The sequence below is a fragment of the Nocardioides sp. 503 genome (assembly GCF_004522095.1).
Lineage (GTDB): Bacteria > Actinomycetota > Actinomycetes > Propionibacteriales > Nocardioidaceae > Nocardioides.
In genome coordinates this window covers 114,228-159,859 of record NZ_SPUI01000008.1, presented here as the reverse complement: position 1 = coordinate 159,859, position 45,632 = coordinate 114,228, and the positions used below count along the sequence as shown (strand labels likewise).

46 protein-coding genes and 2 tRNA genes (1 of these 48 only partly in view) are annotated in these 45,632 nt (G+C 72.8%); 22 read left to right on the top strand and 26 right to left on the bottom strand.

Annotated features, from left to right (window positions below; genetic code table 11):
* Positions 1–495: 495 nt before the first annotated feature.
* Complete coding sequence (gene tyrS / locus E4622_RS20020) at positions 496–1,767, bottom strand: tyrosine--tRNA ligase (RefSeq protein WP_134741990.1); 1,272 nt, start codon at positions 1,765–1,767, stop codon at positions 496–498.
* A gap of 112 nt (positions 1,768–1,879) precedes the next feature.
* Between tyrS and E4622_RS20015 the strand changes: the two genes are divergently transcribed.
* Genes E4622_RS20015 through E4622_RS20005 form a run of 3 tightly spaced genes read left to right on the top strand, consistent with a single transcriptional unit; the run spans position 1,880 to position 6,320 of the window.
* Positions 1,880–3,262: a serine/threonine-protein kinase gene (locus E4622_RS20015; protein ID WP_167736167.1), complete on the top strand. Its 1,383-nt coding sequence runs from the start codon at positions 1,880–1,882 to the stop codon at positions 3,260–3,262.
* Complete coding sequence (locus tag E4622_RS20010; protein WP_134741988.1) at positions 3,262–6,060, top strand: ATP-binding protein; 2,799 nt, start codon at positions 3,262–3,264, stop codon at positions 6,058–6,060. The genes E4622_RS20015 and E4622_RS20010 overlap by 1 nt, the downstream gene beginning before the upstream one ends.
* Positions 6,061–6,116: 56 nt before the next feature.
* Complete coding sequence (locus E4622_RS20005) at positions 6,117–6,320, top strand: hypothetical protein (RefSeq protein WP_134741987.1); 204 nt, start codon at positions 6,117–6,119, stop codon at positions 6,318–6,320.
* A 130-nt stretch (positions 6,321–6,450) separates the two neighbouring features.
* Here the strand turns inward: E4622_RS20005 and E4622_RS20000 are convergent, their stop codons facing one another.
* Positions 6,451–7,272 (bottom strand): MBL fold metallo-hydrolase, encoded by an 822-nt coding sequence (locus E4622_RS20000; protein WP_245156121.1) that lies wholly within the window; start codon positions 7,270–7,272, stop codon positions 6,451–6,453.
* A 92-nt stretch (positions 7,273–7,364) separates the two neighbouring features.
* On the opposite strand from E4622_RS20000, the gene E4622_RS19995 reads away from it, so the two are divergent.
* Complete coding sequence (locus E4622_RS19995; protein WP_134741986.1) at positions 7,365–8,183, top strand: DUF72 domain-containing protein; 819 nt, start codon at positions 7,365–7,367, stop codon at positions 8,181–8,183.
* A 1-nt stretch (position 8,184) separates the two neighbouring features.
* Here E4622_RS19995 and E4622_RS19990 read toward each other — a convergent pair whose 3' ends face one another.
* Positions 8,185–9,237, bottom strand: a complete 1,053-nt coding sequence (locus tag E4622_RS19990; RefSeq protein WP_134741985.1) for a hypothetical protein — start codon at positions 9,235–9,237, stop codon at positions 8,185–8,187.
* Between the two features lie 209 nt (positions 9,238–9,446).
* On the opposite strand from E4622_RS19990, the gene E4622_RS19985 reads away from it, so the two are divergent.
* Positions 9,447–10,601 (top strand): hypothetical protein, encoded by a 1,155-nt coding sequence (locus E4622_RS19985; RefSeq protein WP_134741984.1) that lies wholly within the window; start codon positions 9,447–9,449, stop codon positions 10,599–10,601.
* Between the two features lie 40 nt (positions 10,602–10,641).
* Here the strand turns inward: E4622_RS19985 and E4622_RS19980 are convergent, their stop codons facing one another.
* From E4622_RS19980 to E4622_RS19970, 3 genes are all read right to left on the bottom strand, one after another.
* Positions 10,642–11,058 (bottom strand): Ig-like domain repeat protein, encoded by a 417-nt coding sequence (locus E4622_RS19980; protein WP_134741983.1) that lies wholly within the window; start codon positions 11,056–11,058, stop codon positions 10,642–10,644.
* A gap of 177 nt (positions 11,059–11,235) precedes the next feature.
* Positions 11,236–11,309: transfer RNA gene (locus E4622_RS19975), tRNA-Ile, on the bottom strand.
* 24 nt (positions 11,310–11,333) lie between these two features.
* Positions 11,334–12,962 carry an LCP family protein gene (locus E4622_RS19970; RefSeq protein ID WP_167736166.1) on the bottom strand — a complete coding sequence of 543 codons (1,629 nt, stop codon included), beginning with the start codon at positions 12,960–12,962 and terminating at the stop codon, positions 11,334–11,336.
* Positions 12,963–13,083: 121 nt separating this feature from the next.
* Here E4622_RS19970 and E4622_RS19965 point away from each other — a divergent pair, with 121 nt between their 5' ends.
* Positions 13,084–13,830 carry a PIG-L deacetylase family protein gene (locus E4622_RS19965; protein WP_134741981.1) on the top strand — a complete coding sequence of 249 codons (747 nt, stop codon included), beginning with the start codon at positions 13,084–13,086 and terminating at the stop codon, positions 13,828–13,830.
* On the opposite strand, the gene E4622_RS19960 is transcribed toward E4622_RS19965, so the two are convergent.
* From E4622_RS19960 to E4622_RS19905, 12 genes are all read right to left on the bottom strand, one after another.
* A complete protein-coding gene (locus tag E4622_RS19960; RefSeq protein ID WP_134741979.1) occupies positions 13,827–14,615 on the bottom strand; it encodes a DinB family protein in 789 nt (262 codons plus the stop codon). The genes E4622_RS19965 and E4622_RS19960 overlap by 4 nt on opposite strands.
* Before the next feature lie 95 nt (positions 14,616–14,710).
* Positions 14,711–14,783, bottom strand: a tRNA-Asn gene (locus tag E4622_RS19955).
* A 79-nt stretch (positions 14,784–14,862) separates the two neighbouring features.
* On the bottom strand, positions 14,863–15,348 hold the full coding sequence (locus E4622_RS19950; protein ID WP_134741977.1) for a hypothetical protein: 486 nt from the start codon (positions 15,346–15,348) through the stop codon (positions 14,863–14,865).
* Positions 15,345–17,237, bottom strand: coding sequence for a DNA primase (gene dnaG, locus E4622_RS19945; RefSeq protein WP_134741975.1), 1,893 nt, complete (start codon positions 17,235–17,237; stop codon positions 15,345–15,347). Before dnaG ends, E4622_RS19950 begins: the two co-directional genes overlap by 4 nt.
* 20 nt (positions 17,238–17,257) lie before the next feature.
* Entirely contained in the window at positions 17,258–18,172 is a 915-nt protein-coding gene (locus tag E4622_RS19940; protein ID WP_134741973.1) for a 2-hydroxyacid dehydrogenase, read from the bottom strand.
* Positions 18,169–19,404 (bottom strand): deoxyguanosinetriphosphate triphosphohydrolase, encoded by a 1,236-nt coding sequence (locus E4622_RS19935; protein ID WP_134741971.1) that lies wholly within the window; start codon positions 19,402–19,404, stop codon positions 18,169–18,171. Before E4622_RS19935 ends, E4622_RS19940 begins: the two co-directional genes overlap by 4 nt.
* Before the next feature lie 50 nt (positions 19,405–19,454).
* Positions 19,455–20,684 (bottom strand): sugar phosphate nucleotidyltransferase, encoded by a 1,230-nt coding sequence (locus E4622_RS19930; RefSeq protein ID WP_134741969.1) that lies wholly within the window; start codon positions 20,682–20,684, stop codon positions 19,455–19,457.
* 51 nt (positions 20,685–20,735) lie between these two features.
* Positions 20,736–21,602, bottom strand: coding sequence for an SH3 domain-containing protein (locus E4622_RS19925; protein ID WP_134741967.1), 867 nt, complete (start codon positions 21,600–21,602; stop codon positions 20,736–20,738).
* 132 nt (positions 21,603–21,734) lie between these two features.
* Positions 21,735–22,874 (bottom strand): tRNA dihydrouridine synthase DusB, encoded by a 1,140-nt coding sequence (gene dusB / locus E4622_RS19920; RefSeq protein WP_134741965.1) that lies wholly within the window; start codon positions 22,872–22,874, stop codon positions 21,735–21,737.
* A 67-nt stretch (positions 22,875–22,941) separates the two neighbouring features.
* Positions 22,942–23,604 carry a hypothetical protein gene (locus tag E4622_RS19915; RefSeq protein WP_134741963.1) on the bottom strand — a complete coding sequence of 221 codons (663 nt, stop codon included), beginning with the start codon at positions 23,602–23,604 and terminating at the stop codon, positions 22,942–22,944.
* 26 nt (positions 23,605–23,630) lie between these two features.
* Positions 23,631–25,028, bottom strand: a complete 1,398-nt coding sequence (locus E4622_RS19910; RefSeq protein ID WP_134741961.1) for a glycine--tRNA ligase — start codon at positions 25,026–25,028, stop codon at positions 23,631–23,633.
* A gap of 48 nt (positions 25,029–25,076) precedes the next feature.
* A complete protein-coding gene (locus E4622_RS19905) occupies positions 25,077–25,397 on the bottom strand; it encodes an antibiotic biosynthesis monooxygenase family protein (RefSeq protein WP_134741959.1) in 321 nt (106 codons plus the stop codon).
* Positions 25,398–25,459: 62 nt separating this feature from the next.
* Here E4622_RS19905 and E4622_RS19900 point away from each other — a divergent pair, with 62 nt between their 5' ends.
* From E4622_RS19900 to E4622_RS19885, 4 genes are read left to right on the top strand one after another with little or no spacing between them, the layout of a single operon-like run.
* Entirely contained in the window at positions 25,460–26,416 is a 957-nt protein-coding gene (locus E4622_RS19900; protein ID WP_134741957.1) for a metal ABC transporter substrate-binding protein, read from the top strand.
* Positions 26,413–27,207, top strand: a complete 795-nt coding sequence (locus E4622_RS19895) for an ATP-binding cassette domain-containing protein (RefSeq protein WP_134741955.1) — start codon at positions 26,413–26,415, stop codon at positions 27,205–27,207. The genes E4622_RS19900 and E4622_RS19895 overlap by 4 nt, the downstream gene beginning before the upstream one ends.
* A complete protein-coding gene (locus E4622_RS19890) occupies positions 27,207–28,214 on the top strand; it encodes a metal ABC transporter permease (RefSeq protein WP_209022024.1) in 1,008 nt (335 codons plus the stop codon). The genes E4622_RS19895 and E4622_RS19890 overlap by 1 nt, the downstream gene beginning before the upstream one ends.
* Positions 28,201–28,605, top strand: a complete 405-nt coding sequence (locus tag E4622_RS19885; protein ID WP_134741953.1) for a Fur family transcriptional regulator — start codon at positions 28,201–28,203, stop codon at positions 28,603–28,605. Before E4622_RS19890 ends, E4622_RS19885 begins: the two co-directional genes overlap by 14 nt.
* Here the strand turns inward: E4622_RS19885 and E4622_RS19880 are convergent.
* Positions 28,602–30,236: an ATP-binding protein gene (locus E4622_RS19880; protein WP_167736165.1), complete on the bottom strand. Its 1,635-nt coding sequence runs from the start codon at positions 30,234–30,236 to the stop codon at positions 28,602–28,604. The two genes, E4622_RS19885 and E4622_RS19880, sit on opposite strands and share 4 nt — an antisense overlap.
* Before the next feature lie 119 nt (positions 30,237–30,355).
* Between E4622_RS19880 and E4622_RS22930 the strand changes: the two genes are divergently transcribed.
* A complete protein-coding gene (locus tag E4622_RS22930; RefSeq protein WP_167736164.1) occupies positions 30,356–30,496 on the top strand; it encodes a hypothetical protein in 141 nt (46 codons plus the stop codon).
* Positions 30,497–30,569: 73 nt separating this feature from the next.
* Here the strand turns inward: E4622_RS22930 and E4622_RS19875 are convergent, their stop codons facing one another.
* The 3 genes from E4622_RS19875 to E4622_RS19865 are packed head-to-tail and all read right to left on the bottom strand — an operon-like array spanning position 30,570 to position 32,964.
* Positions 30,570–31,352 carry an isoprenyl transferase gene (locus E4622_RS19875; protein ID WP_134741949.1) on the bottom strand — a complete coding sequence of 261 codons (783 nt, stop codon included), beginning with the start codon at positions 31,350–31,352 and terminating at the stop codon, positions 30,570–30,572.
* 9 nt (positions 31,353–31,361) lie between these two features.
* A complete protein-coding gene (gene recO, locus E4622_RS19870; protein WP_134741947.1) occupies positions 31,362–32,090 on the bottom strand; it encodes a DNA repair protein RecO in 729 nt (242 codons plus the stop codon).
* Positions 32,091–32,106: 16 nt separating this feature from the next.
* Positions 32,107–32,964 carry an alpha/beta hydrolase gene (locus E4622_RS19865; protein WP_245156120.1) on the bottom strand — a complete coding sequence of 286 codons (858 nt, stop codon included), beginning with the start codon at positions 32,962–32,964 and terminating at the stop codon, positions 32,107–32,109.
* A 48-nt stretch (positions 32,965–33,012) separates the two neighbouring features.
* Here E4622_RS19865 and E4622_RS19860 point away from each other — a divergent pair, with 48 nt between their 5' ends.
* Complete coding sequence (locus E4622_RS19860) at positions 33,013–33,192, top strand: hypothetical protein (RefSeq protein ID WP_134741945.1); 180 nt, start codon at positions 33,013–33,015, stop codon at positions 33,190–33,192.
* Positions 33,193–33,211: 19 nt separating this feature from the next.
* Here E4622_RS19860 and E4622_RS19855 read toward each other — a convergent pair whose 3' ends face one another.
* Together E4622_RS19855 and E4622_RS19850 are read right to left on the bottom strand one after the other, a co-directional pair.
* Positions 33,212–33,427, bottom strand: a complete 216-nt coding sequence (locus tag E4622_RS19855; RefSeq protein WP_245156119.1) for a CDGSH iron-sulfur domain-containing protein — start codon at positions 33,425–33,427, stop codon at positions 33,212–33,214.
* Positions 33,424–34,386, bottom strand: a complete 963-nt coding sequence (locus E4622_RS19850; RefSeq protein WP_134741943.1) for an iron-containing redox enzyme family protein — start codon at positions 34,384–34,386, stop codon at positions 33,424–33,426. The genes E4622_RS19855 and E4622_RS19850 overlap by 4 nt, the downstream gene beginning before the upstream one ends.
* A 184-nt stretch (positions 34,387–34,570) precedes the next feature.
* On the opposite strand from E4622_RS19850, the gene E4622_RS19845 reads away from it, so the two are divergent.
* From E4622_RS19845 to E4622_RS19800, 10 genes are all read left to right on the top strand, one after another.
* A complete protein-coding gene (locus E4622_RS19845) occupies positions 34,571–35,416 on the top strand; it encodes a sigma-70 family RNA polymerase sigma factor (RefSeq protein WP_134741941.1) in 846 nt (281 codons plus the stop codon).
* Between the two features lie 39 nt (positions 35,417–35,455).
* A complete protein-coding gene (locus E4622_RS19840; RefSeq protein WP_134741939.1) occupies positions 35,456–36,064 on the top strand; it encodes an NAD(P)H-dependent oxidoreductase in 609 nt (202 codons plus the stop codon).
* Positions 36,061–37,017, top strand: coding sequence for a TIGR03557 family F420-dependent LLM class oxidoreductase (locus E4622_RS19835; RefSeq protein ID WP_134741937.1), 957 nt, complete (start codon positions 36,061–36,063; stop codon positions 37,015–37,017). The genes E4622_RS19840 and E4622_RS19835 overlap by 4 nt, the downstream gene beginning before the upstream one ends.
* Complete coding sequence (locus tag E4622_RS19830) at positions 37,014–37,466, top strand: SRPBCC domain-containing protein (RefSeq protein ID WP_134741935.1); 453 nt, start codon at positions 37,014–37,016, stop codon at positions 37,464–37,466. The genes E4622_RS19835 and E4622_RS19830 overlap by 4 nt, the downstream gene beginning before the upstream one ends.
* Positions 37,463–39,058 carry an NAD(P)/FAD-dependent oxidoreductase gene (locus tag E4622_RS19825; protein ID WP_134741933.1) on the top strand — a complete coding sequence of 532 codons (1,596 nt, stop codon included), beginning with the start codon at positions 37,463–37,465 and terminating at the stop codon, positions 39,056–39,058. The genes E4622_RS19830 and E4622_RS19825 overlap by 4 nt, the downstream gene beginning before the upstream one ends.
* 46 nt (positions 39,059–39,104) lie before the next feature.
* Complete coding sequence (locus E4622_RS19820) at positions 39,105–40,589, top strand: FAD-dependent oxidoreductase (RefSeq protein ID WP_134741931.1); 1,485 nt, start codon at positions 39,105–39,107, stop codon at positions 40,587–40,589.
* A gap of 101 nt (positions 40,590–40,690) precedes the next feature.
* A complete protein-coding gene (locus tag E4622_RS19815) occupies positions 40,691–41,797 on the top strand; it encodes a glycosyltransferase (RefSeq protein WP_134741929.1) in 1,107 nt (368 codons plus the stop codon).
* A complete protein-coding gene (locus E4622_RS19810; protein WP_134741927.1) occupies positions 41,794–42,873 on the top strand; it encodes a glycosyltransferase in 1,080 nt (359 codons plus the stop codon). The genes E4622_RS19815 and E4622_RS19810 overlap by 4 nt, the downstream gene beginning before the upstream one ends.
* Entirely contained in the window at positions 42,870–43,874 is a 1,005-nt protein-coding gene (locus E4622_RS19805) for a glycosyltransferase (protein WP_134741925.1), read from the top strand. Before E4622_RS19810 ends, E4622_RS19805 begins: the two co-directional genes overlap by 4 nt.
* Positions 43,871–44,707 (top strand): galactosyltransferase-related protein, encoded by an 837-nt coding sequence (locus E4622_RS19800; protein ID WP_134741923.1) that lies wholly within the window; start codon positions 43,871–43,873, stop codon positions 44,705–44,707. Before E4622_RS19805 ends, E4622_RS19800 begins: the two co-directional genes overlap by 4 nt.
* Positions 44,708–44,741: 34 nt before the next feature.
* Here E4622_RS19800 and E4622_RS19795 read toward each other — a convergent pair whose 3' ends face one another.
* Both E4622_RS19795 and leuA read right to left on the bottom strand, forming a co-directional pair.
* Positions 44,742–45,197: a DUF5709 domain-containing protein gene (locus E4622_RS19795; RefSeq protein ID WP_134741921.1), complete on the bottom strand. Its 456-nt coding sequence runs from the start codon at positions 45,195–45,197 to the stop codon at positions 44,742–44,744.
* On the bottom strand, positions 45,194–45,632 hold the 3' end of the coding sequence (gene leuA / locus E4622_RS19790) for a 2-isopropylmalate synthase (protein ID WP_134741919.1). Its footprint extends 1,322 nt past the window's final position; 439 of the gene's 1,761 nt are visible here — the last part of the coding sequence; the start codon falls outside the window, past its right edge; it ends in the stop codon at positions 45,194–45,196. The genes E4622_RS19795 and leuA overlap by 4 nt, the downstream gene beginning before the upstream one ends.

Here is a 45,632-nt window from a genome sequence, read left to right as displayed (position 1 = left end):
AAAACTGACAATTGCCAGAATCATTATTGCCGAAAAAACAAACCCAAGTCATCAGACATAGGGCATACAAACTAATTCATCGACTATGACACACTGTTGAGTTCTCAAGTATCAGACGCACACCTGACACGACCCGATGAGGGCCAGCCTGGGGCTGATCTGTTGGAGCTTTACTTCGCACACGTCGTCGGCCCGGGATTCCGACTGCGACATGGTCGCGGTCGTGCCACCCGGTGAGAGTGTGAAGAAGATGGTCACCGGGGCCGGAAGCCCGACCTCTCGGTCTTGCTTCCCGCCGCACCTGGCGACATCCAGAACATTAGAGGACTCCTGGCGCCGAGCACAAATCGGGTGGGGGTGAGCCGGACCACAATTGTGTTTTCGCAGGTCAGAGGGGGTGTGGCAGTGGAGCTGCGTCCCACGCGCCACTCCCGACCGGTCAGGAGCCCCGCAATCCGGCGTTCACATGACCGACATCTGAGGGGTCCTCAGGGGTCATCCGACGTGGACGCCGGCGAACTTCTTCTTGCCGCGGCGCAGCACCAGCCAGGCGCCGCCGACCACGTCGTCGGCGGTGGGCCGTGCCTCGGGGTCCTCGACGCGTTGGTTGTTGAGGTAGGCGCCGCCCTCGGCGATGGTGCGCCGCGCCTCTCCCTTGCTCTTGGCGAGCCCGGTGTCCACGAGCAGGTCCACGACGGTGGGCAGCTCGCCGGCGGGCACCCGGACCACGCCGGCCTCGCGCAGCGCCGCGCCGAGCGTGGCGCCGCTGAGCGCGCTCAGCTCGCCACCGCCGAAGAGTGCCGCGGCGGCTGCCTTGGCCTGCTCGGTCTCCTCGGCGCCGTGGACCAGGCTCGTGACCTCGTCGGCCAGCACCCGTTGGCCCTCCCGCAGGAACGGCTTCTCGGCGTGCCGGGCCTCGAGGGCCTCGATCTCCTCGCGCGGGAGGAACGTCAGCAGCCGCAGGAGCTCGGGCACCTTCTCGTCCTCGGCGTTGAGCCAGAACTGGTGGAAGGCGTAGGGCGACATCATCTCGGGGTCGAGCCACAGGGCCCCGCCCTCGGTCTTGCCGTACTTGGTGCCGTCCGCCTTGGTGACCAGCGGCGTGGCGAAGGCGTGGACCGTGGCCCCCTCCGCGCGGCGGATCAGCTCGGCTCCGCCGGTGATGTTGCCCCACTGGTCGGAGCCGCCGAACTGCAGCGTCACGCCGTGCTCGCGGAACAGGCTGAGGAAGTCCATGGACTGCAGCAGGATGTAGCTGAACTCGGTGTAGCTGATCCCCCCGGCCTCCAGCCGGCGCTTCACCGTGTCGCGGGCCAGCATCCGGTTGACGGGGAAGTGCTTGCCGATGTCGCGCAGGAAGTCGATGGTCGAGAGCCCCGCGGTCCAGTCCAGGTTGTTGACCATCGTGGCGGCGTTGTCGCCCTCGAAGGACAGGAACGGCTCGATCTGGCGCCGGACGCGCTGCACCCACTCGGCGACGGTCTCGGTGGAGTTGAGGGTGCGCTCCCCGGAGTCGCGCGGGTCGCCGATCATCCCGGTGGCGCCGCCCACCAGGGCGTACGGCGTGTGGCCGGCCTGCTGCAGGCGGCGTGCGGTGAGGATCTGCAGGAGGTTGCCCATGTGCAGGCTCGGTGCGGTGGGGTCGAAGCCGACGTAGAAACGCACGCTCCCGGTGGTGAACGCCTCGCGCAGCGCGTCGAGGTCCGTCGAGTGCGCGATCAGGCCGCGCCACTCGAGGTCGTCGAGGAGAGTGGGGTCGATGCTCACGGTCGGCCTTTCGGGGTCGGGAAGGGCCGTTCTCGGCCTCCCCCAGCCTGCCGCATCGGTCGGTGGGACGCCCACCGGGTTACTGACTACCCTTGCGGTCGGAGGAGGACGTGTGATCGCAGGCAGGTACTCACTCGACCGCGAGATCGGTCGAGGCGGGATGGGCGCGGTGTGGCTCGGTCGCGACGAGGTCCTCGGGCGACCCGTCGCGCTCAAGCGCATCGGGATGGCGCCCGGCGGGAGCAGTCCCGACCTCCTCCGCGCCGAGCGGGAGGCGCGGCTCGCCGCCCGCCTCAACCACCCGCACGTGGTCGCCGTCTTCGACCTCGTCGACGAGGACCAGGCCCAGTGGCTGGTCATGGAGTACGTCGAGGGGAGCACGCTCGCCGAGCTCGTCCGTGCCCGCGGGGCGCTGCCGGTGGACCAGGCGGCGCAGATCGTCGTGCAGGCCGCCGACGCGCTCGCCGCCGCGCACGAGGCGGGGATCGTGCACCGCGACGTCAAGCCGTCCAACATGCTCGTGACCCCCGAGGGCCAGGTGAAGCTCTCCGACTTCGGCATCGCCCGCGCCGAGGCCGACGCGTCCTTGACGCAGACCGGACTGGTCACCGGCTCCCCCGCCTACATCTCCCCCGAGGTCGCCTCCGGCCGGCTGGCCTCCGACCGCAGCGACGTGTGGTCGCTGGGGGCCACCCTCTTCCACGCCCTCGCGGGGCGACCGCCGTACGACATCGGTGACAACGTCATCGGCGGGCTCTACCGCATCGTCCACGAGGAACCGCCTCGCCTCGGCGCGGCAGCGGGGTGGCTGGCGCCGCTGCTGGAGTCGAGCATGACGCTCGACCCCCAGGACCGGTGGTCGATGCGGCAGGTCGTGGACTTCCTGCGCGCCGGTCCGCACGCCACCGCGCCCCGGCCCGTAGGGCGGCGCCGCGCGGCCGCCCCCGTGGCTGCCACGAGCGACTCCTCGACCCAGGTCATGTCGGCGCCCCCCACCTCCGCGGCCGCCGCCACCGGCGCTCGCGCGGCGCGACGTCCCAGCAGGCTCCTGCCGGTCCTGGTCGTCCTGGCCGTGCTCGTCCTGGGCTCGGTGATCGCTCTGGCGGTGGTGTTCGGCCCCGACGACGAGAGGGGCGAGGCGCCCGGCGCAGGCACCACCTCCTCCACGCCCAGCGACCCCCCGCCCAGCACGCCGAAGGTCACCGCCGCCGGGATGGAGGTGTTCGGCCGCAGCTACCCGGGCATCGCCAGCGCCGACCCGGACCGGGGGTTCGAGCTGCTCACGCCTGAGTACCAGGAACGGAGCAAGGACTACGCGGACTTCTGGGGCAAGGTCAGCGACGTCGAGGTGCTGGACGTCAGTGCGGACCCCGCGGCCATGACCGTCAGCTACACCTACCGCTACGTCCACGAGGACAACGGTGCGAAGACGGAGTTCGTCACGCTGGAGCTCGTGGGCACCGACGGCGACTACAAGATCGCCGGAGCCGTCTGATGGACCCGGAGCTGTACCGCGACATCGTCGAGACGTCGCCGGACGGCATCTGGGTCTTCGACCTGGACGGTCGCACGGTCTACGCCAACCACGCGCTGGCCGCGATGTACGGCGTGACGAGACGCGAGTTCGTCCTGCTGAGCGTCCCCGACACCCTCGACGAGGAGGGCCGCGAGCAGTTCGCCGCGCACCTGGAGGCGCTGCGTCGCGGCGAGCTGAACGACGGGCCGGTCGAGAGCCAGTTCATCGCGGCCGACGGATCGCGGACCTGGGTCGAGGTGCACGAGAGCGCCCTGCGATCGCCGGACGGCACCCTGACCGCCGTACTGCACCGGATCTCGGACGTCGGCGAGCGACGCGCGACGCTGCACGAGCTGATGGCGAGCCGGGCCCGGCTGGACGAAGCGCAACGGATCGCGCGCATCGGCAGCTGGGAGTGGGACTACGAGCGTGGTGAGATCGTCGGCTCCACGGGACTGCAGGAGATCTACGGCTGGACCCCGGAGGAGGAGCCGGGGAACTTCGAGGAGTTCCTCGCCCGGGTGCACCCCGAGGACCGCGACGAGGTGCTGCGGGCCATCGCCGACGCCGACGGCGGCGAGAGCTTCGTGTTCGTGGCCCGGCTGCTGGGGGCGCAGGGTTGGGTCTGGACGCGCGGGCGGGGCGTCATCCGCCGCGACGCCGCGGGCACGGCGATCGGTCTCTCGGGCACCCACCAGGACATCACCGAGGTCAAGGCCGCCGAGATCGCGTTGGTCGACCAGGTGAACCAGAACACCCTGATGCAGGCGGTGGCCGTCACCGCCAACGAGGCCCACACGCTCAACGACGTCCTGGTGCAGGCCAAGGACCTGGTGATGCTCCACGACGACTGGCGCCGCGGACGCGCCTTCCGGGTCGTCGACGACGGCACCCGCGTGGAGCCGATCTACCTCACCGACCAGGACCGCCTCGACGACCTCGAGACCCCGCAGGACGCGGCGTTGGAGGTGGCGCTGGCCACCGAGGCGATGCTGCGTCGCGAGTCGGTGTGGAGCGAGGACCGCCTGACCATCGCCTTCAACGTCTCGCACGCCGGCCGCCCGATCGCGGTCGTGACGATCATGTCGGACCCGCCGCTCTACCGGCACGACATGATCCAGACGATGGTGGAGTCCGTCGCCATCCAGCTCGCCCGCGTCGCCGAGCGCGAGGAGGCGCAGCGCGTGGTCGCCGACGCCCGTGACGCCGCCATGGCGGCGTCGCGCCAGAAGTCGGAGTTCCTGGCGACCATGAGCCACGAGATCCGGACCCCCCTCAACGGCGTCATCGGCCTCAACGACCTGCTGCGCCGTACTCCCCTGGACGAGGAGCAACAGCGCTTGGCAGCCGGGGTCCAGGTCGCCAGCCAGGCGCTGCTGAGCGTCATCAACGACGTCCTGGACTTCTCCAAGATCGAGGCCGGCAAGCTCGAGCTGGAGCAGCGCGACTTCGAGGTCCGCCCCCTGCTCGAGCAGGTGGAGAGCGTGCTGGGCGAGTCGGCGCGCAGCAAGGGCGTGCAGCTGGAGGTCCGGTGCGAGCCCGAGGTGCCCCTGGCCCTGTGCGGCGACCAGACGCGACTGGCCCAGGTGCTCTCCAACCTGCTGTCGAACGCCGTGAAGTTCACCGACGCGGGCCGGGTGACCGCGACCGCGAGCGCCCTCACCCGGGACGACCGCACCCAGCTGCGCGTCGAGGTGCGCGACACCGGCATCGGGATCGCCCCCGAGGAGGTCGCGGGGCTCTTCGCCCCCTTCATCCAGGCGGACTCCTCGACGACCCGGCTCTACGGCGGCACCGGCCTGGGCCTGGCCATCTCCAAGGAGATCGTGGAGGCGCTCGGCGGCGAGATCTCCTTCTCCCCCAACGTGCCCCACGGCAGCGTCTTCACCTTCACCGCCTGGTTCAGCAACGTGCTGATCGGCACGCCTGGTCCGACGTCCCGGGTCGGCCCGGTGGCCCCGGCCGTCGCCAGCCCCCACGGCCGCAGGGTCCTCGTCGTCGAGGACAACGAGGTCAACCAGATGGTGGCCGCCGGGCTGCTCAAGGCCATGGGGTACGCCGTCGAGGTCGCCGGTGACGGCGTCCAGGCCCTGGAGGTGCTGGAGCACCAGGAGTTCGACGCGGTGCTGATGGACGTGCAGATGCCGACCATGGACGGCTACACCGCCACCCGCACCCTGCGCGGCCGTGAAGGCGGCGAGCGCCGGGTCCCGGTCATCGCGATGACCGCCGCCGCCATCGACGGCGAGCGGGAGCGCTGCCTCGACGCCGGCATGGACGACTTCCTCACCAAGCCCGTCGACCCGGCGGCCCTCGCCCAGACGCTGCTGCGCTGGACCGCCGGCGAGGCGGCCGGCGCCCGTGTGGGCGATGATGACCTCGTGCTCCCCCCCACCTCCCCCATCGACGGCCTCGACGTCGAACGTCTCGACATGCTGCGCGACCTCGACGTCGGCAACACCGACTACCTCGACCGGGCCATCGGCAACTTCGACCGCAACTCCGTCGCGGCCGTCGACACCATCCGCGGTCACATCGCCGACGGCGACGCCGACCTCATGCGGCAGGCCGCCCACAAGCTCGCCGGCAGTGCCCTCAACCTCGGGGTGCAGGGCTCGGCCGCGGCCGCCCGGCAGCTCGAGTGGCTCGGCGACGCCGGGACCACCGAGGGTGCGCTGGAGCTCGTCCCCGAGCTGGAGCGTGCGCTCGAGGAGGGCCGGAACCTCCTGCGGTCCTACCAGGCCACCTACACGGCTGCCGAGCCCCACGCGGACTAGGGTGACGGCTCGGCCTCCGCCCTCGGAGGCTCGGGACCCGAGGCTAGGAGATCGTCATGAAGGGCTTGATCGGAACTCTCGTCGTCGTGTGGCTGGTGATCGGCGCCGCCGCGGCGTTCCAGCGCGGGTACTTCGGCGACGACCGCGAGGTCAGCTGCAAGAGCTTCGGCGACACGGCACTGACGATCGTCGCGGGACCGCTCAACTACGTCGGCGTCAACCCCAAGATCGACTGCAAGACCCCGCAGCCCTCCAAGTAGCGCGCAGGGTCCGCGGCGGATCTGCGGGCGGCGTCGCGGAGTCCGGCACGGCTGCCAGCCGGACACCATGCGCACCCTCGACCGGCCCTGCGACGGGGCGTCCGGTCACCCCACCTCCGGTCGGCGCCCTCTAGCCTGCGCCGTACGTCGGGCGCAGGTCCACCACGCCTCCGCGCTCGACGGTCCGGACCTGGGTGCCCAGGCCCCGGCTGCGGCACGCCTCCAGGAAGTCCGAGCGGGGCGACCTGAACACCGTGTAGTCGTCGTGGTGCACCGGCACCGTGACACCCGGCGCCAGCAGCTGCACGAGGTCGGCGCCCTGGTCGCCGTCCATCGTGACCAGCAGTCCCAGCACCCGGGTGCCGCCGAGGTGGACGACGGCGGCGTCCAGCGGGCCGGTGCGGTCCACGACCTCGCGCAGCCACGGCCGGAAGAGGGTGTCCCCGGTGACGTAGAGGCGGAACGGCGGGCCGCCCGTCCCGTCGTCGAGCTCGAGCACGGACCCCATCACCGGGGGGAGCACGTGGCGCGCCACCCGGGGAGCGTGCGTGCCGGGCACCGAGGTGACGCGCAGGCGCATCCCCGCCTCCTCGAGCTCGACGCTCTCCCAGGTGCTCATCCCGTGGGCGCCGGCGAACCCCCAGGTCCCCAGCTTGCGGCTCGCCGCCGGTGTGGTGAGCACCGGCAGGTCGCGGTCGAGCTCACGCCGCGCGATGCGGTCGAAGTGGTCGCCGTGCAGGTGCGAGAGCAGGACGGCGTGCAGGTCGGGCAGGTCGCTCGGCTGCCGCGAGGGCTCCGTGAGGCGCTTGGTGACCAGTCCCTTGCCCAGGTAGGCGCGCTGGCCCCGGTGCAGGAAGTTGGGGTCGGTGAGCAGCGTGAACGGCCCCAGCCGCAGCAGGGTCGTGGCGGTCCCGATGAACTCGAGCGAGGCGGGGGTCATGGCAGGGGTCATGGTGTCCTCCCGGTGGCGGAACGCCTGGGTGCCCCTCAGCGGGGAGCGGCAAACCCCGGCATCGACGCGCCCCGGGCCGGGTACCGGGCCGCATGGCGGGGCGCGTGCGGGTGGGCATCTCCGGCTGGACCTACGCCGGCTGGCGCGGTGACTTCTACCCACGGGGTCTCGTGCAGCGCCGTGAGCTCGAGTACGCCGCCGAGCGGATGACGTCCATCGAGATCAACGGCTCCTTCTACTCCCTGCAGCGCCCCACGTCGTACGCCGCCTGGCGCGACCAGACCCCGGACGACTTCGTCTTCGCGGTCAAGGGCGGGCGCTACATCACGCACATGAAGAAGCTGCGCGACGTCGAGGCCCCCCTCGCCAACTTCTTCGCCTCGGGGGTGCTCGCCCTGGGACCGAAGCTCGGACCACTGCTGTGGCAGCTCCCCGAGAACCTGCCCTACGACGCGGAGCGCCTGCGCGGCTTCTTCGCGCAGCTGCCGCGCACCACCGCCGAGGCCGCCGCGCTCGCCGGGAAGCACGACGAGAAGGTCGCCGAGGACCGGGCACTGACGAAGGCCGACGCCGACCGGCCGCTTCGGCACGCCCTGGAGTTCCGCAGCGCGTCCTTCTGCACCCCCGAGGCCTACGCGCTGCTGCGCGAGCACGACGTCGCCTGCGTGGTCGCCGACACCGCCGGCCGTTGGCCGCACGTGGAGGAGCGCACCAGCGACCACCGCTACGTGCGCCTGCACGGCGACGCCGAGCTCTACACGAGCGGCTACAGCGACGCGGCCCTCGACTCCTGGGCGGAGAAGTGCCGCGCGTGGGCGGAGGGCGGCGAGGACGTCCACGTCTACTTCGACAACGACGCCAAGGGCTTCGCGCCCCACGACGCCGTCCGGCTGCTGGAGCGCGTCCGCTAGCTCAGAGCCCGCGCAGCCACTGGAGCACCAGGCGTCGCGTGCGCGGCGCGGAGCGCTCCAGCGGCAGGGCGCTGCCGGCGCCCGCGATCGTCCGGGCGGTGACCCACGGGCTGCCGCGGAACGCCGACGCCGACTCGGCGGCCGACCGGCTCACCCGGGCGTCGCGGCTGCCGGACAGCACGAGCACCGGGACCTCGACCCGACGCGCGGAGGCCGAGGCGGCGAGGATCGCGGGGCCGAGGCTGGCCACGTCGCCGCACGGGGTGGCGTTGCGCTGACGAACGGCGCTCTCCTGGACGCGCCGAGGAGCGGTGGCGAACAGCAGCCGGCGATAGTCGGCGACCGTGGCGCCGTACGCCGCGTAGCCGCCGTCCCGGGCGCACACCGCGCTCTGCTGCCGCGCCTGCTCCACGGCGACGGCCGAGGGACTGTCGCCGGCCCACGACATCAGCACCAGACCGTGGACGTCGTCGTAGCGGGCCGCCTCCACCTGGGCGATGGTGGCCCCGACCCCGTGCCCGTGGACGACGACCTGGCTGGCGTGGGGCGTGGTGACGCGGCCGCGCGTGAAGTCGTAGCGGCCCGAGCGCAGGTGCTGCACGACCTGGTGGAGCATGGCCGCCTGGGCGTCGAGGCAGGTGTCGTCGCCGTCGGCCAGCGGGCTGCTGTCGTAGCCGAGCCGGTCGAGCACCAGTGACGTCTGGCCCCGACGGGCCAGCTGCGTGGCGTAGTCGTAGCGCGGGTGCCGTCGCAGGTTCCAGAACCACCCGCCCGTGCCGACGTCGTGGACCAGCACGTTGATGCGCGTGGATCCGCCGCGGCCCAGCACGTCCCGGCGCGGCCCGACGAGCCGCCCGTGGACCCGGTAGGTCCGGTCGTCCCCCCGGCAGCGCAGCAGGCCGTCCCCCTGGTTGACGAGCTCGAAGACGACCTGTCGGGACGCGAGGCGCGCGGGACGCTGGGCGGCGTCGGCCGAGGCCGGGGTGGCGAGCGTCGCGGCCACCAGCGCGAGGAAGGCGGGCAGCAGGACCAGGCGGGAGCCGAGCTTCGTCATCTGTTGAACGTACGTCAACAAGCCGACGTGACAACAGACCGTCGGTATGTGACGCGCACGACGGAGGGCAGAGGTCAGGCGCCGCGCCGCAGTGTCCTTGGGAGGGGTCGAGTGCGGCGGGCGCCCTGCCGAGGACGCTACGCCGCCACGCGCGGCTACCGGCGGGTACGTGAGCGGTCCCACACCGCGCCCCCCGCTAGCCTGACGCCATGCCCGACGACCTGCTCCTGCCCGCAGGCGCTCGCCTGATCCACATCGGCCCCCACAAGACCGGCACGACGGCCATCCAGATCGCGATGTCGTCGGCTCGCGACGAGATGGCGACCCACGGCGCCTACTACCCGCGCGGCCCCTTCCGGCGTCGCAAGGCGGGCTGGGCCCTGGGGCTCCCGGGCAAGCCGTCCGGGCGCCAGTTCCCGATCCGGCACTGGGAGCAGCTCGTCTCCGAGGTGCGCGAGGCCGGCCCCGTGCGGGTCTGCGTGAGCGACGAGAACTTCGCGCGCGCCAAGCCCCCCGTCATCACGCGGATCGTGGAGGACCTCGGCGGCCCCGAGGCCCAGGTGGTCGCCGTGGCGCGGCGTCTGGACCGGCTGCTGCCCTCGGTCTGGCAGGAGCGGGTGAAGTGGGGTCGGATGGAGGACTTCGAGCCCTGGCTGCGGCGCGTGCTCGGTGACGACCTCGACGACCGCCAGCACCGCGACCTGTGGCAGGGACACGACTTCGTGGGTCTCGCGGAGCGCTGGACCCAGGTCGTGGACCCGCAGCGCTTCACCCTGGTCATCGGCGACGAGTCCGACCGCGACCAGCTCTTCCGCGTCTTCAGCGAGATGCTCGGACTGCCCTCCGGGGTGCTCCGGCCCGACACCGACCGGTCCAACCACGGCCTGACCTGGAGTGAGTCCGAGGTCCTTCGCGCGCTGCGGGACCGCTACCTGGCCAACGGCTGGTCGACGGAGTACGCCGCCGCCAACATCCACCACGTGGTGCGCGCCCTGCGTGCCAGCGAGGTCCGGCCCACCGGCCCGCGCACGCCACCGATCCCGGCCTGGGCGCGCGAGCGCATCCGCGAGCTCAGCGACCAGCGCGCCGAGGCGGCGGCGGCGCTCGCCGTGCGGGTCGTCGGCGACGCGGACTCCCTGCGGCAGGTGGACGAGCCCACCGAGGACCAGCCCGCGCTCGAGGACCTCTCGCTCCCGGTCGGCCTCGTGGCCGCGGTCGTCGAGGGCGCCCTCCGAGGAGAGCACAGCTTCGACCCACACGCACCGGCCGCCGAGGCGACCGCCCCGGAGCCGCGCGAGCCCTCCGGGCGCGAATGGCTGCGGATCGGCGCACGCAAGGTCCGGCGGCGCCTGTCGCGGTCGTAGGTCGCCGGTCGGGGCCGAGCGAGGGTCGAGGGGACCAGCCCTAGCGCTTCTTCTTCTTCACGGTGATGACGCTCTTGCCGGTGGAGTTGCGGAAGCCCTCGACGCCGGTGTAGGTGGCGGTGACCTTGTACTTGCCCGGCTTCCTCAGCTTGCCGAGGCTGCCCGTGACCGGCCGGTTGTTGTAGGCCAGCCGGAAGGTCTTCCTGAACCCGCCGGGACCCGTGGCGGTGACCGTGACGGAGCCTCGCACCGTCGCGTTGCCCCGGACGGTGACCGCGACCTTGACCTTGGCGGCCTTGCCCGCCTTGATGGTCTTGGGGGCCGGCGTCGCCTTGGTCGCCGTCGGGATGCACACGTAGCTGGTGCAGGCGGCGGAGGCCGGCGTGGCCGACGTGACGGCGACGAACCCGGCCGTGGTCAGGATGGCCGTGAACAGGCCGGCGATGAGCTTCTTCATGGTGGACTTTCCGCCGCAGGCACCGGAGCTGATGGGTCTCCGCGTGGTGTGAGAGAGCAGCAAACCACGCGGCCGGACGGCGCCGCTCATCGTCGCGGGGATGGACCAGACCACTGGAGGAACTTCTCGAGACGACCGCATTTCGCTCGCATGACGTGCCGAGGTCGCTGACGTGGGTGGGGCGGGTGGGGCTCGAACCCACGACCCAAGGATTATGAGTCCTCTGCTCTGACCGACTGAGCTACCGCCCCTCGGTGGGGGAGCCTAGCGGCGCGTCACTCGGAGGCGCTGACGACCTCGCCCGTGGGGTTGTAGGCGCAGGCGTCCTTCGTGTCCTCGTCGGGCAGGTCCGCCTCGTCCGAGTCCGGGTCCGGCGGGGTGGGGGCGTCGGGACCGTCGGACGTCGGCGGCTTCGGGGGCTTGGCGGGCTGCGGGTGCAGGGCGTTCTGCACGGTCTGGCGCACGTAGTCGTAGTCGGGGTCGCCGGAGAAGAACTTCTCGGAGGACTTGAACACCACCGACTTCACCTTGGCGTTCTTGACCTCCATCGCGAGCTCGACGAACGCCGGGGCGATGTCGAGCGGGATGTCGGTGTAGACGATCTTCTTGCCCGCCTTGACCAGGTCGAGGTAGCGCGTGAGGAGGTTGACCGGGTTGGCGGCGTCGACGATCGCCGAGACCATGCAGCGCTGGCGCTCCATGCGTTCGTAGTCGTCCGACCCCCAGCGCCCGCGCGCGAACCACAGCGCGTGGTAGCCGTCCAGGTGCTGGTCGGGCCCGGGGTCGAGGTAGCCGACCGGCGGGATGCCCGCGTCGGTGTTGCCCTCGATCGCGACCGGCTCGTTGATGTTGACGGTGACCCCGCCCATCGCGTCGACGACCTGCTTGAAGCCGGCGAGGTTGGCCAGGAGGTAGTAGTCGACCCGCACCCCGAGGCTGCCGGCGACGGCCTGCTTGATCGCGTCGGCGCCCTCGTTGTCGCTCTTGCCGAGGACCCCCGGGTGGCGCTCGGGGATCTGTCCGTAGACGGCGTTGAGCATGTAGAAGCCGGCGTCCTCCTCCGACGACCCGGCTCCGTAGCCGTCCGGGTAGAGGTCGTGGAGCGGGCTGGACTCGGGGAACTGCGCGTACATCATGTTGCGCGGCAGGCTGAACATCACCGTCTTGCCGCTGTGGGTGTCCATGCTGACGAGGATCACGGTGTCCGTACGGACGCCGGTGCGGCCCTCGCCGCCGTCACCGCCCAGGAGCAGCACGTTGACCCGGTCGCGGCCGCCCCACGGGTCCTTCTCGGTGACGCCCTCGGGCACGGTGGCGCTGGCGTTGTCGTCGAAGACGGTCTCGACGAGGTCGGCCTGCGCGAAGGCGTAGCGCGAGGCCAGACCGGCGGGCACCAGGACCGCCAGGCAGAGGACCGCCACGGCACCGTTGCCGACCGCCGTGTGCCAGCGCGGGCGCGTCGGCGGGCGGACCAGCCGGTAGGAGGTGAGGACGACGAACACCCACACGAGCACCCCGAGCGCCAGCACCAGCGCGGCCACCTTGAGCCGGGTCGGGTCGAAGGCGAGGTCGATGGCCGTGCGGACGTCGCGCCCGAAGTACCACGCGAAGCCTCCGAGCAGGGCGAGCCAGATCCCGAGGATGACCGCGCCGACGGCCTTGCGGCCGGCGTAGAGGTAGCCCGAGCCAGGGAACAGCGCGCCGACCAGGGTCATCCCGAGGGTGCCCGGCAGCCCCTCCGTGCGCCTGCGGCGGGGACGCAGTGCGCGGGAGCCGCCGGCGCGGCGCGTGCCCGAGGGCCGGCCCGGCGCCGGGCGCCGCGTCCGACGCCACAGCGGCGGGCGGGTGGCACGCGTGGCGCGCCGGACGCCGCGGCGTGCGCCGGTGGCGGCCTGCTCAGACATGTCGACCCCGTCGAGGAAGTGGGTGAGGCGGCGGCGGCCCGGGCCGCGCGAGGGCAAAAATAGCACCGGCCGGGGCAGATCGGCGTGACCTCGCGCCCCAGGGCGCTGGCATGCTCGGGTCATGAGCACTCCCCCGCCGCCCCTGGAGCCCCTCGACGAGAGCTGGGAGCGGGCGCTCTGCGTGGTCGCGCACCCCGACGACCTGGAGTTCGGCAGCGCCGCGGCCGTGGCCCGCTGGACCGGTCAGGGAAAGACCGTGGCCTACTGCATGGTGACCAGCGGCGAGGCGGGGATCGACGGCCTGGCCCCCGAGGAGTCCCGCCTGGTGCGCGAGGCCGAGCAGGTCGCCTCCGCCGCGGTCGTCGGCGTACCGGAGGTGACGTTCCTGGGGTTCCCCGACGGCGTCCTGGAGTACGGCGTGGCGCTGCGGGCGGCCATCGCGCAGGAGGTGCGGCGCCACCGACCCGACATCGTGGTCACCGGCAACTTCCGCGAGACCTGGGGCGGACGCAGCCTCAACCAGGCCGATCATGTGGCGGTGGGGCGGGCGGTCGTCGACGCGGTCCGCGACGCCGGCAACCGCTGGATCTTCCCCGACCAGCTCGTCGACGGCCTGGAGCCGTGGGGCGGGGTGCGCGAGGTGTGGGCGGCGGGGTCGCCGGAGAGCACCCACGGGGTGGACACCACCGCGACGTTCGACGCGGGCGTGGCCTCGCTCGAGGCCCACCGCGCCTACATCGACGGCCTCGGGTGGGAGGACTTCGACCCCCGGGAGTTCCTCGAGGGCTGGTCCCGGGAGTCCGGCCGACGGATGGGCGTCGCGCTGGCCGCGTCCTTCGAGGTGTTCCCGATGGGGTTCGGGGGCTAGCGGTCCTCCAGCACCGCCAGGTCGCGTGTGGCGAACCGGTGGTGCTCGCACTCCTCCTCCATGACGACCGCCAGGCACTCGTAGACGGCGCGCTCCTCCTCGGGGTAGCCCGGCGCGGGGCTGCGCGTGCAGGGGCGGCCGAGGTCCTCGTCGCCGAGCCCGTCGAGGATGCCCCGGACCACGGCGAGCCGGTCGGCGCGCGCCGCCACGACCTCGTCGTAGGTCGGCCGGGCGCCGAGGTCCATGCCGAGGGCGACCGCGTCGGCGGGGGCGTAGGCAGTCTGCGGCAGCGCCAGCGGGTGGAAGGGGCGCTCCTGGTCCAGGATCGTGCGGCTGGCCCAGGAGTCGGTGATGAACACCAGGTGGCGCAGCGTCTCGACCAGGGACCACTCCCCCTGGACCCGCTCGTGACGAGCCTCCTCGGGCAGCCGCTCGGCGCGCGCCAGGGTGTCGGCCCACAGCCGCTCGACGGTGTCCCACATCGCGCGGAAGCCGTCGGCGTCGCGCACGCCGCGCAGCTGGACCCGCTCGGGGTGGCGCAGGTCGAGCTGGGTCTCGACGTACTCGGTGACGTCGACGCCGTTGACGACCAGCCCGGCGACGTAGCCGCTCACGTCGACGTCGACCAGGCAGCCGTCGACGATGCGCGCCCCGGTCAGGTCGCAGTCGACGAAGCGGGTCTCCCGCAGGTCCTTGACCTCGAAGGTGGCGCCCCGCAGGGCGTCGTTGGTGCCGTCGTCGTGGTAGCCCGCCGACCAGCGGTGGGGACCGTACTGAGCCGTCATGCCGACAGTGTGGACGACGCCACCGACAGCGGGGCCGGAAAGGCGAGACGGCCCGGCCGACGAGCGGTGCTCGCGGGCCGGGCCGTCTCTCTGCGCTCCCCCGGTTGGACTCGAACCAACGACATCCTGATTAACAGTCAAGCGCTCTGCCAGCTGAGCTACAGGGGATCGCGCTGACCATCTCTGGACAGCGCGGCAACTTTAGCAACAGCGGCGACGGCGTCGAAATCGGGATCGGAACGGCGGGTCAGCCGAGGTCGACCTCGCCCGACGCGGCCTCGAGCGCCGCCTGCGACGCGGCCCGGATCTCCGGGTCGTCGGGGTCGATGCCCTCGTCGTACTCGAAGAGCCAGTCGATGTGGCCGCGCGAGTGCGGAGCCCGCCGCGCGATCACGCGCACGCCCTGGCGACCGCGCAGCGCGACGTGGCGCTGCAGGACGATGCTGGCCGTGACCCGCTCGCGGACGAGCTCGAGCAGGCGACCGACGTCGTCGAGGGTGACCCGGTGCTCGGGGCGCTCCTGGCCCCACACCCCGACCTCACGGACCGTGAGCACCGAGGTGTCGGCGTCCCAGTCGGCCGCCTCGACCTGCTCCCAGGGGATCCGGTGGTCGCGGAGGTAGAGCGCGTCGCGGGTGCCGCCGATGGCCAGGCCGTCGACGTCGGTGGCCCAGGCGAGCAGCTGCTCGCCGCGCTCGACGGCCAGGTCGGGGCGTGCGCGTCGCAGCCTCACTCGCCGCCCGCCATCCGGTCGCGCAGGTGTCGGCGGTGCTGCTCCAGGGCGGCGAGCTCGCCGAACATCTTGTTGTACTCCGCCGGGTGCTCCACGGGGTTGGTGCGTTGCAGCCGGGACTTGACCGCGGCGATGCGGCGCTGGGCGGTGAGCTCGAGGAGCTTGAAGACGTAGGAGCCGACGTAGACCGCGTCGGGCTCGCGCATGAGCGGCTCGACCCCCAGCGCGCTGATCGCCGAGGAGACGGCCGGGTCCTGCGCCGAGTCGCGCAGCTTGGTCGACCAGCCGGGGTCGGAGGAGCCCGCGGCCAGCCCGCCGGCGGCCTCGACCAGCTCCCACACCCCCCGGTAGGTCGGGTGGGTGAAGTCGTTGGGTCCGATGTCGGCGGTGGAGCGTCCGATCGCCATCGGGTGCTGGATCACGAGCTTGAGGGTCTCGCGCTCGATGGAGAAGCGCGGGTCGCGCAGGTCGGGTACGGCGGGCCGGCTCGGCGCCGCGTCGGGGGCGGCCTCGGGCTGGCGCTGCTGCGCCTGGGCGGGGCGCTCGTCGCGCCGGGCGGGACGGTTGGCCGCGCGGCGCACCTCGGTGCGGGCCTCGTCGACGTCGATGCCGATCATGCCGGCGATCTCACGGGCGAACGCGTCGACCTTGGACTTGTCGCGGATCGCGGAGACCAGCTTGGCGCTCTCGCGCAGCGCGTCGACCCGCCCGTCGGCGCGGTCGAGGTCGTACTTGCTCACGACGTTGCTCAGCACGAAGCGGTAGAGCGGCACCCGGCGCGCGACGAGCTCGCGCACGGCGGCGTCGCCCTTCTTGATGCGCACGTCGCAGGGGTCGAGGCCGTCGGGCTCGACGGCGACGTAGGTCTGGGAGACGAAGTTCTGGTCGCCAGCGAAGGTCTTGAGGGCGGCGTTCTGCCCGGCCTGGTCGCCGTCGAAGGTGAAGATCACCTCGCCGCGGAACTCCTCGTGGTCGTGCAGGAAGCGCCGCAGCACCCGCGTGTGCTCCTCGCCGAAGGCCGTGCCGCAGGAGGCGACCGCCGTGCCGACGCCGGCGAGGTGGCAGGCCATCACGTCGGTGTAGCCCTCGACCACCACGGCCTGCGAGGAGCGCGCGATCTCGCGGCGTGCGAGGTCGATGCCGTAGAGGACCTGGCTCTTCTTGTAGAGCGGCGTCTCGGGGGTGTTGAGGTACTTGGCGTCGATCTTGTCGTCGTCGAGGATCCGGCGCGCACCGAAGCCGATCGTGTCGCCGGTGGCGTCGCGGATCGGCCACAGCAGGCGGCCGCGGAAGCGGTCGTAGGCCGAGCGCCCGATGGCCACCAGCCCGACCAGGGTCATCTCCTCCTGGGAGAACCCGCGCCCGCGCAGGTGCTTGAGCAGCGCCTCGCCGTCGTTGGGGGCGAAGCCCATCCCGAACCGCTCGGCGACCTCCTGGTCGAAACCGCGCTCCAGCAGGAACTGCCGGCCCGGGGCGGCGCCCGGCAGCGCGAGCTGCTCGGCGTAGAACTCCTGGGCGACCTTGTTGGCTTCGACCAGCCGCGCGCGCGGAGGTCCCTTGGGCCGCTGGTCGCGCTCGTCGCCGTCCTCGCGGCGCAGCTGCACCCCGACCTTCTCCGCCAGCCGCTCGACGGCCTCGCCGAAGGAGAGCCCGTCGATCTTCATCAGGAAGGTGATGACGTCGCCGCCCTCCTGGCAGCCGAAGCAGTGGAAGAACCCCCGGGACGGGGTGACGTGGAACGAGGGGGACTTCTCGTCGTGGAAGGGACACAGGCCCTTCATCGAGCCGCCGCCGGCGTTGCGGAGCGTGACGTAGGAGGACACGATGTCGTCGATGCGAGCCTTCTCGCGCACCTCTGCGATGTCGTCCTCGCGGATCCGGCCTGCCACGTCTCGATCCTACGGGTGGATCAGTAGTCGCCGGACATGACGTTCCACAGGTCGTCGCCGGCGGCGAAGCGGTGGAGCTGGTCGCGGACCAGGCGGTGGGCCCGGGGCCACATGGCGCTGCTGGCGCCGCCGACGTGCGGGGAGACCAGCAGGCCCGGGGCGTCCCACAGCGGGCTGTCGGCGGGCAGCGGCTCGGTCTCCGCCACGTCGATCGCGGCGGTGACGCGACCGCCGTGCAGGGCGGCCACCAGGTCGTCGGTGCGGACGACGGCGCCGCGGGCCATGTTGACCAGGAGCGCGCCGTCCTTCATCCGGCCCAGGAAGTCGGCGTCGACGAGCCCGCGCGTCTCGTCGGTGAGCGGCACGATGAGGATGACCACGTCGGCCTCGGGGAGCAGCAGCGGCAGGTCGGCGAGGGCGTGGACACCCGCCCGGGCGGTGCGGGCCACGCGGCTGACGGTCACCTCGAACGGCGCCAGCCGGGCCTCGATCGCCTGGCCGATGGCGCCGTGGCCCACGAGCAGGACGTGCCGGTCGGCGAGCGCCGGGCGCCACTGCGGCGACCACTCGCGGCGGTCCTGGCCCCGCACGAAGTCCGGGATCCCCCGCAGCGACGCGAGCACCAGCGCCAGGGTCAGCTCGGCGGTGGAGGTGTCGTGGATGCCGCGGCCGTTGCAGAGCGTCACCCCGTCGGGCACCAGCGCCCGCACGTTGTCGACACCCGCCGAGAGGGTCTGCACCACCTGCAGCGAGGTCATCCGCGGCAGGACCTCCCCCACCGCCGGGCCCATCTGGTAGGGCGGGACGTAGAACGCCACGTCGCCGACCGAGTCGGGCACGGACTCGGTCGGGTCGACGACCTCGTAGCGCAGGCCGGCCGGCGGGTCGCCGAGCAGCTCGGGGTCGAAGGGCAGCCACACGAGGGGGTCGGTCATGATCGGCTCCTGAGTCGGGAGTGCCAGGCGACGGCGCTGGCGTCGGTGAGCGAGGCGACCTGGTCGACGACGACGCGCATCCGGGCGCCGTCGTCGGCCGCCTCGGCCCAGTCGTCGGCGAACGGGCGGTCCAGGGCGTCGGGCGCGCGGTGGGCCAGGATCGCCACGAGCTCCATCATCAGCTCCCGCTCCAGCGCCATCGCCTTCAGCCGGTCGGGCGCGGTCATCACGTAGTGGGCGGCGACGCCCTTGAGCACGGCCATCTCGAGCAGCGTCTCCTCGGGGACGACCAGTGAGCCCTCGTAGCGGACGAAGGGCCCACCGCCCGACGCGAGCGTCGCGTGCTGGACGGCGCCGCAGAAGCGCCCGATGAGGTCGCTGGTGAGGTTCTTCAGCGCGGCCAGGCTGCGTCGGGTGCCGTCGTACGGCGTGGTCGGCCAGCTGCCCTGCGTGCGCAGGCCGGCCAGCACCCGGTCGAGCTCGGCGTCGCCCGCCGTGGGGAGGTACCACTCGCGGACGGTGTCCCAGACCGCGGGCACGTCCATCGAGGTGAGGTCGATCCGGCCCGCGACGGTGCCGTCCTCGACGTCGTGGACGGAGTAGGCGACGTCGTCGGCGAGGTCCATGACCTGTGCCTCCAGGCACCGGCCCGCCCCCGCGCCGGTGCGCAGCCACGCGAAGACCGGCACGTCGTCGGCGTAGACGCCGAACTTGGCGGGGTCGGGGCCGCCGCCGCGCGCCCAGGGGTACTTCGTGCAGGCGTCCAGCGTCGCCCGCGTCAGGTTGAGCCCGACCGAGCGGCCGTCGGCGTCGAAGGTCTTGGACTCGAGCCGGGTCAGGATGCGCAGGGTCTGGGCGTTGCCCTCGAAGCCGCCGCACGCGGCGCTGAGGTCGTCGAGCACCCGCTCGCCGTTGTGGCCGAACGGCGGGTGGCCGAGGTCGTGGGCGAGCGCCGCGGTCTCGGCGAGGTCGGGCGCGCTGCCGAGGGCGCGCGACAGGTCGCGGGCCACCTGGGCGACCTCGAGGCTGTGGGTGAGGCGGTTGCGGGTGAAGTCGTCGGTCTGCGGCCCGACCACCTGGGTCTTGGCCGCGAGGCGGCGCGAGGCCGCGGCGTGGACGACCCGGGCGCGGTCCCGCTCGAACGCCGTGCGCACGGGGGCGTCCACCCGCTTGGGCGGCTCGTCGACGACACGCTCGCGGGCGCTGTCGTCGTAGAGGTCGAGGGGATCCATCGGCGCGAGACTAGTCCGCCGCTCCGACCGCCCAGGCGGACGGGCGGCGGTCAGGCGCTGCTGCCCGGCTCCAGGCGGCTGCCGGCCGCCAGCGAGACGCCCTCGCCGACCGTGGAGCCGCGGCCCACGAGCGTCACCACGTCCGAGTCGTCGGTCCCGGCGACACCGGCCTCGCCGACGCGGGAGTCCGGCCCGATCTCGCAGTGCGAGTCGACGATCGACCAGTGCACCAGGGCACCGGCCCGGACCACCGAGTCGCGGAAGACCACGCTGTCGTGGACCTGTGCCCCCGCCTCGACGACCACGCCGGGCCCCAGCACGCTGCGACGTACGACGCCGGCGACCGTGGCCCCGGGGCTGACCAGGCTGTCGACGACGTCCGCACCGTCGAGCAGCCGCGCCGGTGCGCGCTGCGGCTGGCGGGTCAGGATCGGCCAGTCGGCGTGGCCCAGGACGTCCTGGTCGTCGGTCAGGAACTCCTGGTGCGCGCGCAGGTAGAGGTGCGGCTGGCCCAGGTCGCGCCAGTAGCCGTCGAGGGGGTGGGCCCGGGTGCGACCCCGGTCGACGAGGCGGGGCAGCAGGTGGTCGCCGAAGTCCTCGAGCCCGGAGTCGCCCGCGTCGCTGTCGGCGCCGAGCTCGCGGTGCAGCTCCTCCAGGACCTGGACCAGGACCACCGGGTCGTAGGCGAAGACCTCGGTGGCGATGGTGCCGGTCGTGGGGTCCTCGGGCTTGTAGTCGAAGCCGGTGACCAGCCCCTCGTCGTCGGTCTCGACCGTGGCGTGGTCGGAGGCCTCCGCGACCGGCACCTCGGTCGTGACCACGGTGCACTCGGCGCCGGAGCGCCGGTGCGCCTCGACGACCTCGGTGTAGTCGAGCCGGTAGACGTGGTCGGCGCTCATCACGAGCAGCACGTCCGGGGCGAACCTCGCGATCTGCTCGCGGATGCGGAAGAGCTCGTCGGCGTTGCCCTTCGCGAAGCCGTCCTCGTCCAGGCTGCCGGTGCCCTCCTCGGGCATCAGCAGCCGCAGCCCGCCGCGCGAGCGGTCGAGGTCCCAGGGCCGTCCGTTGGCGACCTGCTCCTCCAGCGTGCCGCCCTGGAACTGCACCGACAGCCAGACCTCGCTGACCCCGCTGTGGGTGAGGTTGGACAGCGGCAGGTCGACGAGCTGGAAGACCCCGAGGAACGGCAGCGCGGGCTTGGCGCGCTCCCGGGTGAGGACGTCCATCCGGCCACCGGCGCCGCCGGCCTGGATGAGGGCGAGGACGCGGTCACGAGGCATGCCGCAGTCTGGCACGCACGGGCAACCGCGCTGCGCGCTGCCTCGGGTGGCTCAGTAGGTCGTGACGTGCACGTGGTCGTAGTGGTTGGCGGTGGTGGAGCCGCGGTCGGACATGCCGCGCCAGCCCTCGCCGCCGCGCTGGACCGACCAGATCCGCTGGGAGTAGATGAGGTAGCTGACGCCGAGCTCGGAGTAGTACTTCTTGACGAACTCCGCCACTTCGTAGCCGCGGCTGCCAGAGACCATGATGTCGACCGCGATCCCCTGGGCGTGCTCGCCGTCGCCGCGGAAGGTGCCGTAGGTGGTGATCTCCGGGAACGCCGCGCAGACGGCCGCGTGGACCTTCTTGATGTTCTCGCTGACCCCGGCCGGCACGGTCGTGCCGTTGGTGCAGGCGCCACCGAGGGAGAAGGGCTTCTCGTTCGTGAGGTAGCCGGCGCTGACCCAGCGCGCCTTGCCGTCGACGACGATCTCGTCGCGCCCGTCCATGCTGCGGCCGGTCACCAGGACCCTCTCGCCGGCCTCGATCTCGCCGACCTGCTCCCCCTTGGCGCCGGGCGCGGACCACAGGTCGAGGGTGCTCGCGATCCACAGCTTGTCGGTGGCCGTGCGGATCGCCTTGAGCGTGGACTCGCTCGACATCGTGACCTGGCTCTTGGCCATCATGCTGGTGAGCTCGCCGCGGCCGGCTCCGCGACCGGCGCCGCGGCTGACGTCCTCGCGGCGCTCGGCGGCGCCGGCGCCCACGGAGGACGCCGCGGCGCTCACGTCGGCGCCGTTGCTGCTGGCGGGCTCACCGGCGGCGATCCCGAGGGTCACCGCGGAAGCGGTCGCCAGGACGGCGAGCGGGCCGGCGATGACGACGGCGCGGGGCATGCGGCGGGCATTGGTCTCCCGCTTGTGGCGATGATCTGCCACAGCGCTGATCCTTTGCTGTTGCTGACAGGGACGGTGCCCCGCCACACGAGGTGGCCGGGCACGGACGACGACTAAAGCACAGTGCGCGGATCGTGTCCCAATCCCCCACCAGGAAGTCCCGGGTGTTCCGGGTCACCCGCCCGTGGTCTCGAAGGCGTCCTCGCGCAGCTGGGCGTCGGTGCCGTCCATGTCGTCCAGCCAACCCTCGGGCAGCGCCACCCGGCTCTTGGGCGAGCCCTGGCGCCCGCGCGGGGTGCCGAGCTCGTGGACCGGGAAGGGCTCGTCGGGGTCGAGGTCGGCGAGCAGCCGGTCCAGGTCGGCCAGGGTGTCGACCATCGCGAGCGAGCGACGCATGTCGCCGCCCGCGGCGAAGCCCTTGAGGTACCACGCCACGTGCTTGCGGAACTCCTTGCAGCCGCGCTGCTCCCCCATGTGGTCGCACAGCAGCTGCGCGTGGCGCCGCATCATCGCGGCCACCTCACCCAGGGTCGGCAGCGTCGCCACGACCTCACCGGCGAAGGCCGCGGCCAGGTCGCGGAAGAGCCAGGGCCGCCCCAGGCAGCCGCGCCCCACGACCACGCCGGCGACGCCGGTCTCCTCGACCATGCGCACGGCGTCGGCGGCCTCCCAGATGTCGCCGTTGCCGAGCACCGGGATGTCGACGTGCTCCACGAGGCGGGCGATCGAGGACCAGTCGGCCTGGCCGGAGTAGGACTGGGCCACCGTGCGGCCGTGCAGCGCGATCGCGGCGCAGCCGGCCTCCTGCGCGATGCGGCCGGCGTCGAGGTAGGTCAGGTGGTCGTCGTCGAGGCCCTTGCGGGTCTTCATCGTGACCGGGACGCCGTAGGGGGTCGCCGCGGCGACGGCGTGCTCCAGGATCTGGCCGAGCAGCCCGCGCTTCCAGGGCAGGGCGCCGCCCCCGCCCTTGCGGGTCACCTTGGGCACGGGGCAGCCGAAGTTGAGGTCGATGTGCGCGACGCCGTACTCGCCGCAGAGGATCTCGGCGGCCTTGCCGACGTAGACCGGGTCGGTGCCGTAGAGCTGCACCGAGCGGGTGGTCTCCAGCTCGTCGAAGACCAGCATCTTCAGCGTCGTCTCGTCGCGCTCGACCAGCCCGCGCGACGTGATCATCTCGCAGACGTAGAGACCGGCCCCTTGCTCGGCGCACAGCCGCCGGTAGGCGGCGTTGGTGATGCCGGCCATCGGCGCCAGGACCACGGGCGTGTCGACGCGCAGCCGACCGAGCGTCAGCGAGGAGGGCAGGGCGGTCACCGACCCATTCTCGCGCCGTCCGGGGCCGCCGCCCAAACCGCCGCGGGCGGTCGGGCTGCGGGTCGCGCTACGGCTTGGGCCTGCCCTTGGTCGTGCGCACCTTGCTGACCGGACCGGTCCAGGTGATCGGCACCGACTCCTGCGTCGGGCGGAAGACCACCGCCTTGAGCGTCGTGCCGGCGGGGGCGAGGTAGACCAGGCACGCCTCGTGGGTGGCCCCGGCGGCGAATGGCGTGGGGAACGGCCGGCTCGGGCAGGGCTTGAACCGGCCCTTGAACGTCGAGGCCTCGACGAGCGTGTCGGCCGAGTCGACGCCGTACAGCGGGACCTGTCGGCCACCCAGGTCGGTCTCGCCGGCGTTGGTCGCCGTCACCCGCACGAAGTACGGCGTGGTCCGCTTGGCGGCCGTGCCGAGCTGCCAGCCGGCGAACGACCGGCGGAACGTCGTGCGCTCGATGCGGGTCACGGTGAGGTCGAGCACGCCGACGGCGTCCTGGCGGGGCTGGTAGGACACGACGGCCTCGTCACCGAGGGCGAGGTCGGTGCCCTCGGCGGTGAGCTCCACCCCCTCGGGCACCCCCGGCGACGCCGACTCCCCCGCTGCGGGCGAGGCCGACGAGGACGCACTGTCGGTGGGGTCCGGGGTCTCCGGCTCACCGTCGTCGGAGGAGCAGCCGGCCAGGAGCGCACCGCACAGCAGCAGGCTCGCGAGGGTCCCGGCGCTCTTCACGGCGCCATTGTGCACCCGGGTGCCGCTCAGCAACCGAGGAACCGCTCCCCGAAGTACGACGAGATGCGGTCCAGGCCGATCCGCTCCTGCTCCATGGTGTCGCGCGAGCGCACCGTCACCGCGTCGTCCTCGAGGGTGTCGAAGTCGACCGTGACGCAGTAGGGCGTCCCGATCTCGTCCTGGCGGCGGTAGCGCTTGCCGATCGCGCCGGCGTCGTCGAAGTCGACGTTCCAGTGGCGCCGCAGCTCGGCGGCGAGGTCGCGCGCCTTGGGCGAGAGGTCGGCGTTGCGGCTCAGCGGCAGCACCGCCACCTTGACCGGCGCCAGGCGCGGGTCGAGGCGCAGCACCGTGCGGGTGTCGACGCCGCCCTTGGTGTTGGGCGCCTCGTCGACGTCGTAGGCGTCGATGAGGAAGGCCATCAGCGAGCGGGTCAGGCCGGCCGCGGGCTCGATCACGTAGGGGACGTAGCGCTCGCCGCTGGCCTGGTCGAAGTAGGACAGGTCCTTGCCGGAGAACGTGCTGTGCTGCGTGAGGTCGTAGTCGGTGCGGTTGGCGATGCCCTCGAGCTCCTCGAAGCCGCGCTGGGAGAAGCCGAAGTTGTACTCGATGTCGACCGTGCGCTTGGCGTAGTGGCTGAGCTTCTCCGCCGGGTGCTCGAAGTGGCGCAGGTTGTCGGGGTCGATGCCGAGGTCGGTGTACCAGGCGGTGCGCTGGTCGATCCAGTACTGGTGGATCTCCTCGTCCTCACCGGGCTTGACGAAGTACTCCATCTCCATCTGCTCGAACTCGCGCGTGCGGAAGATGAAGTTGCCCGGGGTGATCTCGTTGCGGAACGACTTGCCCATCTGGGCGATGCCGAACGGCGGCTTCTGCCGGCTCGTGGTCACCACGTTGGCGAAGTTGAGGAAGATGCCCTGGGCGGTCTCGGGCCGCAGGTAGTGCAGGCCGGACTCGTCCTCGATCACGCCGAGGTAGGTCTTGAGCATCATGTTGAAGGGCCGCGGCTCGGTCCAGGCCCCGCGGGTGCCGCAGTTGGGGCAGGCGAGCTCCTTGAGGTCGACCGTGTCGGGGTCCTCGATGCCCTTCTTGGCCGCGTAGTCCTCCTGCATGTGGTCGGCGCGGAAGCGCTTGTGGCAGGACTGGCACTCCGTGAGCGGGTCGCTGAAGGTGCCGATGTGGCCGGAGGCCTCCCACGTGCGGGTCGGCAGGATCACGCTGGAGTCGAGGCCCACGACGTCCTGGCGGGCGGTGACCATCGCCTTCCACCACTGGCGCTTGATGTTCTCCTTCAGCTCCACACCGAGGGGGCCGTAGTCCCAGGCGGACTTGGTGCCGCCGTAGATCTCGCCGCACGGGTAGACGAACCCGCGCCGCTTGCAGAGGGAGACGACCTGGTCGAGGGTGGTTGCTGGCTTCTGTGCCACGTGGGAGCTCCTGCTCGTGGGCCGACTGGCTGCCGGTCCCGGAGCCGCTCAGCCTATCGACCGGCTCGACTCGACGTTGAGCACGGTCCCCGGCTCGACCACCTCGTAGGCGCTCGGCTCGTCCACGGCCCGGCTCAGCAGGGGCACGGCCCCCAGCTTCACGTCGTACGACGACAGCGCGCGGCGGTAGGCCCCCACGTGCTCCCACCGGGTCGTGAGCACCCACAGCGTCGGCTCGTCGAGGTTGCGCCCGATCGTCCCGTCGACGTACCCCGGACGAGCGGCCAGCAGCGCGTGGGCTCCCTCCAGCTCCCCCCGGAACACGTCGCGCTCGTCGTCGGGCACCCGGAACCTGCTCACCACCAGCATCCCCGCAGGCTAGCGGAGGCAGCGAGTTGACAATGATTCTCATGTGCTTGAGAATCGTTCTCATGAACACGCCTCACCGCCGCACCCTCCGCTCGTCCGCGCTCCTGGCCGCCGGCGCCCTCGCGCTCAGCGGCTGCGGCGCCCTCAGCGACGACACCGCCAGCGTCGACGACGGCATCCAGGTGGTGGCCGCCTTCTACCCTCTCCAGTACGTCGCCGAGCGGGTCGCCGGTGACCGGGTCGACGTCGAGAACCTCACCCAGCCCGGGGGCGAGCCGCACGACCTCGAGCTGACGCCGCGGGAGACCGGAGCGATCGTGGACGCGGACCTGGTGGTGTTCGAGACCGGCTTCCAGCCGACCGTCGACGACTCGGTGGAGGCCAACGCGACCGGCGAGGTGCTCGACGTGGCCGACGTCGTGGACCTGCAGAAGGTCGAGGAGCACGAGGACGAGCACGCCGACGAGGGCGAGCACGAGGAGGAGGGCCACGACCACGGCGACGTCGACCCCCACTTCTGGCAGGACCCGCTCCGGATGGCCGACCTCGGCGACGCGGTGGCGGAGCGGCTGGGCGAGGTCGACCCCGACCACGCGGACGACTACACCGCCAACGCCGCGGACCTGCGCACCGACCTCGAGGCGCTCGACGCGTCCTACGAGTCGACGCTGCAGACCTGCGAGCGGAGCACGGTGGTGGTCAGCCACGACGCGTTCAGCTACCTGACGAAGTACGGTCTCGACATGGAGCCGATCAACGGACTCTCCCCCGAGGCCGAGCCCACCCCCGCCGACCGGGCCCGGCTGGAGGACCTCATCCGCGAGGACGGCATCACCACGGTCTTCTCCGAGCGGCTGGCCACCAAGCGCCTGGCCAACGCCGTGGCGGAGGACGCCGGGGTCACGACCGCGGTGCTGGACCCGATCGAGGGGCTCAGCGACGAGACGTCCGACGACGACTACCTCACGCTGATGGCCGCCAACCTGCAGGCGCTGGTGAAGGCCAACGGGTGTCGGTGACACCGCTGCACCTCACTGACGGGGCGGTCGCGATCGGCGGCCGCCCGGTCCTGCGCGGCATCGACCTCCGGGTCGAGTCGGGCGAGTTCGTCGCGCTCATGGGCGCCAACGGCTCGGGCAAGACCACCCTCGTGCGCGCGCTGACGGGCCTGCGCCCGCTCACCTCCGGCACCGTGGAGCTCTTCGGCACCGACCTGCGCCACTTCCACGACTGGCAGCGCGTCGGCTACGTCCCGCAGCGCCTCGGCGCGGCCACCGGCGTGCCGGCCTCGGTGTGGGAGGTCGTGGCGTCGGGCCGGCTCACCCGGCGTCGGCTGCTCCGCCCGCTCTCGCGCGCCGACCGCTCGGCCATCCAGGACGCGCTCGAGGTGGTCGACCTCGCCGACCGGGGCCGCGACGGCGTCTCCCAGCTCTCCGGGGGCCAGCAGCAGCGGGTGCTCATCGCGCGAGCGCTGGCCGGCGAGCCGGAGCTGCTCTTCCTCGACGAGCCGACCGCCGGCGTCGACCTGCCCAACCAGCTCGCGCTGACCGCCGCGCTCGGTGAACTCGCGTCCCGAGGGGCCACCATCGTGCTCGTCGCCCACGAGCTGGGCCCGCTCGCCGGCCTCGTCGGGCGGGCCGTGGTCATGCGCGACGGCCGCGTCGCCTACGACGGCGCCCCGCTGGCCGACCACCAGGTCCACGACCCGCGCTTCGCCGAGACCCACCTGCACCACCACCACACCGACGGGCACGCCTTGCGCCACGACCACTCGCCCCACGTCGCCAGCCCACTGGAGGGAGGTCGCTGATGCTCGACATCTTCTCCTACCCCTTCATGCAGCGTGCGCTGCTCGCCGCCTTCTTCACGGGGCTGGCGGCGCCCGCCGTGGGCACCTACATCGTCCAGCGCCGACTGGCCCTCCTCGGCGACGGGATCGGCCACGTCGCCGTGACCGGCGTCGCGCTCGGGCTCCTGACCGGCATCGCGCCCACCTGGACGGCGGTCACCGTCGCGGTGCTCGGCGCGGTCCTGATCGAGATCATCCGCGAGCGCGGCCACACCAACGGCGACGTCGCGCTGGCGCTCCTCTTCTACGGCGGACTGGCCGGCGGCGTGCTGCTGACGGGCCTCGGCGGGCAGAGCGCCGCCCGGCTGCAGGAGTACCTCTTCGGGTCCATCACCACGATCTCCGTCGGCGACGTCTGGGTCACCATGGCGTTCGCCGCCGTGGTCATCCTGATCGGGGTGGGGTTGGCGCCCCAGCTCTTCGCCGTCGCCCAGGACGAGGAGTTCGCCCGGGTCGCCGGACTCAACGTGCGCGCCTACAACCTCCTGGTCGCCGTGCTCGCCGCCGTCAGCGTGACCATCGCGATGCGCACGGTGGGGCTGCTGCTGGTCTCCGCCCTCATGGTCGTCCCGGTCGCGACGTCGCAGCAGCTGACCCGCTCGTTCCGTACGACGCTGGGCGCGGCCATGGTGCTGGGCATGGTCGCCTCCGTGGGCGGGCTGTCCCTCTCCGCCCTGGCCCCGGCCGGGACCCGCGTGGCGCCCGGGTCCACGATCGTCCTGCTCTCGCTCGCGGGCTTCGTGGTGACCTGGCCGCTGGGCGCGTGGCTGCGCCGCCGCCAGCTCCAGCGGGCGCCGTTCCCGGCGCTGCCACCGGACGAGACCGCCACCCCGCACGACGCCGCCCAGCACGACCACGACCACGGCCCGGCGTGTGGCCACGCCGCGATCCCCCACGGCGACCACGTGGACTACGTCCACGACGGCCACCGGCACGCACCTCACGAGCAGCACTATGACGAGCACTGATCCCGCCCGCTCGGCGCTGCGACCCACGCGCCAGCGGCTCGCGGTCGCCGAGGCGATGGCGTCCTTCGACGACTTCCGCTCCGCCCAGGACATCCACGAGCTGCTGGCGCGCCGCGGCGAGCCCGTGGGCCTGGCCACCGTCTACCGCACCCTCCAGCGCATGGTCGAGGCCGGCGAGGTCGACCTGCTGCGCACCGAGGACGGGGAGGCCAGCTACCGCCGGTGCTCCGACACCCACCACCACCACCTCGTCTGCCGCGACTGCGGCGCGACGGTCGAGGTCGAGGGCCCCGGCGTGGAGCGCTGGACGCGCGCCATCGCCGAGGAGCACGGCTACGCCCAGGTGAGCCACACGCTGGAGATCTTCGGGACCTGCGCCGCCTGCCGCTAGTCCCCTGAGCCCGGAACCTCAGCGCCCACAGGCTCCCCGGCCGCCTTGCCGGGCAGCGGGAGCCGCACCCGGAACGTGCTCCCGCGGCCGACCTCGCTCTCCACGTCGATCCGGCCCGCGTGGCCCTCCACGATGCTGCGGGTGATGTTGAGCCCGAGCCCGACGCCCTGGATCGACTGCTCCTCGGCGTGGCGGGCCCGGAAGAAGCGGGTGAAGAGGCGGTCCCGGTCGGCCGCGTCGATGCCCACGCCCGTGTCGCGGACGGTGATCTCGACGCGGTTGGCGTCGATCCCGAGCTCCACGGCCACCTCCCCGCCCCGTGGCGTGTACTTGATGGCGTTGGACACCAGGTTGTCGACGGCCTGCGCGATCCGCTGGGCGTCCACCTTGAGCACCAGCCGCTCCGGGGTGCGCACCTCCAGGCGTACGTCGTTCTCGCGCGCAGCGGGCTCGGCCGCCTGGACCGCCTGGCGCACGACCTCGGCGAGGTCGGTCTCCCGCCGCTGGAGGTCCAGCGCGTCCTCCTCGGCCCGGCTGGTGTGCAGCAGGTCGCCCACCAGGCGTTGCAGCCGCTCGGTGTTGCGCACCACGACCGCGAGCTGGGAGCGGACCTCGGCCGGCAGGTCGTCGCGCTCCAGGAGCAGCTGCGTGTAGCCGTGGATCGACGTGAGCGGGGTCCGCAGCTCGTGGGAGACCGAGCTGACGAACTCGTCCTTGACCGACAGCGCCCGCATGAAGTCCGTGACGTCCTTGTAGGCGAGCGCCGCGCCGTCGAACCTCCCGCCGCTGTCGCGCACGACCCGCGCCGACACCGACAGGGCACGGCGGGTCAGGGGGTCGTCGCCCACCCAGATCCGCACGTCGTCGAACTCCTCGCCCCGCGCCGCGAGCGCGGTGGGCATGTCCGTCGTCGTGACCTCGCTCGTGCCGTCCGCGCTGTAGACGAGCCCGAGCTGCCCGGCGCGGCCGGCGTGGCCCTCGGGGTAGGCGAGGCCCATGAAGTCCCCGTGTCGACGGTTCACCGCCTGGTAGACGCCCTCGTCGTCGAGCAGGACCAGCCCGACGTCGACGCTGTCGACGATCGCCGCCGACACCCGGCGCTGGCGCTCGAGGCGGCTGACCGCGGACGCGATGGCCAGCGACGCCGCGATGGCCACCAGCACGGAGAGCAGGATGCGCGAGACGTTGGGCCCGTCCCAACCGAAGTAGGCCAGGCTCGGCACGGCCACGAAGAGCGTCGTGCCCAGGGACGTCGTGATCACGCCGCGCCGCCCGTGGTAGCGACCGAGGTAGAGGCCCGGCAGCACCATCAGGACGGCGCTGCCGCCGCCCACGGGGTCCAAACGGAACACCCCGATGATCGCCAGGTCGCAGAGCGCGAGGACGACCGGCGCCCAGGCCGGCAGTCGTCGCCACGGCAGCGCGAGGGCCGCCACCGTCACGACGACGAGCAGCCCGGCGCCCGCTCGCGGCCACGGACCGCTCTCGGCGGGCCCGGAGAACCGCAGGACGAGGTCCAGCGCGAAGAGCGCGGTGCAGAGCGACTGGGCCACCCCCGGCCGCGCGAAGACGTCGGGAGCCGGCGCCGTCGTCAGGTCGCCGTGCCCCCCAGCGCTCTCCCCCACCGCCATGCACGACTCCGTCCACTCGTCTGGGAGCAGCCTGGCAGAGAGTGCGAGGGGCAGGCCAGCAGGAGGCGCGACGGGTGCGCAGCGGTCTAGCATGGTCGCACCGACCCCGGAGGTGCTCGATGACCGACAACCGCTTCGCGAGCCTGCCCGAGCCCGTGCGGCTCGAGGACACCCTCACCTCCCACGACGTCGCCGACCACCCCGACGAGAGCGGCGAGCTCAACGAGGTGGCCTGGGTGCTCCGCCACGGCGCCGGCTGAGCGCTCGGCTCACGCGGTTGGCTCCTCCTCGTGCCGGCTGACCTTGCTGTCGCTGCGTCACGGCTGCGAGTGACTACGGCGTGAAGTTGGGCTGCGCGCCGCCGTAGCGCCGGTCGCGCCCGGCGTAGACCTCGATCGCCTGCCACAGGGCGCGGCGGTCGACGTCGGGCCAGAGGACGTCGGTGAAGACCAGCTCGCTGTAGGCGGCCTGCCAGAGCATGAAGTTGGACAGGCGCTGCTCCCCCGACGTGCGCCACACCAGGTCGGCGTCGGACTGCTCGGGCACGTAGAGGTAGCGCGCGAACGTCCGCTCGTCGACCTTGTCCGCCTTGAGCCGGCCGGCCGCGACGTCCTGCGCGATGCGCCGGGCGGTGTCGGCGAGCTCGGCGCGGCCGCCGTAGTTGACGCACATCGTCAGCGTCAGGACGTCGTTGTCCTTCGTGAGCTCCTCGGCGACCTGCAGCTCGCGGATCACCGACTTCCACAGCCGCGGCGCCCGCCCGGCCCAACGCACCCGGACGCCGAGCTCGTGCATCTCGTCGCGACGGCGCCGGATGACGTCGCGGTTGAAGCCCATGAGGAACTTGACCTCGTCGGGCGAGCGGGACCAGTTCTCGGTCGAGAAGGCGTAGGCCGAGACCGCCTTCACGCCGATCTCGATGGCGCCCTCGACCACGTCGAAGAGCGAGCTCTCCCCCTGCTCGTGACCCCTGGTGCGCGGCAGCCCCCGCTCCTTGGCCCACCGGCCGTTGCCGTCCATGACGATCGCGACGTGCTTCGGGACCAGGTCCTTCGGGATCGCCGGCGGCCGCGCGCCCGAGGGGTGCGGAGTGGGCTGGCGGACGGCTCGCTTCACGGGGGGACGCTATCGCTCGACGTGCTCCAGCGAGCGCAGGCCTCGTTCGAGGTGCCAGTGCAGGAACGCCGACACCAGGCCGCTCGCCTCGCGCAGCTGGCGCGGGTCGGCCGCCTCGACGACCGGCCAGTCGCCGGTCAGCAGGGCGCTCATCGTGGCGATCACCAGCGGCGAGGGGCTGGCCGAACCCGGCAGCCGGCAGGTCGTGCAGAGCATGCCGCCCATCGACGGGTTGAACCAGCGGTGCGGCCCCTCGAGCCCGCAGTGGGCGCAGGCGTCGAACGACGGCGCGTAGCCCGCGACCGCCAGCGAGCGCAGGAGGTAGGAGTCCAGGATCTGCCCGGGCCGGTGGGCACCGGCCGCCATCGCGCGCAGGCCGCCGACCAGCAGGAGGAACTGCTGCAGCGAGGGCTGCTTCTCCTCCGAGACCAGCCGCTCGGCGGTCTCGAGCATCGCGGTGCCGGCCGTGTAGCGCTCGTAGTCGGCGCCGAGCGCGGAGGAGAACGCCGACATGGTCTCGGCCTGGGTGATCGTGTCGAGGTTGCGGCCCTCGGCCAGCTGGAGGTCCACGTGGGTGAACGGCTCGAGCCGGGACCCGAAGCGCGAGCTGGTCCGGCGCACGCCCTTGGCGACGGCGCGGACCCGGCCGTTGCTGCGGGTCAGCAGGGTGATGATGCGGTCGGCCTCCCCCAGCTTGTGGGTGCGGAGCACGATCGCCTCGTCGCGGTAGAGAGGCACGGGACCAGTGTGCCCCTCAGGTGGCGGCGCGGCGGCTGCGACGCGGCGTCTTCCAGCACCGGAGTGCGAAGTCGGTGGCCTCACCGTCCAGGCGCTCGGGGTGGCGGCGCCACTCCAGGATGCTGCGAGCCCGCACGAAGGTGGCGTGCGGCAGCTCGTCGGCGAGCATCGCGGCGTCGGCCGCGGGGTGGATCGGGTCGGCGGGGTGGCCGACGACCAGGGCGGGCGCGGCGATCGCCCGCCGCTGCTGGGAGGAGGGGGCGATCCGGCCGAAGAAGAGCCCGTGCACCAGCGCGGCCACGGAGTCGGCGCGCTGGTCGAGCGTGTCCAGCGCGATGCCGGCCCAGAACGGCACGATCCCCCGCGGCACCGGACGGGTCAGGCGGCGCACCGCCCCGATGGTGAGCGGCAGGAACCGCGCCGAGAACAGGATCGGGCCGAACGCCAGGATCCCCGCCTCGAGCGCGTTGTCGAGCACCGGCATCTCGCAGATCAGGCCGCGGACCCGCTCGGGCGCCATGACCGCCACCTCCAGGGACACGTTGGCGCCCAGCGAGGTGCCGCCGACGACCGCCTGGGGGGCACCGAGGTGGTCGAGCAGGGCCACGACCTGCTCGGCGAAGGCCGTCATCGAGTAGACCAGGGGGTCCGCCGGGCGGTCGGACCGTCCGTGGCCGAGCAGGTCGAGGGTGACGACGTGCAGTCCCTGCGACGCGAGCGCCCGGGCGAGCGGCTGCTGCATGCGCCGCGGCATCAGCTGGGCGTGCAGCAGCACCACCCAGGCGTCGCCGGCGCCGTACTCGGTGTACTCCAGTCGGTCGCGGCCGTGGTCGCCGTCCAGGAAGAGCTGACCGATACGTTCGGAGACGAGCATGGGCGCAATCTAAGGCATGTGCGGGCCCGGGCACGGGTACCGCCGAGCATGAGTCCCCGTAGCGAAGACCGACCGATCGACCTGGGCGGCGTCCCCGCCGAGGAGGGCATCAACCCCGCCGACGCCGAGGAGCGCCTCGAGGTCGACCCCGAGGAGCAGGTCAACCGCGCCGAGCGGCGCGGCGAGGACGACCTCGACCTGATCCCCGGCAGGACCGACGACGACTGAGCCGTCAGACCGGCACCCCTCAGGACGGGGTCAGCTTCTCCGGGAGCAGCTTGTGAGTCCCGTCGCACCACGGCTTGCGTGCCGACTTGTCGCAGCGACACAGCGCCGTGACCCGGCGGGTGGTCTCGTGCAGCTGCCCCGAGGAGTCCTCGATGACGTGCTTGCCGCGCAGCAGCATCGGGCCGCCCGGGCACAGCACGACGTCCGGGTGCTCGTAGGTCGGGACGTCGCTCACGACGCCACCCCCCAGCGCTCGAGCAGGAGCTCCGCGAGCCGGTCCTCGAGGTCCAGGCACGTGTAGGCGCCGAAGTAGACGTCGTCGGTCACCTCGGGCTCGACCGCGACGAGCTCGCCGCAGATCGCACGCACGGCCAGCTGCTCGTGCACCGCGTCGGCCTCGACGTGCTCGTCGTAGTAGGCCGACATCTCCGGTGCCATGCCGAGCCGTTGCAGGCCCTGCGACAGCTGACGCGACGGCAGCGAGCTGGTCGCCTCGAACGCCGCCAGGTGGCCGAGCGCGGCGCCGCGGAGCCGACGGTGCAGGCCCATCAGCGACATCGTGTTGTTCTGCTCGAGGATCTCCAGCGGCACGTCGTCGAGGTAGGCGCCGTACTCGGTGCGGAGGCCGACGGCCTCCAGCCCGCGTGCGAACAGGTGCGCGTGCACGCGGTTGGGGTCGCCCGAGCCGTACTCGTCGTACTGGAGCTCCATGAGTGCCGCCTTCGACGCGGTCGGCAGCCGCGGTACGACCCACGCGGTGGGGTCGGACTCCTTGAGGTGGTAGACCGACTTCATCCGCAGCAGGTCGAGCACCTGCTGCTCGTCGGCGTCGGTCTGCACGAAGCGCGCGAGCGAGCGGCCGTCGTGGGCGGCGATGAACGCGAACAGGTCCTCGCCGAAGTCGTCGTGGCGCTCGTGGTCGCTGCGGTAGGCCTCCCAGCGCGCGCGCAGCCGGCCCTCCAGCTCGATCTCCAGCCTGCGCCGCACGGCCAGCAGGTCGGGGTCCCACTCGGCGGTCTCGTCGACCTCGTCGAAGCCGCGGTAGGCGAGCTCGTAGAGCGCCCACAGCGTCACGGCGGCGTCCTCGGGACCGTCGGCCTCCGGGTGCGTCCGGGCCACCGGCTCGGCGGGGATCGCCCGGATCGACTCGAACACCGCGGCGCTCAGGGGGCCGCGCGGCTTCGGAAGCATCATGCCTCTGAGGTACCCGCGGCTCGGATTCATCAATCCGGGTGAACTCTGCGAAACCGCCACCCCTCGGGGTGATTCTGTGCTTGAGGACGCGCCAGCACCCCTTGGGGTGTGAGGGTCCCGCAAACACCGCCCCTAGCGTCGAAACCGGATGAGGAGCTGCCTCATCTCGGGATGGAGGCGCTTGATGACTACCGCACTCAGAGGCCCTCGAGGGCCACGACGCCTCGACGGAGACCGGGGCCTGACCCGCGCCGAGCGGAGCGAGCGGACCGCCGCGCTGCTCGCCGACGCCGCCGCGTCCGCCGACCCCGTGCAGAGCCGCGCGATCCTCGACGAGGTCATCGTGATCAACCGCGGCGTCGCCGAGTCCGTGGCCTCGCGCTACTACGACCGAGGCATCGACCGCGACGACCTGCGGCAGGTCGCCTACGAGGGTCTGACCAAGGCCGTGTTCCGCTTCGACCCCGCCACCCGCAACGACCTGCTGACCTTCGCCGTCCCCACCATCCGCGGCGAGCTGCTGCGCTACTTCCGCGACCGCGGCTGGACGGTGCGCCCGCCACGCCGGATCCAGGAGCTCCAGTGGCGTGTCAACCAGGCCATCGAGGCGCTGGAGGGCGAGCTCGGCCGCAGTCCGTCGACCCCCGAGATCACCGAGCGGCTCGGCATCGGCGAGGACGACTACCGCGAGGCGCTCGAGGCCTTCGGCGCCTTCCAGCCGTCCTCGCTCGACCAGCCTGTCGCCGCCGACTCCTCCACGAGCGTCGGCGACCTGTTGCCGGGCGCCGACCGCGAGGCGGCGGCCAGCGAGGCGCGCATGACGCTGGCGCCCGTCGTACGCCGGCTGTCCGAGCGGGACCGCCGGGTGCTGCACCTTCGCTTCTTCGACGACCTCACGCAGGAGGAGATCGGCCGCGACCTGGGCGTGACCCAGATGCAGGTCTCGCGCCTGCTCAGCCGGATCCTCGGCACGCTGCGCAGCGAGATCGGCGACGACCTGGAGCCGTTCAGCCACCGCGCCAGCGCCTGACACCCGCATAGGGCCCCCGCGCGTGGGCACCGGCGAGGCATGACCGACCTGAGAGCGCTCGTCCTGTCCTGCACGCTGAAGCCCTCCCCCGCCGAGTCGAGCGCGACCCTGCTCGGCACCCAGGTGCTCCACGCCCTGTCCTCGCACGGAGTGACCGGCGAGGTCGTGCGTGTCGTCGACCACCAGGTGAGTTTCGGGGTCACCACCGACGAGGGCAGCGGGGACGCGTGGCCCGTCCTGCGTCGCAAGATGCTGGACGCGGACATCCTCGTCATCGCCACCCCCATCTGGATGGGTCAGCCCGCGTCGGTCTGCAAGATGGTGCTCGAGCGCCTCGACGCCGAGATCAGCGAGACCGACGACCAGGGCCGGATGCTGACGTTCGGCAAGGTCGCGATCGTCGCGGTCGTCGGCAACGAGGACGGGGCGCACCACACGGTGGCCGAGGTGCTCCAGGCGCTCAACGACACCGGGTTCAGCATCCCCGCCAACGCCGGCACCTACTGGGTCGGCGAGGCCATGCAGGCCACGGACTACCAGGACCTGGACGAGACGCCGGAGAAGACCGCGTCCACCACGAAGACCGCCGCAGCGAACGCCGCCCACCTGGCCCGGTTGCTCAAGAACGAGGAGTACCCCGCGACATGAAGATCGGCTACTTCCTCTCCTGCGAGGAGTACACCCCCGCCGAGCTGGTCGAGCAGGCTGTCGCCGCCGAGCGCGCCGGCTTCGAGGCCCTGTGGATCAGCGACCACTTCCACCCCTGGAACGACGAGCAGGGCCAGAGCCCGTTCGTCTGGAGCGTCATCGGCGCCATCTCCCAGGCCACCTCGCTGCCGGTCACCACGGCGGTGACCTGTCCTACCGTCCGCATCCACCCCGCCGTGATCGCGCAGGCCGCGGCCACGGCGTCGGTGATGCTCGAGGGGCGGTTCGTGCTCGGGGTCGGCACCGGTGAGGCGCTCAACGAGCACGTGCTCGGCGACACCTGGCCGTCGTACGACGTGCGCATGGAGATGCTCGAGGAGGCGGTGGCGCTGATCCGGCGGCTGTGGGAGGGCGACTTCGTCACCTCGCGCGGCCGGCACTACGAGGTCAGCAACGCCCGCATCTACACCCGTCCCGACAGTCCGCCACCGATCTACGTGAGCGGCTTCGGGCCCAAGGCGGTGGAGGATCTCTCGCGCTTCGCGGACGGGTTCATGTCGACCAACCCGGACGCCGAGATGGTGTCCCGGTTCAAGGACGCCACCGGCGGGAAGCCCGCCCAGGCCGGCTGCAAGGTGGCCTGGGCCGACACCCGTGAGGAGGGCGTCGACATCGCCTACCGGCTGTGGCCCAACGCCGGCCTGCCGGGAGAGCTCTCCCAGGTCCTGCCCTCGGTGCGCCACTTCGAGCAGGCCTCGACCCTGGTGACGCGGGACGCGATCGCCGAGAGCTCTGTGGCTGGTCCCGACCTGGACGAGCACCTGGCGCAGCTGCACGAGTACCGCGACGCCGGGTTCGACGAGGTCTACGTCGCCACCATGGGGCCGCACTACCGCGAGATGATCGAGGCCTACGGCCGCGACGTACTGCCCACGATGAGGAGCGACCGATGAGCAGCACCGAACGAGTGATGAAGGCGACGCCCGAGCAGGTCTGGGAGGTCCTGAGCGACGGCTGGCTCTACCCCCTCTGGGTGGTGGGGGCCTCGCGGATACGTGACGTCGACGAGACCTGGCCGGAGGTCGGCTCCGAGCTGCACCACTCGGTGGGTGTCTGGCCGGCGCTGATCGACGACTCCACGCAGGTCGAGGAGTGCCGCCCGCTGCGCATGATCAAGCTGCGCGCCCGGGCCTGGCCCACGGGCGAGGCGAGGGTGGTGATCCGCCTGGAGCCGGTCGGCGCCGAGACCCGCGTCGTGATCGAGGAGAACGCCGTCAACGGACCCGCGGTGCTGATGCCCAAGGTGGTGCAGGACCCGCTGCTGGGCTGGCGCAACGTCGAGACGCTGCGCCGGCTGGCCTACGTCGTCGAGCGCCGGGTGGCGGGAGCCGTGGGTTCGTGACCCACCACGACGCGATCGTCGTCGGAGCCGGCCCCAACGGGCTGGTCGCCGCCAACCGGCTCGCCGACGCGGGCTGGTCGGTCCTCGTGCTCGAGGCCCAGTCCGAGGTCGGAGGCGCGGTGCGCAGCGACCGCGAGCTCGACCCCGACTTCGTGCAGGACACGTTCAGCGCGTTCTACCCGCTCGCCGCGGCCTCGCAGGGCATCGCCTCGTTCGGTCTCGAGGAGCACGGCCTCACCTGGCGGCACGCACCCGCCGTCCTGGGGCACCCGATGCCCGACGGGCAGTGGGCGATGCTGCACCGCGACCGCGAGGTCACGGCCCGGCTCATGGAGGAGCAGCACCCCGGCGACGGGCGGGCCTGGCTCGACCTCTGCGAGGTGTGGGACGTCATCGGCGAGCAGCTCGTGACGGCCCTGATCTCCCCCTTCCCGCCCGTGCGCGCCGGGGTGGGCGTGCTCGCCCGGCTCCGCAAGGCCGGCGGGCTCGACTTCGTCAAGACCCTGCTCACCCCCGCCACCGAGATGGGACGACGGGGCTTCGGCGGTCCCTCGGCAGGGCTCCTGCTCGCGGGCAACGCCGGCCACTCCGACCTGCCCCTCGACGCGATGGGCTCGGGGGTCTTCGGCCTGCTGATGACCATGCTCGGCCAGACCGTCGGCTTCCCCGTGCCCGAGGGCGGCGCCGGGATGCTGGCCACGTCGCTGCGGCGCCGGCTGGAGTCGCGCGGCGGCGAGGTCGTGTGCGACGCCGAGGTCCGGGAGGTCCTGGTCGAGGGCGGGCGGGCGATCGGCGTCGTCACCGCCGACGGCCACCGCCACGAGGCGCGACGGGCGGTCGTGGCCGACGTCATCGCCTCCCACCTGTTCGGCGGCCTGGTCGCCGACGAGCACGTGCCCGCCAAGGTCCGTCGCGGCATGAGGGACTTCCAGCTCGACCCAGGCACCGTCAAGGTGGACTGGGCGCTCGACGCCCCGGTGCCGTGGGCCAGCGCGCCGGCGTACGCGCCCGGGACCTTCCACGTCGCCGACTCCGTGGAGCAGATGACCGAGGCGCTCGGCCAGGTGGCCGCCGGGGTCATCCCCGCGGCGCCGTTCATGCTGGCCGGCCAGATGACGACCTCGGACCCCACCCGGTCGCCGGCCGGCACCGAATCCCTGTGGGCATACACCCACGTGCCCCAGCCGGAGCGCACCGTGCGCGACGGCGGCGAGGAGGTGCGCGGCGTCTGGGACGAGTCGGACCGCGAGCGCTTCGCCGACCGGATGCAGGCGCGGATCGAGCGGCTGGCGCCGGGGTTCGGCTCCACCATCCGCGCCCGGCGGGTGCTCGGACCGCGCGAGATGGAGCAGCGCGACGCCAACCTGGTCGGCGGCGCCATCAACGGCGGCACCTCCCAGGTGCACCAGGAGCTCTTCCTGCGCCCGGTGCCGGGCATGCTGGGGCGACCGGAGACCGGCATCGCCGGGCTCTACCTCGGCTCCGCCTCCGCCCACCCCGGCGGCGGCGTCCACGGCGCTCCCGGCATGAACGCCGCCCGCGCGGCCCTCTTCCACTCCCGCGTCGGCCGGGTCGACCCCCGCCGCCGCTGAGCCTGGCCGCGCTGCATCATTCGGTCCGCTGCGGGGACCGGGAGGCATGGCACTCGTCTCCCTCTGGCAGGACCGGCACCCGCAGCGCGTCGTCGAGCAGGAGCCGGTCGAAGGGCACGCCGACGTCGTCGTGGTCGGGGCCGGGATCACCGGCCTCACCACGGCTCTGCTCCTCGGTCGCGCGGGGCGGTCGGTCACGGTGCTCGAGGCCGAGCACGTCGGCTACGGCACCACCGGACGGTCGACCGCCAAGGTGAGCCTGCTCCAGGGCACCCAGCTGTCGCAGATCGCGAGGAAGCACTCCGGAGACGTGGTGCGCGACTACGTGGTCGCCAACTCCGAGGCACAGGCCTGGGTGGCCCGCTTCTGCGACGACCACGGGGTCGGGGTGCAGCGCCGGCCCGCCGTCACCTACGCCAACAGCGAGCGCGGGCGCACCGCCGCGCGGCGCGAGCTCACGCTGGCCAGGCGCGCGGGCCTGGACGCCACGTGGCAGGACGAGCTGGACCTCCCCTTCCCCACCGCCGGCGGCGTCCGGCTCGACGACCAGCTCCAGCTCGACCCGATGGAGCTGCTCGAGGCACTCGCCGAGCAGGCGGTGGCCCACGGCGTGCGCATCGTCGAGGGCAGCCGGGTGCTCCAGGTGCGCTCCGACGACCGGGTCACCGTGGAGACCGAGCACGGCACCATGACCGCCGACCGCCTCGTGGTGGCGACCAACATGCCGATCCTCGACCGAGGCGGGTTCTTCGCCAGGGCGCATCCCGCGCGGTCCTACGGCATTGCCTTCGCCTCCGACACCCAGCCCGTGGACGCGATGTACCTCTCGGCCGACGCCCCCTCGCGCTCGCTGCGCGACGTCCCCACCGAGGACGGCCACCTCCTGCTCGTCGGCGGGGCCGGTCACGTCACCGGACGCGGGGCCCCGGAGTCCACCCGTCTCGACACGCTGCGTCGCTGGACCGCGGAGCACTACCCCGGCCTCCGCGAGACGCACGCGTGGTCGGCGCAGGACTACGTCCCCGCCCACGCCCTGCCCTACGTCGGGCCGCTCGTGCCGCACCAGGACCGGCTCTACGTCGCCGGCGGCTACTCCAAGTGGGGCATGACCAACGGCGTCGCGGCGGCGCTGGCCCTCGCCGGCGAGATCCTGGGCGGTCACATGGAATGGGCCCGCGTCATGCACACGTGGAGCCGGCACGAGCTCAGCGGCGCGCTCGACCACCTGCGGTTCAACGGCGAGGTGGGCTTCGAGATGGCCAGGGGCTGGCTGCGGCCGCTCCGCCCGGCGGCCGGCGCGCCCGCCGAGGGCACCGGACGCGTGCGCTTCGACCGCCCCGGCGTCCCCACCGCGGAGGCCACGCTCGACGGGGTGACCACTCAGGTCTCGGCGGTCTGCACGCACCTGGGCGGCATCGTGCGCTTCAACGACGCCGAGCGCAGCTGGGACTGCCCGCTGCACGGCTCGCGCTTCGACGCCGACGGCGAGGTGATCGAGGGTCCGGCGGTCTGCGGGCTGCGCCGCCACTGATCCTGCACCGATGGGGCCCTCACCCCTCCGGGTTCACCCGAACAGGCGCTTCTCACCCCTAAGTGCGGACTGCCTGTGCTCTTGCGGGGGTACCGAGCCGCATGACGACGCTCCACCGCGACGAACGTCGCCCGCGACTCGACGAGCCGGTCGTGGCCTCGGTGCCCGGCAGCCACGTCTACGTGCGCCACCTGGCCCTCGAGAGCGGCCGCGCTCCCGTGCGCCTGCCCGATCCCGACCCGAGCAGCCCGGAGCGCTCCACCACCGAGACGTGGTGGCCGCCGGTGATGCTGGAGCCGGAGTGGGCCGCCACCGCGGAGTTCGACGTCTTCCACCTCCAGTTCGGCTTCGACGCGTGCTCCGTGGAGCGCCTCCACGAGCTGACGGCCACGCTGCGCCGACGTGGCAAGCCGTTCGTCTACACGGTCCACGACCTGCGCAACCCCCATCACGCCGACCGGGAGACCCACGACCGTCAGCTCGACGTGCTGGTCCCGGCCGCGGACGCGCTCGTGACCCTGACCCCGGGCGCCGCCGAGGAGATCCGGCGACGCTGGGGCCGCACGGCCACGGTGCTGCCGCACCCGCACGTCGTCGACTTCCAGACCATGGCCCGCGCGCTCGACAGCCGGGCGCGTCGGCGCACCGGTGCCTTCCGCGTCGGGCTGCACGTCAAGAGCCTGCGCGCCAGCATGGACCCGCTGCGCCTGCTGCCCACGCTGGTCGAGACCGTGCAGGGCCTGCCGGGCGGGGTGCTGCAGGTCAACGCCCACCACGACGTCTTCGACCCCGACGGGCTGCGCCACGACGCGGACCTGGCGGCGTACCTGCGGGTCAACGCCGACGCCGGCCTGATCGACCTGCGCGTGCACGACTTCTTCAGCGACGAGGACCTGTGGGGCTACCTCGGCTCCCTCGACGTCTCGGTCCTCCCCTACCGCTTCGGGACGCACTCGGGGTGGCTCGAGGCGTGCCGCGACCTCGGGACGACCGTGGTGGCACCGACGTGCGGCTACTTCTCCGAGCAGGGCCCGGTCCTGCCCTACACCCACGACGAGACGACCTACGACGCCGCCTCGCTCGCCGCGGCCCTGGTCACCGCCCACGCCGAGCGGCCGCAGCTCGGAACCACCATCGACGAGCGGCGCCGCCAGCGCCGCGACGTCTCCGCCGCCCACGACGAGCTCTACCGGTCCCTGCTGCGATGACCGGCCCGCTGCGGATCTGCCTGATCGCCTCCAGCAGGTTCCCCATCCGCGAGCCGTTCGCCGGCGGGCTGGAAGCGCTGACGTTCCACCTCGCCCGGCGGCTCGTGGGGCGCGGGCACGACGTGTCGATCTTCGCCGCGCCGGGCTCGGAGCCCGGGCTCCCCGTGACCGAGCTGCCGCTCGAGGCGTTCGTCGCCAGCGAGGCCGCCCGGTCGGACGTCGGGGCGACGCCCGCGCAGTGGCTCGCCGAGCACCACGCCTACCTCAGCCTGATGCTCGACCTCCAGGTCGACGGCGCCGACCGCTTCGACGTCGTGCACAACAACAGCCTGCACCACCTGCCGATCGCGATGGCCTGGTCGCTGCCCCTCCCGACGGTCACGACGCTGCACACGCCGCCGGTGCCGTGGCTGGAGTCCGCGGTGAAGCTCGACGCCGGCCGCGGCGCGTTCACCGCGGTCAGCGCCTTCACCTCGCGCTCGTGGGCGCACGCCACGGCGAGCACCCCGATCCACAACGGCGTCGACACCGACCAGTGGGCGGCCGGTCCCGGAGGGGGCGCCGCCGTCTGGTCGGGGCGGCTGGTCGCGGAGAAGGCCCCCCACCTCGCCATCGACGCGGCCCGGGCCGCCGGGATCCCGCTGGTGCTGGCCGGAGCGGCCCACGACCCGTCGTACTTCGAGGCGCAGATCCGCCCCCGGCTCGGCCCCGAGGTGGAGTACGCCGGCCACCTCACGCAGCAGGAGCTCGTCGCGCTCCTCGGCGCGGCCTCGGTGGCCGTCGTGACCCCCGCCTGGGACGAGCCCTACGGGCTGGTGGCGGCCGAGGCCATGTCGTGCGGGACGCCAGTGGCCGCCTTCGCCCGCGGCGCGCTGCCGGAGATTGTCGGACCTACCGCCGGCCGCCTCGCCGTGCCCGGAGACGTGGCGGACCTCGGCCGGGCCATCGCCGAGGCGGCCCGGCTCGACCGCACGGCCGTGCGACAGGCCGCGCTGTCGGCGTTCACCCTGGACCGGATGGTCGAGGACTACGAGCACGTCTACTCCGGGCTCGTCGCCGAGGGCATCGCCGCGTGATCGGCTACTACGTCCACCACCACGGCCACGGCCACCGGCACCGGGCCCTCGCGCTGGCGCAAGCGCTGGGACGACCGGTGGTGGGCCTCTCCTCGGCCCCGGCGCCCCGGGGCTGGCCCGGCGACTGGGTGCTGCTCCCCCGCGACGACGAGGGCGGTCCCCCGCGCGATGCGACCGCCCAGGGGCGGCTGCACTGGGTCCCGGTCGGCGACGAGGGCCTGGCGCAGCGCGCGGCGGTCGTCTCGCAGTGGATCGCCGACGCGGCGCCGGCCGCGATGGTCGTCGACGTCTCGGTGGAGATGACGCTGCTGGCCCGGCTGCACGGCGTCCGCGTCGTCGGTGTCGTCCAGCCGGGGCGGCGCAGCGACGGACCCCACCTGCTCGGCTTCGACGTGAGCGACGCCCTCGTCGGTCTGTGGCCGTCCTCCAGCGGCGACATGCTGCCTGGCGTCCCCGAGCGCGTCCGCGAGCGGGTCGTCCCGCTCGGGGCCCTCTCGCGGCACCCCGTGGCCCCCGAGCGCCCCCGGGCGCCCGGTCCCCCGCGCGTCACCTTCCTCGCCGGCTCCGGCGGGCCCGGGCTGCCCGAGGCGCTCCTCGCCTCGACGCGGCGGCAGACCCCCGACTGGGAGTGGACCGTGCTGGGCGGCGCGGGCACCCGCACCTGGAGCGAGGACCCGCGCCGCGCCATCGAGGACGCCGATGTGGTGGTGACGCACGCCGGGCAGAACGCCCTCGCCGAGGTCGCGGCCGCCCGCCGCCCCGCCGTCGTCGTGCCCGAGGACCGACCCTTCGACGAGCAGCTCACCACCGGCGCCGTCCTGGCCGAGGGCTGGCCGGCCGTCGTCCTGCCGCGGCTGCCACGGGACGGCTGGCCGGCGCTGCTCGATCGCGCGCGCTCGCTGGACGGGCGCGGCTGGGGGCGCTGGTGCGACGGCCGCGCCGCCGAGCGGTTCGCCGGCGTCGTCGAGGACGTCGCCTCGGGCCAGCGGGTCGGCTCGTGAGCGGGACGGCCGTCGTCACGATCGTCCACGGTCGGCGAGAGCACCTCGCGCTCCAGCGCCGGTCGCTGGCCCGTCAGACCGCCCCTCCGGCGCACGTCGTCGTCGCCATGGACGACCCCGACCTGGAGGTGCCGGACGCCACCGTGGTGCACCTGCCCCGTCTCCCGATGGGCCTCCCGCTGGCGGCCGCGCGCAACGCCGGAGCCCGGGCGGCACTGGCCGACGGTGCCGACGTCCTGGTCTTCCTCGACGTCGACTGCGTCGCCGAACCCGGGCTCGTGGCGGCGTACGACGAGGTCGTGCGGCAACAGCCGGGCACGGTCTGGTCCGGCCCCGTCACCTACCTCGACCCGCCGCCACCCGGCGGCTACGACCTCGACGCGCTCGCGGCCCTCGACTCCCCCCACCCGGCGCGGCCGGCGCCGCGACGCGGTGAGCTGCTGCACGACGCCGACCCGAACCTGTTCTGGTCGCTGTCGTTCGCCTGCGGCGCCGACGCCTGGCGCAGGTCCGGCGGCTTCTGCGAGGACTACGTCGGCTACGGCGGCGAGGACACCGACTTCGGGCGGACCCTGGTGGCGCGCGGCCTCGACCTCGGCTGGACCGGCTCGGCCCGCGCCCACCACCAGTGGCACCCGGTCTCGAGCCCGCCCGTCGAGCACGTCGACGACATCGTGCGCAACGCCGCGCTGTTCCACCGGCGCTGGGGCGAGTGGCCGATGCTCGGCTGGCTGGACGAGCTCGAGCGGAGGGGCCTCGTCGCCCACCGGGACGGGGCGTGGGAGGCCCTCACCACCGCTGACCCGTCACCAACTCACGCCCACGCCCGCTGACCCGCCCGACAGTCTCGGGCAGGTCAGCCGTGGGTCAGAGCTCGCTGTCGGGGACGACGTGGATCGCCGCCTCCTCCGCGGAGGCACCGGCACCGTCGATGCCGACGTCGTCGCCCACCAGGTCCTTGTCGACGTCCTCGCCGAGGCCCTGGTCGATGTCGACCAGGCGGCCCGCCCGCGCGTCGCCCACCTCGGCGACGTCGAGGAACTCGTCGGACTCGGTGGGGCCGTCGTCGTCACCCGTGCCGTCCTCGGCGTAGGGGTCGGGCTCGGGGTCCTCCTGCCGCAGGCGCTGGTCGAGGCTCTCGCCCACCGCCTCCTCGTAGGGCGTGTTGCCGAAGCCCTGCCCCGCCGAGTAGTGCTCGGGCGGCGAGTAGCCGCGGTCCAGGATGTCGCCGACGTCCCCGTCGGCCAGGGAGTCCTCCGGCTGGAGCTGGTCCTCGTCGTCGACGCTGTAGTCGCCGTAGGTCTCGCCGTCGTTGGTGGTCATGAGGCCTGAGTATCCACCGTCCCGCGGTTGACGGCGCTGACGACCGCCTTGAGCGACGCGGTGACGATGTTGGCGTCGACCCCGACCCCCCACAGCACCTCGTCGCCGACCGCGCACTCGACGTACGCCGCCGCGAGGGCGTCGCCGCCGGAGGAGAGCGCGTGCTCGTGGTAGTCGAGCACCCGGACGTCGAAGCTGCCGCCCAGGCCCGCACGGGGCAGCTCGTTGATGGCGCTCACGAAGGCCTCGATCGGCCCGTTGCCGGTCCCCTCGAGCGTGCGCACCTCGCCGTCGACGTAGACGTTGACCGTGAGCGCGTCCTTCTCGCCGGCCGCGGAGCTGGTGTGCACGGAGTCCAGGCGGAGCGGTGCCTCACGCTCGAGGTACTCGCTGCGGAACACCGACCAGATCTCGTCGGGCGAGACCTCGCCGCCC

Excerpts from the sequence above, each read along its gene's own strand:
- E4622_RS19835 (WP_134741937.1), top strand. The coding sequence starts at position 36,061 with ATGAAGATCGGCTACTTCCTCTCCTGCGAGGAGTACACCCCCGCCGAG.
- E4622_RS19980 (WP_134741983.1), bottom strand. The coding sequence starts at position 11,058 with ATGAAGAAGCTCATCGCCGGCCTGTTCACGGCCATCCTGACCACGGCC.
- E4622_RS19865 (WP_245156120.1), bottom strand. The coding sequence starts at position 32,964 with ATGCTCGTCTCCGAACGTATCGGTCAGCTCTTCCTGGACGGCGACCAC.
- E4622_RS19970 (WP_167736166.1), bottom strand. The coding sequence starts at position 12,962 with ATGTCTGAGCAGGCCGCCACCGGCGCACGCCGCGGCGTCCGGCGCGCC.
- E4622_RS19845 (WP_134741941.1), top strand. The coding sequence starts at position 34,571 with ATGACTACCGCACTCAGAGGCCCTCGAGGGCCACGACGCCTCGACGGA.
- E4622_RS19990 (WP_134741985.1), bottom strand. The coding sequence starts at position 9,237 with ATGACGAAGCTCGGCTCCCGCCTGGTCCTGCTGCCCGCCTTCCTCGCG.
- E4622_RS19985 (WP_134741984.1), top strand. The coding sequence starts at position 9,447 with ATGCCCGACGACCTGCTCCTGCCCGCAGGCGCTCGCCTGATCCACATC.
- E4622_RS19880 (WP_167736165.1), bottom strand. The coding sequence starts at position 30,236 with ATGGCGGTGGGGGAGAGCGCTGGGGGGCACGGCGACCTGACGACGGCG.
- E4622_RS19935 (WP_134741971.1), bottom strand. The coding sequence starts at position 19,404 with ATGGATCCCCTCGACCTCTACGACGACAGCGCCCGCGAGCGTGTCGTC.
- E4622_RS19965 (WP_134741981.1), top strand. The coding sequence starts at position 13,084 with ATGAGCACTCCCCCGCCGCCCCTGGAGCCCCTCGACGAGAGCTGGGAG.
- E4622_RS19850 (WP_134741943.1), bottom strand. The coding sequence starts at position 34,386 with ATGATGCTTCCGAAGCCGCGCGGCCCCCTGAGCGCCGCGGTGTTCGAG.
- E4622_RS19840 (WP_134741939.1), top strand. The coding sequence starts at position 35,456 with ATGACCGACCTGAGAGCGCTCGTCCTGTCCTGCACGCTGAAGCCCTCC.
- E4622_RS19930 (WP_134741969.1), bottom strand. The coding sequence starts at position 20,684 with ATGCCTCGTGACCGCGTCCTCGCCCTCATCCAGGCCGGCGGCGCCGGT.
- E4622_RS19885 (WP_134741953.1), top strand. The coding sequence starts at position 28,201 with ATGACGAGCACTGATCCCGCCCGCTCGGCGCTGCGACCCACGCGCCAG.
- E4622_RS20005 (WP_134741987.1), top strand. The coding sequence starts at position 6,117 with ATGAAGGGCTTGATCGGAACTCTCGTCGTCGTGTGGCTGGTGATCGGC.
- E4622_RS19815 (WP_134741929.1), top strand. The coding sequence starts at position 40,691 with ATGACGACGCTCCACCGCGACGAACGTCGCCCGCGACTCGACGAGCCG.
- E4622_RS22930 (WP_167736164.1), top strand. The coding sequence starts at position 30,356 with ATGACCGACAACCGCTTCGCGAGCCTGCCCGAGCCCGTGCGGCTCGAG.
- E4622_RS19890 (WP_209022024.1), top strand. The coding sequence starts at position 27,207 with ATGCTCGACATCTTCTCCTACCCCTTCATGCAGCGTGCGCTGCTCGCC.
- E4622_RS19820 (WP_134741931.1), top strand. The coding sequence starts at position 39,105 with ATGGCACTCGTCTCCCTCTGGCAGGACCGGCACCCGCAGCGCGTCGTC.
- E4622_RS19940 (WP_134741973.1), bottom strand. The coding sequence starts at position 18,172 with ATGACCGACCCCCTCGTGTGGCTGCCCTTCGACCCCGAGCTGCTCGGC.
- E4622_RS19860 (WP_134741945.1), top strand. The coding sequence starts at position 33,013 with ATGAGTCCCCGTAGCGAAGACCGACCGATCGACCTGGGCGGCGTCCCC.
- E4622_RS19960 (WP_134741979.1), bottom strand. The coding sequence starts at position 14,615 with ATGACGGCTCAGTACGGTCCCCACCGCTGGTCGGCGGGCTACCACGAC.
- E4622_RS20000 (WP_245156121.1), bottom strand. The coding sequence starts at position 7,272 with ATGACCCCTGCCATGACCCCCGCCTCGCTCGAGTTCATCGGGACCGCC.
- E4622_RS19900 (WP_134741957.1), top strand. The coding sequence starts at position 25,460 with ATGAACACGCCTCACCGCCGCACCCTCCGCTCGTCCGCGCTCCTGGCC.
- E4622_RS19810 (WP_134741927.1), top strand. The coding sequence starts at position 41,794 with ATGACCGGCCCGCTGCGGATCTGCCTGATCGCCTCCAGCAGGTTCCCC.
- E4622_RS20010 (WP_134741988.1), top strand. The coding sequence starts at position 3,262 with ATGGACCCGGAGCTGTACCGCGACATCGTCGAGACGTCGCCGGACGGC.
- E4622_RS19995 (WP_134741986.1), top strand. The coding sequence starts at position 7,365 with ATGGCGGGGCGCGTGCGGGTGGGCATCTCCGGCTGGACCTACGCCGGC.
- E4622_RS19830 (WP_134741935.1), top strand. The coding sequence starts at position 37,014 with ATGAGCAGCACCGAACGAGTGATGAAGGCGACGCCCGAGCAGGTCTGG.
- E4622_RS19905 (WP_134741959.1), bottom strand. The coding sequence starts at position 25,397 with ATGCTGGTGGTGAGCAGGTTCCGGGTGCCCGACGACGAGCGCGACGTG.
- E4622_RS19795 (WP_134741921.1), bottom strand. The coding sequence starts at position 45,197 with ATGACCACCAACGACGGCGAGACCTACGGCGACTACAGCGTCGACGAC.